Origin of the sequence: Streptococcus sp. CF8-6, from assembly GCF_024295845.1 — a bacterium.
Classification (GTDB): Bacteria; Bacillota; Bacilli; order Lactobacillales; family Streptococcaceae; genus Streptococcus; species Streptococcus oralis_BO.
This window is the reverse complement of sequence record NZ_JANCOF010000001.1, coordinates 1-57,266: the sequence shown is the minus strand read 5'-3', so window position 1 is coordinate 57,266 and position 57,266 is coordinate 1. Positions and strand designations below refer to the sequence as shown.

60 protein-coding genes (1 of these 60 running past the window's edge) are annotated in these 57,266 nt (G+C 42.1%); 11 read left to right on the top strand and 49 right to left on the bottom strand.

The window, feature by feature from the left end; all coding sequences use genetic code 11:
• The 9 genes from NML69_RS00300 to NML69_RS00260 all read right to left on the bottom strand — a co-directional run.
• Window positions 1–159, bottom strand: partial view of a DNA-directed RNA polymerase subunit beta gene (locus NML69_RS00300; RefSeq protein WP_254724963.1) — the 5' portion only. 36 nt of this gene lie to the left of the window's left edge; only the first 159 of its 195 coding nucleotides appear in the window; the start codon lies at window positions 157–159; the stop codon falls past the left edge of the window.
• Window positions 146–1,429 carry a UDP-N-acetylglucosamine 1-carboxyvinyltransferase gene (gene murA, locus NML69_RS00295; protein ID WP_061421648.1) on the bottom strand — a complete coding sequence of 428 codons (1,284 nt, stop codon included), beginning with the start codon at window positions 1,427–1,429 and terminating at the stop codon, window positions 146–148. The genes NML69_RS00300 and murA overlap by 14 nt, the downstream gene beginning before the upstream one ends.
• Window positions 1,430–1,452: 23 nt before the next feature.
• Window positions 1,453–1,683, bottom strand: coding sequence for a DUF1146 family protein (locus tag NML69_RS00290; protein WP_002892633.1), 231 nt, complete (start codon window positions 1,681–1,683; stop codon window positions 1,453–1,455).
• Window positions 1,684–1,738: 55 nt separating this feature from the next.
• Window positions 1,739–2,776, bottom strand: a complete 1,038-nt coding sequence (locus NML69_RS00285) for a SepM family pheromone-processing serine protease (RefSeq protein WP_254724962.1) — start codon at window positions 2,774–2,776, stop codon at window positions 1,739–1,741.
• A complete protein-coding gene (gene coaD, locus NML69_RS00280; RefSeq protein WP_001280715.1) occupies window positions 2,760–3,248 on the bottom strand; it encodes a pantetheine-phosphate adenylyltransferase in 489 nt (162 codons plus the stop codon). The genes NML69_RS00285 and coaD overlap by 17 nt, the downstream gene beginning before the upstream one ends.
• Entirely contained in the window at window positions 3,238–3,777 is a 540-nt protein-coding gene (rsmD, locus tag NML69_RS00275; RefSeq protein ID WP_215805073.1) for a 16S rRNA (guanine(966)-N(2))-methyltransferase RsmD, read from the bottom strand. The genes coaD and rsmD overlap by 11 nt, the downstream gene beginning before the upstream one ends.
• Before the next feature lie 64 nt (window positions 3,778–3,841).
• A complete protein-coding gene (gene asnA / locus NML69_RS00270; protein WP_254724961.1) occupies window positions 3,842–4,834 on the bottom strand; it encodes an aspartate--ammonia ligase in 993 nt (330 codons plus the stop codon).
• Between the two features lie 109 nt (window positions 4,835–4,943).
• Window positions 4,944–5,627, bottom strand: coding sequence for a Bax inhibitor-1/YccA family protein (locus tag NML69_RS00265; protein ID WP_125391571.1), 684 nt, complete (start codon window positions 5,625–5,627; stop codon window positions 4,944–4,946).
• A 54-nt stretch (window positions 5,628–5,681) separates the two neighbouring features.
• A complete protein-coding gene (locus NML69_RS00260; protein WP_254724960.1) occupies window positions 5,682–6,422 on the bottom strand; it encodes an RNA methyltransferase in 741 nt (246 codons plus the stop codon).
• Between the two features lie 33 nt (window positions 6,423–6,455).
• On the opposite strand from NML69_RS00260, the gene NML69_RS00255 reads away from it, so the two are divergent.
• Window positions 6,456–6,734 carry an acylphosphatase gene (locus NML69_RS00255; protein ID WP_001174620.1) on the top strand — a complete coding sequence of 93 codons (279 nt, stop codon included), beginning with the start codon at window positions 6,456–6,458 and terminating at the stop codon, window positions 6,732–6,734.
• Window positions 6,735–6,811: 77 nt separating this feature from the next.
• Complete coding sequence (gene yidC, locus NML69_RS00250; protein WP_254725319.1) at window positions 6,812–7,741, top strand: membrane protein insertase YidC; 930 nt, start codon at window positions 6,812–6,814, stop codon at window positions 7,739–7,741.
• A gap of 71 nt (window positions 7,742–7,812) precedes the next feature.
• On the opposite strand, the gene pflA is transcribed toward yidC, so the two are convergent.
• The 21 genes from pflA to NML69_RS00145 form a co-directional block, all read right to left on the bottom strand.
• Window positions 7,813–8,607, bottom strand: a complete 795-nt coding sequence (gene pflA / locus NML69_RS00245) for a pyruvate formate-lyase-activating protein (protein WP_001288284.1) — start codon at window positions 8,605–8,607, stop codon at window positions 7,813–7,815.
• A 120-nt stretch (window positions 8,608–8,727) separates the two neighbouring features.
• Complete coding sequence (locus NML69_RS00240) at window positions 8,728–9,984, bottom strand: diaminopimelate decarboxylase (RefSeq protein WP_254724959.1); 1,257 nt, start codon at window positions 9,982–9,984, stop codon at window positions 8,728–8,730.
• Window positions 9,985–10,050: 66 nt separating this feature from the next.
• The gene (gene purR, locus NML69_RS00235; RefSeq protein WP_002874197.1) at window positions 10,051–10,878 is read right to left on the bottom strand and encodes a pur operon repressor; all 828 of its coding nucleotides are present in this window, start codon (window positions 10,876–10,878) and stop codon (window positions 10,051–10,053) included.
• A 104-nt stretch (window positions 10,879–10,982) separates the two neighbouring features.
• The gene (locus tag NML69_RS00230) at window positions 10,983–11,924 is read right to left on the bottom strand and encodes a 3'-5' exoribonuclease YhaM family protein (RefSeq protein ID WP_254724958.1); all 942 of its coding nucleotides are present in this window, start codon (window positions 11,922–11,924) and stop codon (window positions 10,983–10,985) included.
• Window positions 11,914–13,170: a DNA recombination protein RmuC gene (gene rmuC, locus NML69_RS00225; protein WP_254724957.1), complete on the bottom strand. Its 1,257-nt coding sequence runs from the start codon at window positions 13,168–13,170 to the stop codon at window positions 11,914–11,916. The genes NML69_RS00230 and rmuC overlap by 11 nt, the downstream gene beginning before the upstream one ends.
• A 1-nt stretch (window position 13,171) precedes the next feature.
• Window positions 13,172–13,834: a thiamine diphosphokinase gene (locus tag NML69_RS00220; protein ID WP_254724956.1), complete on the bottom strand. Its 663-nt coding sequence runs from the start codon at window positions 13,832–13,834 to the stop codon at window positions 13,172–13,174.
• Window positions 13,797–14,453, bottom strand: a complete 657-nt coding sequence (gene rpe / locus NML69_RS00215; RefSeq protein WP_254724955.1) for a ribulose-phosphate 3-epimerase — start codon at window positions 14,451–14,453, stop codon at window positions 13,797–13,799. Before rpe ends, NML69_RS00220 begins: the two co-directional genes overlap by 38 nt.
• 10 nt (window positions 14,454–14,463) lie before the next feature.
• Window positions 14,464–15,342: a ribosome small subunit-dependent GTPase A gene (rsgA, locus tag NML69_RS00210; protein WP_254725318.1), complete on the bottom strand. Its 879-nt coding sequence runs from the start codon at window positions 15,340–15,342 to the stop codon at window positions 14,464–14,466.
• A gap of 1 nt (window position 15,343) precedes the next feature.
• Window positions 15,344–16,216: a 16S rRNA (adenine(1518)-N(6)/adenine(1519)-N(6))-dimethyltransferase RsmA gene (gene rsmA / locus NML69_RS00205; protein WP_254724954.1), complete on the bottom strand. Its 873-nt coding sequence runs from the start codon at window positions 16,214–16,216 to the stop codon at window positions 15,344–15,346.
• Window positions 16,213–16,464 carry a hypothetical protein gene (locus NML69_RS00200; RefSeq protein ID WP_254725317.1) on the bottom strand — a complete coding sequence of 84 codons (252 nt, stop codon included), beginning with the start codon at window positions 16,462–16,464 and terminating at the stop codon, window positions 16,213–16,215. Before NML69_RS00200 ends, rsmA begins: the two co-directional genes overlap by 4 nt.
• Window positions 16,465–16,741: 277 nt before the next feature.
• Window positions 16,742–17,596, bottom strand: a complete 855-nt coding sequence (locus NML69_RS00195) for an SDR family NAD(P)-dependent oxidoreductase (RefSeq protein WP_254724953.1) — start codon at window positions 17,594–17,596, stop codon at window positions 16,742–16,744.
• 11 nt (window positions 17,597–17,607) lie between these two features.
• Window positions 17,608–18,171 carry a ribonuclease M5 gene (rnmV, locus tag NML69_RS00190; RefSeq protein WP_254724952.1) on the bottom strand — a complete coding sequence of 188 codons (564 nt, stop codon included), beginning with the start codon at window positions 18,169–18,171 and terminating at the stop codon, window positions 17,608–17,610.
• The gene (locus tag NML69_RS00185) at window positions 18,171–18,941 is read right to left on the bottom strand and encodes a TatD family hydrolase (protein ID WP_254725316.1); all 771 of its coding nucleotides are present in this window, start codon (window positions 18,939–18,941) and stop codon (window positions 18,171–18,173) included. Before NML69_RS00185 ends, rnmV begins: the two co-directional genes overlap by 1 nt.
• Before the next feature lie 139 nt (window positions 18,942–19,080).
• On the bottom strand, window positions 19,081–20,220 hold the full coding sequence (locus NML69_RS00180; protein ID WP_254724951.1) for a site-specific integrase: 1,140 nt from the start codon (window positions 20,218–20,220) through the stop codon (window positions 19,081–19,083).
• Window positions 20,221–20,282: 62 nt separating this feature from the next.
• The gene (locus tag NML69_RS00175; RefSeq protein WP_045614723.1) at window positions 20,283–20,492 is read right to left on the bottom strand and encodes a hypothetical protein; all 210 of its coding nucleotides are present in this window, start codon (window positions 20,490–20,492) and stop codon (window positions 20,283–20,285) included.
• 52 nt (window positions 20,493–20,544) lie between these two features.
• Complete coding sequence (locus NML69_RS00170) at window positions 20,545–21,396, bottom strand: replicative protein (protein WP_254724950.1); 852 nt, start codon at window positions 21,394–21,396, stop codon at window positions 20,545–20,547.
• Between the two features lie 217 nt (window positions 21,397–21,613).
• Window positions 21,614–22,180 carry a hypothetical protein gene (locus NML69_RS00165; protein ID WP_254724949.1) on the bottom strand — a complete coding sequence of 189 codons (567 nt, stop codon included), beginning with the start codon at window positions 22,178–22,180 and terminating at the stop codon, window positions 21,614–21,616.
• Window positions 22,181–22,191: 11 nt separating this feature from the next.
• Entirely contained in the window at window positions 22,192–22,557 is a 366-nt protein-coding gene (locus tag NML69_RS00160) for a hypothetical protein (RefSeq protein WP_254724948.1), read from the bottom strand.
• Between the two features lie 138 nt (window positions 22,558–22,695).
• A complete protein-coding gene (locus NML69_RS00155) occupies window positions 22,696–23,121 on the bottom strand; it encodes a sigma-70 family RNA polymerase sigma factor (RefSeq protein WP_254724947.1) in 426 nt (141 codons plus the stop codon).
• Between the two features lie 199 nt (window positions 23,122–23,320).
• A complete protein-coding gene (locus NML69_RS00150; protein WP_254724946.1) occupies window positions 23,321–24,823 on the bottom strand; it encodes a hypothetical protein in 1,503 nt (500 codons plus the stop codon).
• Between the two features lie 3 nt (window positions 24,824–24,826).
• Window positions 24,827–25,264, bottom strand: coding sequence for a hypothetical protein (locus NML69_RS00145; protein ID WP_254724945.1), 438 nt, complete (start codon window positions 25,262–25,264; stop codon window positions 24,827–24,829).
• A 144-nt stretch (window positions 25,265–25,408) separates the two neighbouring features.
• Here NML69_RS00145 and NML69_RS00140 point away from each other — a divergent pair, with 144 nt between their 5' ends.
• Both NML69_RS00140 and NML69_RS00135 read left to right on the top strand, forming a co-directional pair.
• The gene (locus NML69_RS00140) at window positions 25,409–25,741 is read left to right on the top strand and encodes a helix-turn-helix domain-containing protein (RefSeq protein ID WP_045614737.1); all 333 of its coding nucleotides are present in this window, start codon (window positions 25,409–25,411) and stop codon (window positions 25,739–25,741) included.
• A gap of 294 nt (window positions 25,742–26,035) precedes the next feature.
• Complete coding sequence (locus NML69_RS00135; RefSeq protein ID WP_000488831.1) at window positions 26,036–27,880, top strand: APC family permease; 1,845 nt, start codon at window positions 26,036–26,038, stop codon at window positions 27,878–27,880.
• A 181-nt stretch (window positions 27,881–28,061) separates the two neighbouring features.
• On the opposite strand, the gene rpmH is transcribed toward NML69_RS00135, so the two are convergent.
• The 3 genes from rpmH to NML69_RS00120 form a co-directional block, all read right to left on the bottom strand.
• Complete coding sequence (gene rpmH / locus NML69_RS00130; protein WP_000831905.1) at window positions 28,062–28,196, bottom strand: 50S ribosomal protein L34; 135 nt, start codon at window positions 28,194–28,196, stop codon at window positions 28,062–28,064.
• A gap of 144 nt (window positions 28,197–28,340) precedes the next feature.
• The gene (locus NML69_RS00125; protein ID WP_000666454.1) at window positions 28,341–29,555 is read right to left on the bottom strand and encodes a pyridoxal phosphate-dependent aminotransferase; all 1,215 of its coding nucleotides are present in this window, start codon (window positions 29,553–29,555) and stop codon (window positions 28,341–28,343) included.
• 144 nt (window positions 29,556–29,699) lie between these two features.
• Window positions 29,700–29,999 carry a hypothetical protein gene (locus tag NML69_RS00120; protein WP_254724944.1) on the bottom strand — a complete coding sequence of 100 codons (300 nt, stop codon included), beginning with the start codon at window positions 29,997–29,999 and terminating at the stop codon, window positions 29,700–29,702.
• A gap of 166 nt (window positions 30,000–30,165) precedes the next feature.
• Here NML69_RS00120 and NML69_RS00115 point away from each other — a divergent pair, with 166 nt between their 5' ends.
• The gene (locus NML69_RS00115; protein WP_000079161.1) at window positions 30,166–30,618 is read left to right on the top strand and encodes a universal stress protein; all 453 of its coding nucleotides are present in this window, start codon (window positions 30,166–30,168) and stop codon (window positions 30,616–30,618) included.
• A 36-nt stretch (window positions 30,619–30,654) separates the two neighbouring features.
• Here NML69_RS00115 and NML69_RS00110 read toward each other — a convergent pair whose 3' ends face one another.
• A complete protein-coding gene (locus tag NML69_RS00110; RefSeq protein WP_198460165.1) occupies window positions 30,655–32,040 on the bottom strand; it encodes a Cof-type HAD-IIB family hydrolase in 1,386 nt (461 codons plus the stop codon).
• A 65-nt stretch (window positions 32,041–32,105) separates the two neighbouring features.
• On the opposite strand from NML69_RS00110, the gene NML69_RS00105 reads away from it, so the two are divergent.
• Window positions 32,106–33,068 carry an asparaginase gene (locus NML69_RS00105; protein WP_198460166.1) on the top strand — a complete coding sequence of 321 codons (963 nt, stop codon included), beginning with the start codon at window positions 32,106–32,108 and terminating at the stop codon, window positions 33,066–33,068.
• Window positions 33,069–33,315: 247 nt separating this feature from the next.
• Here NML69_RS00105 and ccpA read toward each other — a convergent pair whose 3' ends face one another.
• Window positions 33,316–34,326, bottom strand: a complete 1,011-nt coding sequence (ccpA, locus tag NML69_RS00100; RefSeq protein WP_001090635.1) for a catabolite control protein A — start codon at window positions 34,324–34,326, stop codon at window positions 33,316–33,318.
• Window positions 34,327–34,530: 204 nt separating this feature from the next.
• Here ccpA and NML69_RS00095 point away from each other — a divergent pair, with 204 nt between their 5' ends.
• On the top strand, window positions 34,531–34,848 hold the full coding sequence (locus NML69_RS00095; protein ID WP_000886048.1) for a DUF960 domain-containing protein: 318 nt from the start codon (window positions 34,531–34,533) through the stop codon (window positions 34,846–34,848).
• 50 nt (window positions 34,849–34,898) lie between these two features.
• On the opposite strand, the gene NML69_RS00090 is transcribed toward NML69_RS00095, so the two are convergent.
• From NML69_RS00090 to NML69_RS00060, 7 genes are all read right to left on the bottom strand, one after another.
• Window positions 34,899–36,182 (bottom strand): DUF308 domain-containing protein, encoded by a 1,284-nt coding sequence (locus tag NML69_RS00090; protein WP_254724943.1) that lies wholly within the window; start codon window positions 36,180–36,182, stop codon window positions 34,899–34,901.
• On the bottom strand, window positions 36,175–36,996 hold the full coding sequence (gene folK / locus NML69_RS00085; protein ID WP_254724942.1) for a 2-amino-4-hydroxy-6-hydroxymethyldihydropteridine diphosphokinase: 822 nt from the start codon (window positions 36,994–36,996) through the stop codon (window positions 36,175–36,177). Before folK ends, NML69_RS00090 begins: the two co-directional genes overlap by 8 nt.
• Before the next feature lie 158 nt (window positions 36,997–37,154).
• Complete coding sequence (folE, locus tag NML69_RS00080) at window positions 37,155–37,709, bottom strand: GTP cyclohydrolase I FolE (protein WP_061409803.1); 555 nt, start codon at window positions 37,707–37,709, stop codon at window positions 37,155–37,157.
• A gap of 3 nt (window positions 37,710–37,712) precedes the next feature.
• Window positions 37,713–39,011, bottom strand: a complete 1,299-nt coding sequence (locus tag NML69_RS00075; RefSeq protein WP_254724941.1) for a folylpolyglutamate synthase/dihydrofolate synthase family protein — start codon at window positions 39,009–39,011, stop codon at window positions 37,713–37,715.
• A gap of 1 nt (window position 39,012) precedes the next feature.
• Window positions 39,013–39,987 (bottom strand): dihydropteroate synthase, encoded by a 975-nt coding sequence (folP, locus tag NML69_RS00070; protein ID WP_254724940.1) that lies wholly within the window; start codon window positions 39,985–39,987, stop codon window positions 39,013–39,015.
• A gap of 76 nt (window positions 39,988–40,063) precedes the next feature.
• On the bottom strand, window positions 40,064–40,771 hold the full coding sequence (locus NML69_RS00065) for a CPBP family intramembrane glutamic endopeptidase (RefSeq protein WP_254724939.1): 708 nt from the start codon (window positions 40,769–40,771) through the stop codon (window positions 40,064–40,066).
• Between the two features lie 54 nt (window positions 40,772–40,825).
• On the bottom strand, window positions 40,826–42,244 hold the full coding sequence (locus NML69_RS00060) for an NCS2 family permease (RefSeq protein WP_049520591.1): 1,419 nt from the start codon (window positions 42,242–42,244) through the stop codon (window positions 40,826–40,828).
• A gap of 186 nt (window positions 42,245–42,430) precedes the next feature.
• Here NML69_RS00060 and NML69_RS00055 point away from each other — a divergent pair, with 186 nt between their 5' ends.
• The 4 genes from NML69_RS00055 to NML69_RS00040 all read left to right on the top strand — a co-directional run bounded on the left by NML69_RS00055 (window position 42,431) and on the right by NML69_RS00040 (window position 46,331).
• A complete protein-coding gene (locus tag NML69_RS00055) occupies window positions 42,431–43,243 on the top strand; it encodes a Cof-type HAD-IIB family hydrolase (RefSeq protein WP_044020159.1) in 813 nt (270 codons plus the stop codon).
• Window positions 43,244–43,527: 284 nt separating this feature from the next.
• Window positions 43,528–44,517 carry a PTS sugar transporter subunit IIB gene (locus NML69_RS00050; protein ID WP_254724938.1) on the top strand — a complete coding sequence of 330 codons (990 nt, stop codon included), beginning with the start codon at window positions 43,528–43,530 and terminating at the stop codon, window positions 44,515–44,517.
• Between the two features lie 75 nt (window positions 44,518–44,592).
• Window positions 44,593–45,405: a PTS mannose/fructose/sorbose transporter subunit IIC gene (locus tag NML69_RS00045; protein ID WP_254724937.1), complete on the top strand. Its 813-nt coding sequence runs from the start codon at window positions 44,593–44,595 to the stop codon at window positions 45,403–45,405.
• 14 nt (window positions 45,406–45,419) lie between these two features.
• Complete coding sequence (locus NML69_RS00040; protein WP_247952230.1) at window positions 45,420–46,331, top strand: PTS system mannose/fructose/sorbose family transporter subunit IID; 912 nt, start codon at window positions 45,420–45,422, stop codon at window positions 46,329–46,331.
• 61 nt (window positions 46,332–46,392) lie between these two features.
• Here NML69_RS00040 and NML69_RS00035 read toward each other — a convergent pair whose 3' ends face one another.
• The 7 genes from NML69_RS00035 to NML69_RS00005 all read right to left on the bottom strand — a co-directional run bounded on the left by NML69_RS00035 (window position 46,393) and on the right by NML69_RS00005 (window position 57,093).
• Window positions 46,393–48,621, bottom strand: a complete 2,229-nt coding sequence (locus tag NML69_RS00035) for an HAD-IC family P-type ATPase (RefSeq protein WP_254724936.1) — start codon at window positions 48,619–48,621, stop codon at window positions 46,393–46,395.
• Window positions 48,622–48,785: 164 nt separating this feature from the next.
• Window positions 48,786–50,120, bottom strand: coding sequence for an aminopeptidase C (gene pepC, locus NML69_RS00030; protein WP_254724935.1), 1,335 nt, complete (start codon window positions 50,118–50,120; stop codon window positions 48,786–48,788).
• A gap of 111 nt (window positions 50,121–50,231) precedes the next feature.
• The gene (locus tag NML69_RS00025) at window positions 50,232–50,954 is read right to left on the bottom strand and encodes a pseudouridine synthase (protein ID WP_254724934.1); all 723 of its coding nucleotides are present in this window, start codon (window positions 50,952–50,954) and stop codon (window positions 50,232–50,234) included.
• A 72-nt stretch (window positions 50,955–51,026) separates the two neighbouring features.
• Complete coding sequence (locus NML69_RS00020; protein WP_254724933.1) at window positions 51,027–51,257, bottom strand: GlsB/YeaQ/YmgE family stress response membrane protein; 231 nt, start codon at window positions 51,255–51,257, stop codon at window positions 51,027–51,029.
• Window positions 51,258–51,266: 9 nt separating this feature from the next.
• Window positions 51,267–52,508, bottom strand: a complete 1,242-nt coding sequence (locus NML69_RS00015; protein ID WP_254724932.1) for an aminopeptidase — start codon at window positions 52,506–52,508, stop codon at window positions 51,267–51,269.
• Between the two features lie 21 nt (window positions 52,509–52,529).
• Window positions 52,530–52,682, bottom strand: coding sequence for a hypothetical protein (locus NML69_RS00010; protein WP_049477769.1), 153 nt, complete (start codon window positions 52,680–52,682; stop codon window positions 52,530–52,532).
• A 19-nt stretch (window positions 52,683–52,701) separates the two neighbouring features.
• A complete protein-coding gene (locus tag NML69_RS00005; protein ID WP_254724931.1) occupies window positions 52,702–57,093 on the bottom strand; it encodes a PolC-type DNA polymerase III in 4,392 nt (1,463 codons plus the stop codon).
• Between the last annotated feature and the right edge of the window lie 173 nt (window positions 57,094–57,266).

The following is a 57,266-nucleotide window of genomic DNA, read 5'->3' as shown; positions in this document are numbered from 1 at the left end:
CTTTGCTGGAGACAAGATAGCCCATGGATCCTGTCCCTTTCCTAGGATACCATAGCCAACCATCAAGCCGATTCCTAAAGCCAGAAAGCCTAGCAATAGTACGATAAAAATCAACAGTAAACAACGGAGTACATAGCGTAAGTTTTTATTCTTCTTCATCATTTGCCTCGATTCGCTGAATCTTCGCTCCTAGCTGAGCCAATTTCTCATGGAAACGGTAGTAACCTCTATCAAGGTGGACTAATTTACCAACAACTGTCTCCCCTTGCGCCACTAAACCTGTCAGAATCAAGGCCGCACTGGCACGAAGGTCCGTTGATAGAACTTCTGCCCCCTGTAAAGCCTGTCCCCCAACAATACGAGCTGTGTCACGGATAATCTCTGAGTGCAAGCCCATACGGCGCATTTCCTCCAAGTGTTGGAAGCGATTTTCAAACACCGTTTCCACCATGGTGGATTCCCCTTTTGCGACTGTCATCAGAGCTGTAAATTGCGCCTGCATATCTGTTGGAAATCCTGGATGTGGCAAGGTTTTTACATGAACAGCCTTGAGATTTTCAAGTTGAGAACGAACACGAATACCTTCAGATTCCTCTGTCACTTCAACACCCATCTCAAGTAGTTTTGAAATCAAGGGGCGATTGTGTTCCCATACTGCATCACGAACGAGAACATCGCCACCGGTCATAGCTGCCGCTACCATAAAGGTTCCAGCTTCGATACGATCCTGCACGACATTGTGGGTCGCACCATGGAGTTCCTCGACACCAGTCACTGTGATGGTTTCGGTACCAGCTCCCTTGACCTTGGCTCCCATTTCATTAAGGAGAATAGCAAGGTCAACAATTTCCGGCTCACGCGCAGCATTTTCAATCACTGTGACACCATCAGCTAGAGTCGCTGCCATCATGAGGTTTTGTGTTGCGCCAACACTAGGGAAGTCCATGTAGATATGAGCGCCATGCAGGCGTTCTGCCTTGGCTTCGATGTAACCAGCTGTCTGGGTAATCTTTGCCCCCATAGCTTCCAAACCTTTGAGGTGGAGGTCGATTGGGCGACTCCCGATGGTACATCCCCCTGGCATAGAAACTTTGGCATGGCCTACACGAGCAAGGATTGGTCCCAAGACAACGATGGATGCACGCATCTTGCTGACATACTTGTATGGAGCTTCCTCCGTGATATCACCAGTCGCATCAACCTCGACAACATGAGCTTCCTCATCAAAGTCCACCTTGGCATTCAGACCTCGAACCACTTGATTCATGGTGAAAACATCTGACAAGATTGGGACGTTCTGCAAGACTGTCTTCCCCTTGCTTGCTAGAATAGTCGCTGCCAACAAGGGCAAGACGGCATTCTTTGCCCCCTCGATGGTCACACTCCCGACCAGACGATTATCTCCGCCTTGAACCACAATTTTTTCCATAGTTGTTTCCTTTACTTTTGATTTTATAATAGTCCTCTAAGTGCTTCTTGCCACAGTTGGTACAAACTGATAAAGAATGAACTCAAGATATAGCCCATCACAATACTAAAGAAGCCTACCAACAAACGAACTTTTTTTGTGTTAGTAGCGGTCACTTTTAAAACCTTTTCCCATCTCACAAGATCCTTCAAAAGGTAAAAACTCAAATAAATAAAGAGTATATGACTACTTAGAGTGAATAATAATTGAACCATTTGACTATTATACCATCTTATCCGCTTGCGCGCTAGTTTTCAATTTTTCTACGAATTAGGAATTGTTTTTAAGGTAATCAATTGCATCCTGCAAGGTCTTAACCGGAACGATTTTCATCTCCGTTTTGATCGTTTTAGCAGCTTCTAGGGCTGTTTCATAGTTGCTTTTCGCATTGGGATCTGCTTTTTTTGCTTCCTCGGTGACTGGATTGTCAGGAGCAAAAAAGATGTTGGCTCCCTGACGAGAGGCTGCAACCACTTTTTTGTCAATTCCCCCGATGTCGCCAACATTTCCATCGCGATCAATGGTTCCCGTTCCTGCAACGATGCGGCCATTACGAAGTCCTGGATCTGCTATCTGGGTGTAAATAGCGAGACTAAACATGAGACCAGCACTTGGCCCGCCGATACCAGCTGTTGAAAAGCGAATTGGAACGTCACTGGTCACTTCTGTACGGTCAATCAAACCAATCCCAATACCGTTTTTCCCGTTTTCGAGAGTGATAATTTTACCTTCTGCAGACTTGACTTTTCCGTCTTCCTCATAGGTTACCTTGACCGTATCTCCTAATTGTTGAGAATTAACATAGTCGACTAAGTCTTTTGAACTGTCAAATGTTTTGTCATTAACAGCCGTCACGGTGTCTGCTATGTTCAGAATGCCCTTAAAAGTTGAATTGTCCGTCACGGTCAAGACATAAACTCCCAGATACTTGAGTTCGATATCCTTTCCAGCCGTCTTTAATCCTTGATACTTGGCCATGTTTTGAGAAGTTTGCATGTAGAACTGATTGATCCGCATAAATTCTGCATCAGTAGAGCCACCCGTAGTCTCCTTGGCACTTCTAATATCCGTGAAAGGTGTTAACCAAGCATAGACAAGATGCGATAGGGTTGCGTGTCGAATACCGACTGTCACAAACTGGTAAGCTCCTGCTTCTGTGTCTTCTGTTTCATTGACTTTCAAAACGCGACGAATATCTTCCGCTCCACCCGGAACTTCTATGTAGTAAGGTAAAGGTACTACAAAGGCTAAAAAAGTCAATACTAGTGCTAGGATGACATATAAGGGCCATCTAGTTTTTTTCTTCATGTTCTAATTCCTCCACAACACTGTTTGGGACATATTGCTGAATCTCCTGACCAAACTTCAGAAGTTCTCTCACGGCCGAAGAGCTGATATAAAGATGCTCTGGGCGGCTATATAGGTAAATGGTTTCGATTTCTGGAGCCAGTTGATGATTGTAGTAGTCAAAGCTAGACTCGTATTGCAAGTCGGTGGTATTTCGCAAGCCACGGACAAGGGTCTTAGCACCCAGTCTTCTTGCAACATCGACGACTAGTTGGTCATGAGAAGCCAGGACCTCTACATTATCTAAATGCGCCACCGCTTTTTCAACTGCTCGTTTGCGGTTTTCAACAGGGAGAAAGCCTTGTTTGTGGGGATTGTAGAACACCCCGACATAAAGCTTATCAAAGAGTTTGCTGGCTCGTTCAATGATATCCAGATGTCCATTTGTCATCGGATCAAATGATCCTGTAAATAATCCAATTTTATCTGACATAAACTGTCACCTTACTAATCCCATATATTTTTTCCTTCCAGATGCCTAAGCAGGCGATTTCTTCTGGGAGTTCTACAGACTTATCGGTTTCGCAGACAACCATGACCTCTTGGGAGAAAAGGTTTCTTTCTGCCATTTTTTCGATATCTGCAACGATTTGTTCTTTTGCGTAGGGAGGGTCTAAAAAAACCAGATTAAATGTCCCTCCGACTTGCTCTAGAGCACGGTCAGCTTCCATCTTTAAGAGCTGAAATTTAGAAACTTCCTTGGTCATCTGGATATTTTCAGCGATGACAGCTTGGGCCTTTCGCTCCCGTTCCACTAAGACAGCATGGGACATCCCTCTTGACACAGCTTCAATAGACAGACCACCACTGCCAGCATAGAGATCCAAGACACGACCGCCCTCAAAATAGGGACCTATCATGTTAAAGATAGCTCCACGCACCTTATCCGATGTCGGCCTCGTCGTCTTGCCTTCTAGCGTCTTGAGGGGGCGCCCCCCATAGATTCCTGATACGATTTTCATACCGTTTATTATACCAAATTATAGGCAAAAAGAGAAAGAAAACCGAACCTTGCGGTTCGATTCTCTACAAAATATTTTCGTACGTGTCGCGGACTTCTTGCGGCCAAACACTGGTCTGAACCTCTCCGATGTGTTTCTTACGAAGAAGGAACATGGCCATCCGAGACTGTCCAATCCCCCCACCGATTGTCAATGGGAAAAGACCGTTGAGCAGTGCCTTATGCCATTCCAACTCCAGACGATTTTCGTCTCCTGTAAGAGCCACTTGGCGACGAAGTGTATCTTCATCTACCCGAATCCCCATCGACGAAAGCTCAAAGGCACAACCAAGAGATTCGTTCCAAACCAGAATATCTCCATTTAGCCCCTTGTAGCCATTCTCAGACTCTGTTGTCCAGTCATCGTAGTCAGGCGCACGGCCATCATGAGGTTTTCCATCTGGTAACTCTCCACCAATACCAATCAAGAAAACTGCACCAAACTCTTTACAGATTGCATTTTCACGCTCTTTCGGTGTTAAATCTGGATAGCGTTCCACCAACTCTTCTGTGTGAATGAAGGTGATTTGTTTTGGCAAGATGGATTCGATATCATAGCGGGCTTCTACGGCTAGCTCTGTCAGACGAATAGCCTTGTAAATCTTCTCAACAGTTTCTTTGAGATAGGCGATATTGCGTTGACCATTTGGGATAACCTTCTCCCAGTCCCACTGGTCCACATAAACTGAGTGGGTCGCGTCGAGCGAATCTTCGTCTGGACGAAGGGCCTTCATTTGAACAAACAGACCTTCACCTTCACCGAAACCAAAACGAGCCAAGGTGTGGCGCTTCCATTTGGCTAGTGAGTGGACGACTTCATAAGTTTCATCTGGAATCTGCAAGACCTTTACGGATACTGGATGTTCGATACCGGACAGGTTGTCCTGCATCCCATCACCAACCTTGCTCAAGATAGGACCTTGAACTTCAACAACTTCTAACTTATCTTTCAAATACTGGGTAAAGGTGTTTTTGACAAAGGAAATTTCTTCTTGTTGATGAATAAAACTTTTCTTCATAAACAGCTCCTCAAAAATTAGTTAAAAGCATTATACACCTATTTCCAAGAAAAGAAAAGAGTAAATAAGAAAAAGTCAGTGCTCTTTTGAACACTGACTCTGTCATTCATTAATCGTTTCGACCAAAGATTCGTAAAATGCTAAGGAAGAGGTTGATAAAGTCTAGATAGATGCTGAGCGCCATCGAGATGACCCATCCTGTCGCGACTTGTCCTCGTGACTGCTCATAAACATAGCGAATCTTTTGGTTGTCCCAAGCAATCAAACCTGAGAAAACCAAGACCATGGCAATACTAATCATGTAGTCAAAGAAACTATTGGCTAAAAATAGATTCACAACCATGGCAATGATGAGACCAACAAGCGCTGCCATCAAAGCTCGTCCCATTCCACTCAAATCTTTCTTGGTGAAAATTCCGATTGTCGCCATGACAAAGAAGAGTAGGGCACTGGATACAAAGGCTGATAAGACGGTCCCAGGTGTATAGAAGGCTACGACAAAGCTCAGCGTAAAGCCATTTAAAACAGAATAAACTAAAAATACTGGGAGAGCTGCTGGGCTATTTTTTGCAGCCATGCTACTTGCAACAAAGACCAGAGCAAGTTCTGCAAAAGTTGCAATCATCAACCAGAGACGGCCATGCATTAAAAAGTAGACCAATTGGGACTGAAAGACTGTCAACATCAAAGCTGACACGAGAGCTGATAGACCAATCCCAAGTCCCACAAAGGCATAAACCTTAGCGTAAAATTGATTGAGACCTGAACGTTCTTGAATAATCGTTTGATTCATTCTGATTCTCCTTTTTCTATAAATATGTCTTGATTATAACAAAGATTTTATAAATTAGCTGAAATAAAACATCAATATACCTGCTGCAACTGCTACGTTGAGACTTTCTGCTCGGCCTTTCATGCCTATATGAACCAGCTGATCAGCACTCTCAGCCATGACAGAACTAATCCCCTGTCCCTCATTTCCCATGACTAAAACAAAATCTTCTAGGGGAGAAAGCTCACGATAATCCTTTGACTCTCTTGATAGGGTCGTTGCTAGAATGGGCAACTTGCTCTTCTTTGCCTCCTCTACAAAGGTAGCAAGAGGCATACGATAGATGGGCAAGTGAAAATGACTTCCTTGCATGGAACGCAGGGTCTTGAGACTGTAGATATCCGCTGACTTATCTGAAACAATAACCCCTGTAAAACCTGCCGCATCCGCCGTCCGAATCATGGTACCCACATTGCCAGGATCTTGGACATCTTCTAAAAATAGAAACTTGCCCTGACGAAAATCAGGCAGTCCCACTTCTTCTTTTTGAATCACTGCAACAATCCCTTGAGGAGTTTGCGTATCTGCCAAATCCAGTAAAATCTCCTCTGAAACCCAAATAGTTTGAGGAAAAGCAACTAGCTGATCTCGGTAACTTTCTAGGGCAAAGACCTTTTCAATCGTCACTCCTGCTTGAACAGCTTCTTCAAACAAGTGCCAGCCCTCAATCAAATAAGCAGACTTTCGATATTTTTTTTGATGTAATTTCTTTGCATTTTTTACCACAGAATTGGCTTTTGAGGTTATAATAGTCATAGAAATATTATAACACAATCAAAGGGGTTTGGTATGCAAAAGGTTAGAATGATTGCCCAAGGCAGGGTGCAGGGTGTTGGTTTTCGTTGGGGTGTTTATACTTTGGCTCTTGAAATCGGTGGCATCACTGGTCGTGTCTGGAATAATGACGATGGCACAGTGGAAATTCTTGCTCAGGCAGACTCCTCTGCCACTATGGCAAAATTTATCCAAGAAATCCGAAAAGGTCCGACACCTTTTTCAAAAGTCACCTATCTAGATGTACAAATGAGCAACTTTTCATCCTATTCGGACTTCAAAGTCGCAAATTAGGTCTCTAGAACTATTGTATATTTTACAAAAAAACAGTAGAATAGAAAGGTATAATTTTTAAAGAAGGAATGAAAACATTGAAATCTATTAAACGTTTTGCCCTCTCTGCTATGGGAGTGGCTATGCTACTCGTCTTGTCAGGCTGTGTCCAAGTAGACAAAGCAACAGGACAACCCACAGGATTGATTTGGAATACCATCGGAGCACCTATGGCTGAGGCTATCAAGTACTTCGCTACTGATAAAGGTCTAGGCTTTGGTGTGGCTATCATTATCGTAACCATAATCGTGCGCTTGATTATCTTGCCACTTGGTATCTACCAATCATGGAAGGCAACACTTCACTCTGAAAAGATGAATGCCCTCAAACACGTCCTTGAACCACACCAAACACGTCTCAAAGAGGCAACAACTCAAGAAGAAAAGCTAGAAGCACAACAAGCTCTCTTTGCAGCTCAGAAAGAACACGGCATCAGCATGTTCGGTGGTGTAGGATGTTTCCCTATCCTCATTCAAATGCCTTTCTTCTCTGCTATCTACTTTGCAGCCCAATACACTGATGGAGTAGCTAGCTCTACCTTCTTGGGTATCGATCTTGGTTCACCAAGTCTGCTCCTTGTCGCTTTCGCTGGTATCCTCTACTATCTCCAATCACTCCTTTCACTTCATGGAGTAGAAGACGAGATGCAAAGAGATCAACTAAAAAGAATGATTTACGTGAGTCCACTCATGATTGTCGTCTTCTCCTTCTTCGCACCAGCCAGTGTGACGCTTTACTGGGTTGTCGGTGGTTTCATGATGATTCTCCAACAGTTCATCGTTAACTATGTTGTTCGTCCAAAACTTCGCAAAAAAGTTCGTGAAGAATTTGCCAAAAATCCACCAAAAGCAAGTTCATTTTCAACTGGAGGCGGACGTAAAGATGTCACTCCAAACCAAGCAACTGCGATCATGACTAATAAGAAACATAAAAAACGCAATGCTGGTAAACAACATTCTAGAAAATAAGAAAAAGCTTAGCTGAAAGGCTAGGCTTTTTATGCATCACAAAAGCCCGATATCTCCATCGGGCTTCTTTTTTATCCATGAACACGTTTCATGTAGTCTTGATAGCTCTCTGTATCCATAAGTTTTTTAGCATTCTTAACGCGGTCTGCTGTTGGTGGTTTGACTCCTTCGAGCGAATAAGGAATTCCTAGTTCACGCCACTTGAATTCTCCCATCGTGTGATAAGGCAAGATTTCAAACTTGTCAACGTTTTTGAGGGTTTTGACGAATTTACCGAGTTCAATCAAATCCTCATCTCTATCTGTCAAGCCTGGAACCAGCACATGGCGAATCCACACAGGCTTCCCAATATCTGATAGATATTTTGCACAAGCCAAGATGTTTTTATTGGTTTGGCTGGTAACAATCCTGTGTTGTTCGTCGTTGATCTCCTTGATATCCAAGAGAACCAAATCTGTCACCGCCATGAGTTTATTAAACTTTTCGAGATAACGTGGTTTGTTACGGAATGGAAGGGCACAGGTGTCCAAGGTACAGTGAATCCCTTTTTCCTTGGCCTTGGTAAAAAGGGCAATCAAGAAATCAATCTGTAAGAGGGCTTCTCCACCACTAACAGTGATTCCTCCTTTGTCTCCCCAGAATCCACGGTAGCGAAGGGCTTCTGACAAAACATCGTCTACTGTCCGTCTTCGTGATTTATTGGTCTCCATAGCCCATGTATCGGGGTTATGGCAGTACTGGCAACGCATCTGACAACCTTGCAAAAAGACAATAAACCGAATCCCAGGGCCATCTACTGCCCCAAAACTCTCTGTCGAATGCACCATTCCTGTCACTTGTCCATAGTCAATTGTTTCTTCAGACATATCGTCACCTTCCTTGAAACCGTTTTATAGTTTTATTATATCACGAGTAAGGTGAAAAACAAGGTTTTTTTGTCTATTTTTTAGAAAGCAATCTGTTTTTCACTTTCATTTTCAATTTTTTTAATGATCCGATTCAAAATCAAAACCATACAAGGTTGCAAAATAGTCCTCAGGGCGCTCTGCACGGCGGATTTGACGGGCTTTTCCTTCTTCGGTATAGAGGATTTCTGCCGAGCGTAGTTTGGCATTGTACTGGTAACCCATGGAGAACCCATGTGCACCTGTATCATGAATCACCAGCAAATCACCGATTTCTGTATGAGGTAGTTCGCGGTTCACTGCAAATTTATCATTGTTTTCACAGAGTGAACCAACCACATCTACCACCTCAACAGGTCCGTCTGGATGGGTCAGATTGGTGATATGGTGGTAGGCTCCATACATGGCTGGGCGCATGAGGTTGACTGCCGAGGCATCCACCCCCAGATAGGTACGGTAAGTTTTTTTCTTATGGGTGACTTTTGTGACGAGAGCTCCGTGAGGGGCTAACATAAAACGACCCAATTCAGTAAAAATCTTGACCTGACCAAGACCTGCAGGTGTAAGGACTTCCTCATACACCTTACGCACCCCTTCACCAATCACAGCGATGTCATTTGGCTCCTGGTCTGGACGATAGTTGACACCAATACCGCCGGAAAGATTGATAAAGTCTAGTGAAATGCCCAACTTTTCCTTGATTTCAACGGCTAATTCAAAAAGCTGACGCGCCAACTCTGGGTAGTAGAGATGGGTGACGGTATTGGATGCTAGGAAAGAGTGAATCCCAAAAGTCTTGGCTCCTTTTTCCTTCAAGATGGCAAAGGCTTCAAAAAGCTGGTCCTTGGTCATCCCAAACTTGGCTTCTCCAGGATTGTCCATAATGTCTGTCCCCAGCTCAAAAACGCCACCAGGATTGTAACGACAAGAGATGATTTCTGGAATGCCAGCTGCACGCTCTAGATGTTCAATATCTTCAAAGGCATCCAAATTAATGGTTGCACCCAATTCGCGCGCATAAGCGTACTCCTTGTCTGGCGTATTATTTGAAGAGAACATGATATCAGAACCGGGAAAATCCAGTTTATGGCTCATCAAGAGCTCCACGTAACTAGAACAGTCCACACCGCAATCTTCCTCTTTGAGAATTTTCAAGATGGCTGGGGTTGGAGTAGCCTTAACTGCAAAATATTCCTTAAAACCCTTATTCCAAGAAAAGGCCTGGTTGACGGCTCTTGCTTTTTCACGAATCCCCTTCTCGTCATACAAGTGGAAGGGAGTCGGGAACTCTGCAACAATTGTTTCTAAATCTTCTCGGCTGATAAATGGTGTTTTCATAAGCATCCTTCTATTCTGTTTGCAAAGAAAGGCTGGGACAATCGTTCCAACCTTTAGCTCTATCTCTTATTTGTCTTCGTCAAAGATATTTCCAATCTCAACATCGATAGATTGGTTCTTAACATCAATATTGGTTACTTTCAAGAGTGACTTGTAATCAAACTGCTTTTCACGTTCTTCTTGGGCATTGTCTGCAAAGACTGCGACACCAGCCAGTTCAGAGTCAAACTCACGCAAGAGACTAATCATCCCGTTGACAGTTCCGCCACCTTTCAAGAAGTCATCCACGATCAAGACACGACTGCCTGCCTTGAGACTGCGTTTTGAAAGGAACATTTTCTCAATACGGTCACCACTTGAACCTGAAACATAGTTGACGCTGACCGTTGAACCTTCGGTAATCTTCAAGTCACGGCGCACAATGACAAATGGAACATTGAGGACATTGGCAACTGCATTTGCAAGTGGAACCCCTTTAGTTGCTACTGTCATAACGGCATCGATTTTTTGGTCCATAAAGCTCTTGGCAATGATACGCCCAATATTTTTCAAAATGGCAGGTGTACTGAGCAAATCAGACAGGTAGATGTAGCCACCTGGCAAGATACGGTCGCTTTCTGAAAGTTTGTCACGCAAGTCTGCGATCATTTCTTTGGCTTCATGGCTTGAGATTGATGGTGTAAAGATAACGCCACCACCTGCTCCAGTCACAGTCTGAATATGACCGATTTCAATTTCTTCAAAGGCACGCTTGATAATCACGATATCCTCTGAAATCGATGATTTAGCAGATTCGTACTTTTCTGCAAAGGTATTGAGACTTGTTAGTTTGTATGGATTATTAATCAAATAGTTGGAAATGACAACCATCCGATCACTTCTTCTTAATTTCATTTTTATTTACCATTCCATTTAATTTTGATATTTTATCCATTATACCACATTCACATAAAAAAACGAACATTATTGCGTAAAAAATGCTCGTTTTTCTTAAATCATTAATCTAAATCTGGTTTATAGAAGGAACGATTGTCCATAGCGAAGATTTTATTGGTCATCTCTCCTTTGTCCACCAAAGCTAGAGCTGTTGACATCATCATCATGCTGGCATCTAGATTATCGATCATATGAATAATCTCTGCCTCCATAATGCGTGGACGGACTGGACTTCCATACTCTAGTAAGCCATGGTGACTGAGGATGACATGGCGCAGTAGCACCACTTCTTCTCTAGTATCATCGATGCCTAGTTCCATGACTGTCTTAGTAATTTCACTATCAATGAGAGCAATATGTCCAAGGAGATTGCCTCGCACTGTGTACTCCGTCTGATCAGGACCACTGAGTTCTAAAACCTTAGCCAAGTCGTGCAACATAATCCCCGCATAGAGCAGACTCTTGTTGAGCTGAGGATAGATGTCACTAATGGCATCTGCCAAGCGTACCATAGTTGCTGTATGATAGGCCAAACCCGTTTCAAAGGCATGGTGGTTGGTCTTGGCAGCTGGATAGGAGTAGAATTCCTTATCATACTTGGTGTAGAGACTGCGAACGATACGCTGCCAGATAGGATTTTCAATCTTGAAAATCATTTGCGACATGTAGTCACGGATTTCCTTGACATCAACTGGCGACTTAACCTTGAAATCAGCTGGATCATTGGGTTCCCCAGGCTGAGGCAAACGAAGCGTGATTTGATTGACTTGTGGAGTGTTGTTGTAAACTTCTCGACGTCCCTGCATGTGGACCACTTTCCCTGCGGTAAAGGCCTCAACGTTATGTGGTTGGGCATCCCAGAGTTTCCCTTCAATCTCGCCACTATCGTCTTGGAAGGTAAAGGCTAGGTAGTTTTTCCCAGCACGCGTCTGTCTCAGGTCAGCTGACTTGATCAGGTAAAAACCTTCAAACAGCTCATCTTTTTTCATGTGACTAATCTTCATATTCTTCCTCATCTTCTTGGAAATGGAGTAGATCAAGCGCAGGCTCACCTTCTGATAACTCAATGTGACGGAGCGTCCGCTCGATAGCTGTAGTACGACGGTTTAATAATTCATCAATATTGCCAGAGGCGTGTTGAAGATGCTTTTGTGCCTTGACCAGAATGCCTCCGAACTTGCCAAACTCGGTCTTAACGCTGGCAAGAGTCTTGCTAATATGGTCAGCACTCTTCTGGATATTGAGAGTCTTGAAGCCAACTGATAGGGAATTGAGCAGGGCTGATAGGGTACTTGGTCCTGCAACGATAATCTGCTCCTCCCGTCTCAAATCATCAAAGAAGATAGGATTGCGGACGATTTCTGAGTAAAGTCCCTCTGTCGGAACAAACAAGACTCCAAAATTGGTCGTCCGAGGTGGCGCTATGTACTTGCTCTTAATATCTTTGGCAAAACGCTTGACGCTTGCTAGGAGTGACTTGCGACAGCGTTCGATTTCGTCCTTATCGCCTGCTTCATAAGCTTCTTCTAAGCGGTAATAATCCGCCAATGGAAACTTGGAGTCAATCGGTAAATAGACATATTCCTGGTCACCCTGTCCAGGTAACTTGATGGCATACTCTACTCGCTCGCTAGAGTTTTCAACCGTTGCAAATTCTCGTTCGTACTGGGCAGGGGTCATGATGTCTTCGATGATTTGCCCCAGTTGCAATTCGCCCAGAATCCCTCTCGTTTTGGTTCCAGAGAGAACCTTGTTGAGTGCACCGACATCGCGGGCAACTGTCTGCATTTCTCCCAAACCTCGATTGACAGACTCTAGTTGCTTGGAAACTGTCTCGAAGGAGGCCTGCAAGCGCGTCTGCAATGTCTTTTCCAACTTTTCCTCGACTGTCTGGCGCATTTGTTCCAAACGTTGCTCATTTGATTCTTGCAGTGCTTGGAGGCGTTGGTCAGTCTTGTCCCTAGTTTGCAAAAGATTATCTGTCATTTCTTGACGGACTTGAGTCAAGCCTTGGTGCAACTCCATTCGCACTTCCTGCAAGCGATCGCTGACAGCTACTTCCAAGTCTTTTTGATCTAGCTGACTGGCTTGCCTAGCTTGGTCAAAACGATAATCTAACTGATCTGACAAGTTATCTGCTTGATCCTCCAAACTCTTGGCTAGGTACTTGTCTTGCTTATCCTGCCTTTGCCAAATCAGAAAGAGTCCAGCTAGGTTGACAATTAATAATAGTAATAATACAGTCTCCATCCTACCTCCTGTCCTTGCTATGCAACACGACGACATAGCCATCTGGGCAAGTCACCGAAACTTCCCTATCTATATATTCGTTAGAAGCGTATACTTTTTTAAAGAAAAAATTTTCCTCTGTCAATTCGTACTTGGCACCAAGAATGGTCAGCTGGCTATCCCGAACTGGCATAAAGGCTAGATAATCGTAGTCTGAACGGGGCTCTAGCTGACTGGTTCCTTCTGGACAATAGGCAATCAAGTTTTGCCCATCCTCAATCGCTATCTGGCGTATATAGGGTGCCAACTTGGGATTGCTAGGCAGAAAGACATTAGCCAGCATATGGTCAATACGACCACCCAAAGCACCGAAAATAGTCACTTGGGCCTGAGGACTTTGTTCAAAGATGGTTAAGAGAGCCAATTCCAGGTCCGTATCATCCTTTTCTGGCTGGGCTTGAACAAAATGTTGGGCACGTTCTTGAATTAACTGACGTTCGTCTGTGGTTACCGAATCAAAATCGCCAACTGCTAGAGCCAGAGGAAGGTTTTCTTCCAAGACCCATAGCGAACCGCGGTCCACACCGACAAAGCAATCAAAATCCGTCCGATAATGCCCACGATCTCCGCCTGCAAAAACGGCAACCCTAGTCCAGTTGTTTTCTGAGAGTTTGCACTCGTTCATTGACATCTCCCTTAAAGACATAGGATCCCGCTACAAAAACGGTTGCACCAGCTTCTTTGGCTTGAGCAATGGTTTGGTCATCAATACCACCATCGACTTCGATTTCAAAGTTCAAGCCTTTTTCCTCACGAAGGGCAACCAACTCACGAACCTTATCCATAGTTTCAGGCAGAAAAGCTTGTCCCCCAAATCCAGGGTTAACTGTCATGACCAAGACTTGGTCAACTAGGTGAAGAACGTGCTTGATTGCCTCCACAGGTGTTCCAGGGTTAATGACAACAGAAGCCTTCACTCCCAAAGAACGAATCTTTTGGAGGGCACCATGGATATGAGGTGTTGCTTCCACATGGATACTGATGATGTCTGCACCTGCGCGCGCAAAGTCTTCTAAGTGGTGTTCAGGATTGGATACCATCAAGTGGCAGTCAAAGACCATCTTGCTATGAGGACGAAGAGCTTCTACCACACCTGCACCAAAACTGATTTGTGGTACAAAGTGCCCATCCATGATATCGATATGGGCATACTCTGCCCCAGTTGCTTCTAGGCGCTTGATTTCACGTTCAAAGTTGGCATAATCTGCTGCCAGAATTGACGGAGCAATCTTGTATTGAGACATAGGTTTCTCCTTATTTTGGAATTTTTTTGCTGACTTTTTTATAGGTTTCTCTGCGATTTTCAATCTCACTAAGGAATTGCAGGTAGTTGTCAAAACGGAAGGTTGCAATGATACCCTCTTCTACTGCTGGCTTGACCGCACAAGAAGGCTCATGAGTATGGGTACAGCTACGGAACTTACAATCTCGACTGACACTGGCAATCTCTGGAAAGGCCTGATTGAGGTCTTCAGCCGTTGACACTTCATAATCCAGTGATGAAAAGCCTGGCGTGTCTGCGATTTTACCTCCATTGAGGTTGTAAAAACTAACAGCTCGAGTGGTATGGCGACCACGACCTAGACTATCTGAGATTTCTCCTGTTTCAAGATTAAGGTCCGGTGCGATTTTATTGAGAAGGGTTGACTTCCCAACACCTGTCTGCCCCATAAAGACCGTAACCTTGCCTGTTAACAAGGGCAAAAGTTCCTCCTTACTGGTCACAAAGTCGTAACCAATGGCGCCGTAAGTCTGCTGGTAAAAATCCAGTTCTCCTCTATTTTCCAGCAAGTCCATCTTAGAAATATAGACAATGGGATGGATGCCCTTGTGCTCCAAAAGAACCAAGAACCGATCCAGCAAGTTGCTGTTGAAGTCCGGTTCCTTGACGGACATGATTACCACAGCTTGATCGATATTGACAATAGGCGGACGAACCAGACTGTTTTTCCGTTCGTGTATCTTGAGGATATAGCCCTCTGAATTTTCCTCGGCAGAAAAATCCACCCAGTCCCCGACGTAGGGTGTATGGCCTTTTTTACGGAAATTCCCACGCGCACGTGTCTGATAAACCCGACCATCACTCTCCACATAGTAGAATCCCGCCAAGGCTTTAATGATTTGTCCCTGCATCTTAGAGTCCTTGTCCTTTAAGCGCATCTGCTAGGCTGGCAAATTCTGCCAAGCTGAGAGCTTCCCCACGCACACTTGGTGACAAGCCTGCCTGCTCCAAAGCCTTGGTCAGCTTATCCTTGACTTCATCAGTCTTGCCAAAGTAACCTGTTAAGTTGTTCCACAAGGTCTTGCGACGATGAGTGAAACTAGCCTTGGAAACTTTAAAGAAAAATTGTTCATCTTTCACTGCTACGGCAGGCTCTGGAAGGCGCACCATTTTCAAGATGGCTGAGTCCACATTTGGCGCTGGCACAAAGACTGTACGAGGCACGATGAAGGCAACCTTGGCTGTCATATAATACTGCACAGCAATCGACAAACTACCGTAAGCCTTGGTATTTGGCTGTGCTGAGATACGGTCCGCCACTTCTTTTTGCATCATAACGACAAACTCACTAAAAGGAATGCCACTCTCGATTAAATGCATGAGAATAGGCGTTGTGATATAGTAAGGTAAGTTGGCTACCACCTTGATTGGCAGGTCTGGATTTTTGAAATTCTGGATATGCTGCGCCAAGTCAACTTTGAGAATGTCCTCGTTGACTACGGTCACATTATCAAAATCACGCAGGGTATCCGCTAAAATCGGTACCAAACGGTGGTCAATCTCAAAAGCCATGACCTCTGCCGCACGCTCAGCCAAAAATTCTGTCAAGGCACCAATTCCTGGACCGATTTCAATGACATTAACCTGATCATCAATCTCAGCTGTATCCACGATTTTTTGAAGAATATTGGTATCCGTTAGGAAATTTTGCCCAAAGGACTTTTTAAAGGTAAAACCGTGACGCTCCAGCACCGCCTTAGTCACGCTATAATCTGCAATTCTCATTTATTCTCTTTTCTAATATAATATGCTTCCGGAGTATAATGATAGAGCAAAACAAATAAGGGAGTCTCAGTAATTCCTTCCAGCATCTCTTTTAAGACCGCATTTGGATGGATAATCTCTCGTGTTTTGGTGAAATAAACACCTTGTTCCCCATTTCGATTACGGAGTTCCCAAGCGACATTGTTTCCTTGAACAGACGGCAAATAACGTTCCTTTTCTAGAAAGTCAAAAAATTCTTTCACCGTCATTTCTTCAGGAATCTCAAATTCTGTCTCATGAGACAATGCATCGTCTCACATACACACAGAATCTCTATCAACTCGAATTTTCATTTCGCACTGTCCTTATAAGCTTCTATTTTAACGCTATCAAAATAAATCTAAGTACCTCTATTGTAACACATTCCTTTTGTATTTTTGGGTTATCTGGCTATTGTTATCACTTTTCAGGACTCTCCAAACAGATTTCGATATCTAAATTTCTTTCCACTATTGAAATAAGCATAAAATTTATTTTTCTAATTCTTTATAGATTGTCTCTTGAAAAGGTCAGTTGTTCAAGTAAGGAATAGAGTTTTGCTTGCTCTTCTTCTTCGTAAGCAGATCTATTTGCTTTTACTTCCCTGCATTTCTCGTCATACAAAAAACCGTCATATCCATCTTCTGTAGATAAGGCTGTGTAGACTTTGGCCATTTCTTCAGGACTAATTGAAAATCTTGACTTGATTTTATAAAGATTTTTCATAAAAGCGCTGAGGTGATCATAGCGGCGCATATCTACTTTGACATTGGTCACACGGATTGCCTGAACCTTGATACCTTTCCAATGTTTCCGCATATAAAGCGACAACATCAACAAGGCTAGTTTATTCTGATAATAGGTCTTGGCAGGACTATAATGTTTTTGACCAGCTAAATTTTCAAAATCAAGCTTCATGAAAGGATAAAGCATCAGCCCTTGAGAAGAAATATTAATAATCCGACCACTCTCTGACTTTTCCAACAAACCTTTCAACAGGATAGAAAGCAAGAAAGGGGCAACAACATTGGTCGCAAATTGCTTTTCTAATCCCTCCTTAGTCAGGATTGGCTTTTTGACCGATAAATCAAAATCCGCTGCATTGTTAATTAAAACATCCAAAGTCTCTTCTTTTTGAATATACTGTTCCGCTGCTTTCCTGACACTCTTCATATCAGATAAATCAGCCAAGATATAATCTACATGTGGATTTCCTGTCTGCTGACGAATTTCCTCACAAGCTTGCTCGGCAGCCTCTTGCCGCCTACAAAATAGGGTCACTGACCACCCTTTCTCAGCTAACTGCCTTGCAGCTTGATAACCGATGCCACTGTTACCACCGGTAATAATTACTTTTTCCATTCTTTACTCCTTTAAATTGAATATTTTGTCATAACTTCTTCCACTTCTGCCAAGGTTACTCCAAACAACTCCAACCGCTTGAGGAGTTGCTTGCCGTTGGAATAGCCGATGCGGAGCTGTTCGCCTAGATACTCTCGGCGTCTACGACTGTCTGCTCCCGCTAGGAAACCTAGGCGAATCAAGTCACCACGACTGATGTCAAACTCGTTCTCATTTTCAAATTGCTCTGTCACCTGAGCCAGCGCTGTTTTTAGGTCTTCATAGCTGGCGTGTTCGATTCCCAGAGAACGTCCCTTGGACTTAGATTTGGGAACAGCTTCATCTCGCTTGAGAAAGGCATGCTGCACAGTTGGAATGGCCGTCATAATCATGCGCCGAATCCGCTCCCCATTAAAATCTGGATCTGTAAAGACAATGACTCCATGCAATTCATGCAGGCGCTGAATGCGCTCTATATCCTGGTCATTAACGGCAGAACCTCGTGTTTCATAGGTCTCTACATCAAAGTAACGTTTGAGATTGGCCGTATCATCGCGACCTTCAACCACGATGACTTGGGAAATTTTTTCTTTCATCACTTGCTGTCCAATCCAAAGATATGCTCTGCATTTGCAGTTGTTATAACTGCTAATTCCTCGGTCGTCATCCCGCGCAAGGCGGCAATAAAGTCCACCACATAGCGTGTGTAGGCTGTTTTGTTTTCACGACCACGTTTAGGAACAGGAGCCAAGTAAGGGGCATCTGTTTCTACCAAAATCTTATCCAAAGGAAGTTCCCTAGCAGCCTCTTGGATATCTGTCGCTTTCTTAAAGGTCACCACTCCTGAGAAAGAAATAGTCATACCAAGCTCGACAAACTTCTCAGCCCACTCCAAAGAACCTGAGAAGGAATGCATAATCCCACCACGAGGACCAACGCCCTCTCTCTTGATAATCTCATAAGTATCTTCTAGCGCATCACGAGTGTGGACCACAAAAGGCAAGTTCAAATCCTTAGACAGCTGAATCTGACGACGAAAAACCTGTTCCTGCACTTCCTTAGATGCTGTCATCCAATGGTAGTCCAGACCAATCTCCCCCAAGGCAACAACCTTGGGATGCTTAAGCTTTTCAAGCAAGTAAACTTCGACCTCATCTGTGTAAGTGCCAGCTTCCGTTGGATGCCAGCCAATAGTTGCGTAGAGTTGCTCATACTCATCTGCCAATTCCAGGGCTCGTTCAATGGTCGGCTTATCAAAACCAACAATATTCATCTGTGTCACACCCATCTCAGCAGCCAAGGCGATTTCTTCTGCCTCACGTCCTGCAAATTCTTCTACATTTAAATGTGTGTGCGTATCAAAAATATCCAAACTATATTTCCTTCTCTTTCCTCAATGTTCCTTAGCTACCAAAAGAAAAGACTTCCTCTCTTCTATACTTCCCTATCTTTCCCCTAGTTTCTATTCACTTTGGTTAGTACTTGGTTAGTTCTATGGTTAGCATCTACAGATGAATTTGATTAAGTTTCTCTCTCAATTCATCTTGTATATTTTTTGTTACATGACTATAGATCCTTAAAGTGATAGATTCATCTCTATGTCCAACTCGCTCCATAATAGCCTTTATGGGTATCCCTAGTTCAGCCAATAAACTAATATGCGAATGTCTAAGCATGTGAATATTATAGGATCTGTGCCCACCCAACACTACTTCACAAATATTTTTGATAAATCTATATAACAAAGGCTGTCTCATAATGTTACCTTGCTCAGTCACAAAAATGAACTCCTCATCAAAACAGTTACTACGAAAGTACTCGATAATATCCAAGCAACGTTCACTTAGTACAATCGTCCTGACAGAACCTACTGTTTTCGTTGTCTGTAAGATTCTATCATCATATCCATGAGCAACATAATCTATTGTATGATCAATTGTTAGAAGATTCGCTTTGAAGTTTACATCTTGATAGCGAACCCCTATAAACTCTGCAAAACGAAGACCAGTTAAAAAGATAAATTCCATTGCCAAAGCATAACGCTTATCTTTATTGTGACTTTCACAATACGATAAAACCTGTCCTAGTTCCTCTCTACTAATGAAATTATCCTTTGCTTTTTGCAACTTCTCATAGTCCGCTTTCTGCTTCGGAATTACCACCCCTTTAACTGGTGAGTCAGAAATATATCCGACCTTTACAGCATAATCAAAGATACCATTCAAGTATATTTTTCGATTTTTTCTTGTTGAATTTTGAACATTCAAATTCATTAGATATGTTTGAACTAGCTGAGTGGTGTAATCTGATATTCTCAAATTTCCTACTGCTCCCATGAAAAGCTCTAAACTTTTCATCTCACTTCTATAACTAGAAGATTTTATCTCACTGGAACGAATCGTTTTCCATTCTTCCAATAGTTGACTAAAAATCATTTCTTCTAGTTGTTTCTTTTCAACTTCCTCTTTTGTAGGGGCGGTTAGAAGTTTTTCGATTTTTAGCGCTAAAAGACGTTTTGCATCTGCTTGAGAAACTCTAGATTTTGATTTTAGAGTCACAGAGACTTGCTTCCACTTTCCCTCTCGTTCATGATAGAATTTCTCATAATAACGGTATTTACCATTATCCAATTTTTTAAAAAACATTTCTTCTCCTTGTACTTTTAAAGCAAAGGAAAGCTATGTAGCATAGCTTAATTATAACATAACTACATAGCTTCCTCATATTTCTTTTGTTTATAAAGCAGAAATTCCTTATAACCTTCAACATTTATATATACTCTCTTATGAGAAGGCTTCAAAATGTATCCTTGGAATTTTTCATTTCTTCGCATTTCTGTTAGATCATTGTTTAAGGTTTTTAACGGAACATCAAATAATTCCGTAATCCCTTTCTTGCTTTTATATATATTTTCCATAAATTTCTCCTATTTTTGATATAATAGGGATGGTAAAAGACATTCTCTTTTATTACCTACTTAGCTTGTCAGTTGCTCCGCCAAAAGTGTCTGACAAGCTTTTTATGTTATCGTAAAACTCGGTAGTATATTCTTTCACACCATAATGAGTTTCATGTTTTGTGGTACGTGAAAAAGTCGGTGGACTGTTAATTTTATAAGTTTTCATAAGTTCAGCCTTTGTTGTTGTAATTTCCAAAGGCTTTTCAATTCCTCTGCTTGTACGATAAATACGAATTCCTTTTGGATACATGTATAAACGAGCTCCTTTTACAATGGATTTATTTTGTGAACCCTCATCACCTATCTGCAAATTAGATAAATAAGCAATCAAATAATTCCCAACCTTATCAGCTCTCTTTAACCTCTTGGTCTTTGTAAAACCTTTCCCCCACATCTTGGCAAGGTCATTGTTAGGAATTGTTAGTTCGGAATCGTTCTTTAATAACACATGCAAATGCCACCTTCCACTAGCTTGTGGTTCAATGACCGTAATATAATCAACATTCCCAAACTGATTACGAATGCGTCGAATGAACGCTTTGAAATCCATGTAAACTATAGCCGGATCGGTAACATGGTTTCGATAAGTCAACGTTATCCATAACTGGTTGATACCTCCCGTAAAATTATGAGCTACTAGACGGCGTAGTTTTTTCATAGTCTGTTTAGTAGACTTCAAATTATCGAGTCGTGTACTACCGGAAGTATCCATAGCGTGAATTTCTCCAGTCTCAAGATTTACATAACGCTTGCCCTCTATCACTTTGATAATTTGTTCTTGTTGACCGTTGGCGGTAGTCATTTCAACGGTATCACCATAAACATAGGCTTTTACCAATTTATTGGGAAAAATTTGATTCATAATGTCTCCTTTCGTTGTGCTAATGTTTGACGCTTATCAAGTTAATGGGTCAAGCTAACGATGTTTAAATTTATTCCATGGTTTATTGACAGTAGGAACCCTAAGATTATAAAACTGATTGTGTTGGCACGGTGAACAAAGTTCCACCGTACCACCACAACCAGTCTAATTCATCTTAGCCTACTGTCAACAACTTTCACGGCATAAAATTAACCATCTAAGACCACGGATGCTTCAGTTTGAACAAAGCCCCCTTTATCGTTCGTTTATCTAAGTCACTACATATGATGAATGCTAGATAGCGCAACCCACCCTTTACATACAGATCAGCAAGACCATGAAAAGCATATTTCTGCAAATAAAAGATCCAAGTATCTTTTATTCTTAATAGAGCGTCTGGATCTATCTTTCCAAAAATTTGAAACCGAAAAACTACACACCTAGCTCCAAATTCTTGAATCCCATGGTTATCCATTGTACATATAGGAACTCTTTCATCTGCTACGTGCACTCTCTGGACTGACTTGCTCCCATCGGCTTGAACAACTTCCTGAGCTTCGTAAATTGGAACTAGTGTATATGCAAACTGATTTTCCTGAATATTTTCTTTCACTAATTCTACCAATACATTTTGCGTAGAAGCTAGAAATCTATTCCAGTTTTTTTGATTTTCTTCTATCTGGACTTTCCTCTGGTACTCCTGAAGTCTTCTGCCACAAAGATGACAAACTTCCTTAATACCTTCAAAAATCTTCATAGGTATTTCTTCGATAATCGACGGCATATTGACCTCCTTTAAAGTTCGACAACTTCATTGACTTTTGCAGTCAAACTAAGCTGGTTACGGTATTCTCCGTAAACAACTGCCTTCTCAATATCTACAATTTCTACAGTTGTGAGCATTGGTTGATACGAGTCATAATCCTTCATCGATGCTAGCGGAACTTTTACAGTGAGTTGCTCTCCAATATTATTTTTTTCGTTTGGATAGTCACTGTCATCAGCAAAGATAAGTACGCCCACTTTTACACCTTTTTCAATTTCTGAACCAGTTTCACTTTTTTCTATCCACCTTGTGGCAGAAATAAAGCGCAACTCTTTTTGAGCAAAGAATAACGAAGCGTTGAACTCTGTAAAATGAGATAAGTTCTTAAGTGCCATAAGTCAAAACCTTCTTTCTATATGTAAAAGTAAATCGTCTACCTTTACCGAATTAATTACTGTGACGATTACAGATAGCAACATTTTAAAATCACCTCCTTATATAAAAGGAGAAATTTCTAAAAACTTCGGAGGAGATTATAAATTTTGTAATTCTTTTCGTAGAATCTCTTTAATACGCTCATAGTGTCTTTTGACAGTTTTGTCACTAAGTCCAACTTCCTTTGCAAGATGCGAGAATGATTTATTCTCAAAAACAACTCCAAACAGAATTTCTCTGTCTCTGTCGCTCAACAAACTCTCAATAGCATCGTTTATAATAGCAATTTCTTCTTTTTTAATTAAGAGAGACAACGGGTCATTATAATCTGCTATCGTATCTAATAAAGAACCTGTGTCACCTGATCTACTATCTAAACTACAAATACCATAAGATCGATCTTTTCTACATGAATTCTCATAGGGCTGGTTTAATAAGTTATCTACCTTTTTCCAATCGTCAGTAAGTAAAGCTCTTTGAATTGCTTCTTCTCTACGTTGTTCTACTTTTGTTAAAACTACCATAGGTTGGTACCTCCTGCTCGGGTTTACCAACCATACAGAGTTTGTCTTCTCACGTTATCGCCAGTGGAAAAAACTTAGTAGTCATTTTAGATATAAACAGTCAGATGTATAAAAAAATAGCAGTTATACAAAATCGTATAACTGCTATGCATTTACTATATATAATTTCAAATATATTTTCCGTTTTTTATTCACTCAATCATTCATCTAAACGATAAAGAATTTTTTTGTCTGACTGGTTTTCAATAGATCCAAAAATAATACGATCTTTATTACTGTCACCATTTTCTTCGCCTTTAATAGCAACACCCGCAGGAATAAAATTAATGTAGTTTGATGGAGTAACTGTTTCCCAATTAAACTCTTTCCCAAATATTCCAATCCCACTATTATCAGCATTCTTTTTCACATCATGTATTATTCGTTCTGCTGATCTAGAACCTATCCAAGTCAGCACTCCTTTTTCATCAATTTTTATCCTATTCCCGATACCTTGATTTTCAGGAACTCCCCAAGTTCCAACTACAGTAGAAAAATCTCCTTTTACCAATCCATCAATATTCATAATGTTTTCATTTTTAACATCAGCAAACTGTTTCATCTCATTTTCTCTAAAAAATACTATTGACGGACTCTCAAAATATTCATCAAAATGATCTGTCAGCGTTAAAATATCTCTGTCTATAACAGATAAACGTGGTACTCCATCTGGTAATTCGAAGATATCATAAAGAAAAGTATTTTTTGTCGCTCCAACAGTCTCTCCAGATTTTATAATCTGTATGTTGTTTCCATCAACTCCATCTACCTCTCTGCCAATATCTCCATTAGCGTAAATCGGTATTACCCATTGTTCAGTCTTTTTCCCGAAATCACCAGCTATAATACCATCATGTACGGAAGAAAATTCAATGACTCCACGTCTTGTACTTCCATTAAAAACCGATTCACCTCTACCTTCCGAATATACTTTAAATGAATGCCCATCAGGATTTCTCCAATTACCAGCAATTGAAGAGAAATTACGATTTTTGATTTCATCAATATTAAGATTTGATTTAATTGGTGTAGGTTGTTCATTCATTTCATTTTTTCTATGAAAAACAGTATAATTAATTGCATTTGGTCTTCCATAACCTTTTTCCTTAGGTTTTTCATTTTCCTGAAAAACCAGAGTGTCTTTTGTTATTTTTTTCGGTATATCATATTTGATAACATTCTCATTCTCTCTTGAAAAGTCAAATCCTACTTCATCTCGGTTGAACTCTGATTTTCCTTGGAAAAAATATAAATTTCTATCAGATTTACTATATTCTTGCTCTCGACCCATTTGGCCACCTGCATATAGATTACGTTCTTTTCCGTCAACTATACCTTTTACGTTCATGACTAAATAGCCTTTATCAAAAGTATTGTCATTTGCAACAACTAAACTTCCCTTATTTTGTAATTCTTTATTATTATTAAATACTTTAGCATTTCCCTCCTTATCAATTGTCAAAATCATTTGATTTTCATTTTTCCCCACTTCACTGTACCACGTACCAGATAATGTTTCAAAATTCCCTGATACAATATCCGATTTACTTAATTCCTTATTTACTGATTCAATTTCTACAAATGAATCCTTTGAATCTTTAGAATAGCAACCTGATATAATTACCACTGATAGTATACTTAAAAAAATTTTGACAAGTTTCATATTCTATTCTCCTAAAAAATTATTAAATTCATCTTTTGACATATACTGAGGGCTAGGCACTTTAGGTATTCCTTCAATACCTTCAATAATCTTTGAAACAACTTCTAAGGCAATCCAATTAAAATTGGTCTGCTTTTCAATTTCTTCATTCATATTTCTCCACTCTGTTGGAACCATATACGAGGGATCTTCTGGGAGTTTAGGATAGGTTCCTTTTTCAATAATTTTAGAAAGAAAGCCGTATTCTCCATTTGGCAATGTTAGTAACACATAACCAACATTTCTCTGGTACAAGTCCGATTTTGTCGTAAATAAAACTTTTCCACCATTATTTTTTGCAAAATAATAATGAGCTTCTAAGCTACCTAACTGAGAATATTTCTTCTCACCATTTCCCATGTCCCACTCTTGTAATTTATACACAACTATTTCTTCTGTCATATTACGACTCCAATTGTATTGTTTTTTATCTATTTTAACACAAAATTGTATAGTTTGCTATCCTTCATCGTCTTTTTAGATAGTTAATTGTACTTAAAAAATCATATAAAGGATAGTAGAATAATACAAAAGAGGAAATTACGGATGGAAGCTAATCAATTACAAAAATACATAGCAGTACGTATAAGAGAATGTAGAAAAGAACAGAATCTTAGCCAAGAACAATTATCCAATCAAGCAGGGCTAGGTGTTAAAGCAATACAAAACATTGAGAATATGAAATATGATTTTAAAATACACACACTTGAAAAAGTGCTTACTGCTTTAGGACTGACCGTAGAAGACTTCTTTAATTTTCCACTCTCAAATAATTACGTCCCTATAACTACATTGATTGATAACATCTCAGATTTATCTCACACAAAAAAATTAAAAATAATTTCTTTGTTCAATGAAATTGTCAAAAATATAGATTAAAAGAGGAACTCTCAATGAATTCCTCTTTTTGTATGCTACTTTAACTTTCCTTTGGTTAGTTTTATGGTTAATTTATACCTTAATAATGTCAAGAGTCCTTAAACTGTACTCCAAACACTCTAGATATGTGTATCAAAAATCATCTCTTCTAACCTCATTTTCTTCCATCTATTATACCAAAAATAGCATCTCCCGGCTTGTAAAAATATTCTAATACCGATCATTCTCCCTTGACTGCCTTTTTTCAAAGCAGTATAATAACACTTATTGAAATTTTCAGCAAAGGAAAAGAAAATGTTTAGAAAATTAAAATATACCTTTATCGGTCGACCACTCAAGTCTCTCACAGATGGTGAAGGGGGATTACTTGGAAAAATGCAGGCACTTGCAATGTTATCCAGTGATGCCCTGTCTTCTATTGCCTATGGACCTGAACAAGTCATTCTCGTTTTAGTCAGTCTCTCTCCTCTCGCTATTTGGTGGAGCCTCCCTATCGGTATTTTTGTCCTCTTACTGCTCGCTAGTTTGACCATTTCCTATCGTCAAATCATTCACGCCTATCCTCAAGGTGGTGGGGCTTATATGGTCACTCGGGAAAATCTATCCCCTGAACTAGGCTTGATTGCAGGGGGTAGCCTCCTTGTTGACTATATGCTGACAGTAGCCGTATCCGTCGCTTCTGGAGCTGATGCTATTACTGCAGCCATCCCTGCCCTCCATCCCTATAATCTTCATATCTCTATTTTCCTAGTCTGCCTGCTCATGCTCTTAAATTTAAGAGGATTGAAAGAATCTGCCAGCTCTCTGATGATTCCCGTCTACCTCTTTATCTTCAGTACCGTCTTTCTCTTGCTTTATGGGTTCTTTCAACTATTTACAGGTTCCCTAAACTATCAGGCGACTTCAACCATTGGACAAACTGTTCCGAGCCTTTCCATCGTTCTCCTATTGAGAGCCTTTACCAGTGGCTCTGCCTCTCTGACAGGGGTTGAGGCTATTTCAAATGCGGTACCATTTTTCAAAACTCCGAAAGAAAAGAATGCTGCTCAGACCCTGACCATCATGTCGCTGATTTTAGGATTTCTTTTTGCAGGCATTACCTTCCTAAACTACTGGATGGGCATCACACCTCAAAATGGAGAAACCATCCTCTCGCAAATGGCCAAGGGCATTCTTGGTGATTCATTCTTTGGTCATGCTAGCTACTATCTCTTCCAGTTCTCAACAGCCTTGATTCTAGCCGTAGCTGCAAATACTGGCTTTTCAGCCTTCCCTATGCTGGCTTACAATATGGCTAAAAACAAGTACATGCCCCATCTCTTTATGGAAAAAGGGGATCGTCTTGGCTACTCCAACGGTATCTTAACTCTGGCTTTTGGAGCTATGATCCTTCTTCTCATTTTTAACGGCAATACTGAACGCTTGATTCCTCTTTATACTATCGGGGTCTTCGTTCCCTTTGCCCTTTCTCAGACTGGGATGATTCGCCATTGGAAAAAGGAAAAAGGAGCAAACTTCTTAAAACCTGCCTTTGCTAATATCCTTGGGGCCATCATTTGTTATGCTATCGTTCTCATTTTACTCCTCTTCAGACTGGGTGATATCTGGCCATTCTTCCCAATTATCCTAGTCTTAACCTTCCTCTTTTTGTCCATTCACAGCCATTACCAAAAAGTGGCAAAACAACTGCGACTCTACGAAGGAATTGAAAAGCGCACTTACGACGGCAACCTTGTCCTTGTCCTAGTAGGAAATGTCACTCGAGTAAGTGTCGGAGCCATTAACTACGCTCAAAGTATCGGTGACGAAGTGTTAGCCATGCACATTTCTACTAAAGAAACGGCAGAAAAAGACCAAGAAATTCTTCAGGAATTTGCCGATTACTTCCCAAATATCACTCTGAAGAATATCAATACCAGCTACCGCGACATCATCACCCCTAGCGTTAAGTATGTCAAACGAATCGCCCAAGAAGCTAAGCAAAAAAACTACACCGTTACAGTTCTTGTACCACAATTTATTCCTAACAAGCCTTGGCAAAATATCCTGCACAATCAAATGAGCCTTAAACTAAAATACGCTCTCAGATGGCATGAAGACGTCGTTGTCGCTAGCTACTCTTATCACTTAAAAGAATAAACAAAAACTCAAAATCAGTAACTTATATCTGGTTTTGAGTTTTTTGTATGTGACCTTTTAAATGAGCCCTCCATGAGTTTCATCTAAAATGACCGATTTCGTGGACAATGCACTCTTTAAAATCAAAAGAAAAGCCAGTAGACTCGAGTTCCTACTGACTTCTTTGTTGAATTCGTTTGGATTATGCAGCCAAAACTTTGCGTCCTTTACGACGACGAGCTGCCAATACGCGACGACCGTTTTTAGTTGACATACGGTTACGGAATCCGTGTTTACGCGCACGACGAAGTTTACTTGGTTGATAAGTACGTTTCACGATGAATACCTCCTCATAGATTTTGTATTCGTTTAGCCGGCTATAAAGTGATCAGTTACTAAACATACTTTACTATTCTATCTGATTCTGACCTATTTGTCAATAGCTCTAAGGAAATGTTTCCTGCTTTTCCCTATGAAAGCCTTATCTACGATACTGACTCAAGAAACGTGTCATCTTTTCTTGAATTTGCGCCAATTCGTCCACACGAGGAAGGTAAACGATACGGAAATGGTCTGGTTCCTTCCAGTTAAAACCACGACCATGAACCAAGAGAACCTTTTCCTGCTTCAAGAAATCAAGAACGAACTGTTCATCATCATCAATGCGGTACATATTGCGGTCGATTTTAGGGAAGATATAAAGACCCGCCTTCGGCTTGACCGCAGACAAACCTGGGATATCTTGAATGGCATTGTAAATGAAGTTTCTTTGCTCATAGATTCGTCCACCAGGAAGGAGCAATTCATCCACTGACTGGTGCCCACCTAGTGAAGTTTGTACGACTTGCTGGGCCAAAACGTTAGAGCAAAGACGCATATTGGACAGCATATTGAGACCTTCGATATAGCCCTTGACATGGTGCTTAGGACCAGACAAGACCATCCATCCTACACGGAAACCAGCGATACGGTGAGATTTTGACAAACCATTCATGCTGACACAGAAAACATCTGGTGCCAAGCTCGCCACAGGCGTATGCACATGCCCATCCATCACCATGCGGTCATAAATCTCATCTGCAAAGATGATCAAATCGTTCTGACGAGCAATCTCAATAATCTCCAACAAGAGTTCCTTAGGATAAAGGGCTCCAGTTGGGTTGTTCGGATTGATAAGGACGATTGCCTTGGTATTGGAAGTAATTTTTGACTTAATATCATCAATATCTGGGTACCACTCTGCAGCTTCATCACAGATATAGTGAACAGCATTTCCCCCAGCTAGGCTGACCGCTGCTGTCCAGAGAGGATAGTCCGGCATAGGTACCAAGACCTCATCGCCATTATCCAAAAGCCCTTGCATGGACATAACAATCAGCTCACTGACACCATTTCCAAGGTAGATATCATCAATGTCCACATTAGGGAATTTCTTCAGTTGGCAATACTGCATGATGGCCTTGCGGGCTGAGAAAATCCCTTTGGAGTCAGAATATCCCTCACTATCACGCGCATTCATAATCAAGTCATGAATGACCTCGTCTGGCGCTGTAAAGCCAAATTCTGCTGGATTCCCTGTATTCAGACGTAAAATCTTTTCTCCGTTTGCTCGCATCCGCATGGCTTCTTCCAAAACAGGGCCACGGATATCATAGGCAACGTGCTCTAACTTACTAGACTTGTTATATTCTTTCATCTTGTTTCCTCAATTCATCGAGATAGTAACATTATACCACTAGAAAGGGATTGCGACAAGTTTCCTGAAATGAGCAAGCAAAGAAAAAAACTCACAACGACTAGGTTCTCACCGTCTAAACAACTAGAATACAGAAGTATTTTCTCACATACCAAAAGACAAACCTAGAAAGATCAGCGCTATAAAAGAGTCATACAAAAGATTAAACATGAGAAAGAGCCCCCACGTGATCAAATAGTCCAAGCGACCACTTCTCTTTGCAATCACAAATAAAATGATGTGGTAGATTAGGTGAAAGAGAAGAAATCCAACAAAACCTGGATAGAGAACGGGCATGACTCTTTCCAGCTGCCAAAGCATCACTACTTCACCTACAAGTGACGCAAGGATCATTCCATGATAAAGAAAACTTATTTTTTTAGAAGCTTGAACAAAATCTTTCATACTTTCTCATCCCCTCGCTGTGTTTCCTACTATCCCGTTTTCTTTTATTTTAACATATCTCCACCAAATCGAATCTCCAATAATATTTATTGAAATATGATTTTTACTTTACTTCTTTAGTGAAAAGGGTTACAATAACAGTAAGAAAATTTCAGGAGGTTTCATTATGGCACAACGTTACCAAAATGTTATGGTCGCAATTGATGGTTCTAAAGAAGCGGATTTGGCTTTCGTCAAAGGTGTTTACACTGCTCTACGCAACGAATCCAAGCTCACCATTGCCCATGTTATCGACACACGCGCTCTTCAAAGCGTGTCTACCTTTGATGCTGAAGTTTACGAAGAACTCCAAGTCGATGCTGAAAGTCTGATGAAGGAGTACGAAAAGCGCGCAAGAGATGCTGGTGTGACCGATATTCACATCGTCATCGAAATGGGAAATCCAAAAACCCTCCTTGCCCGTACTATTCCAGACGCAGAAAATGTTGACCTGATTCTCGTTGGTGCAACAGGGCTCAATGCCTTTGAACGCCTCTTGGTCGGATCTTCATCTGAGTACATTCTCCGCCATGCAAAAGTTGATTTGCTAGTCGTGAGAGAAAGAGAAAAAACATTGTAGTCATTAAAAAAGGGAGCCTTGAGCTCCTTTTTGTTTCTATTTTTTTCTTTCTTTATGTCGCTCATAAGCTTTAAACTGACGTTGTAGTTCCTGTCGGATGGCAGGTTCCGGAGCATATTTTTCTTCCCAGTCATCTGGTTTTAAAATCTTGTGTGTAACTGGGTCAAAATGAGCTTTTCCATCAGGGAAAACCTTTCCCATATTTGCTTCATGGACAATATCAAAAATACGTTCTGGATCTACTCCCATCAATACAAAACTACCGTATGTGAAATACAGTGTGTCGATCAAAGCATCCACTTGACCGACCAAGTTTTGCTTAGCAGGTGTCTTTTTCGCCACTTTCTCTGCCGCCTTATCAAGTGCCTTATGCATGCTTGCAAGGGAGTTTTGGAATTCTTCCTCCGAAGAACTTGCTGCGCGAACAAACTCTACTAATTCTTCAATTTTAAAGTCTGCGCGGTGGGTTGCACCTTCAGCATCCCATGCCTGTGGCTCTTCTTGAGTTCGTTCATCCATCATGTGGTGGAAGGTTTTGACCTTATTAAAGTGGTAGTCTCGACTGACAAACACTTTTTCTGAAGCCAAAACACCAAAGTGCTCGAGCGCCTTGTGGATACCATCTTGTTGATTACTTGCCGTAATATGCTTGGCAACTTCTTTGACACTGCTACTGCCATTTCCCATAGCGACCGACATCCCAACACCCGCCAACATTTCCAAATCGTTGTCGGAATCACCAAAGGCCATGACTTGGTTGAGATCAAAGCCATATTCTTTCCCGACTCGGCGAATACCTTCTAGTTTGGAATTCCCTTGATTGATGATATCTGCTGCAAAAGGATTGCTTCGAGTTAATTTTAAATCTTCAAAATCAGCTGCTGCCTTCTCAGATTCTTCTGGCGTCATCAGCATTAAAACTTGATAAATGGGTTGATTAATCAAGTTAAGCAAGTCGTCTTCTTTTTGAGGAACTGCCTTGCTGACCATCCGATTAAAAGAGCGACTAACAGTTCTTGTCAGCACAGTCGGGATAAAACGACTAACCAGTTGGGAAAAGGAGCCGAGACCAAATGACATAATCTTCGAACCAACAACAGCATGCTCGGTTCCAAGAGCGATTTCTTTACGCTCCTTTTTAGCATAAGCAATCAGTTGACGTAGGCTTGACTTAGCGATTGGACTTGCAAAGAGTACCTTTTCTTTATTAAAAATGTATTGGCCATTGTAGGTCACCGCAAAGTCTAGGTCCAAGTCTTCCATCAATTCCTTGACAAAGAAAGGCCCTCGTCCTGTCGCTACTCCGACAAGTACCCCTTGCTCTTTAACAATCTTAATCGCGTCCTTAGTGGATTCCAAAACACTCTTGCGATCGTTGACTAACGTTCCATCGATATCAAAAAAAACAGCTTTGACTTCCATCCTATCCCATTCTCCCCTTTTGTGTTACAATGATTATACCACATTTCAGAAAGAGTGACTAAATCATGCCTAAGAAAATCCTTGTTTTACATACAGGTGGGACTATTTCCATGCAAGCAGATGCCACTGGTGCCGTTGTAACTAGCCAGGAAAATCCCATGAACCATGTTTCCAATCCGCTTGAAGGGATTGAGGTTCATGCCCTAGACTTTTTTAATCTGCCAAGCCCTCATATCAAACCCAATCATATGCTTGCACTCTATCATAAGATTAAAGAGGAAGCTGATAACTATGATGGAGTTGTCATCACACATGGTACAGATACCTTAGAAGAAACAGCCTACTTCCTTGATACCATGAAAATCCCGCCTATCCCCATCGTTCTAACAGGGGCCATGCGTAGTTCAAACGAACTTGGTAGCGATGGTGTTTATAACTATCTGAGCGCTTTGCGAGTTGCCAGTGATGATAAAGCAGCCGACAAAGGTGTGCTGGTCGTCATGAACGATGAGATCCACGCAGCCAAGTATGTTACCAAAACTCATACAACCAACGTCAGCACCTTTCAAACCCCAACACATGGACCACTTGGCCTCATCATGAAGCAAGAAATCCTCTACTTCAAAACGGCTGAACCTCGTGTCCGTTTTAATCTCGAACAAATTCAGGGTCTGGTTCCCATCATCTCAGCCTATGCCGGTATGACAGACGAGCTGATCGATATGTTAGACTTGGAACAGCTGGACGGCCTAGTCATTCAGGCCTTCGGAGCAGGTAATATCCCAAAAGAAACAGCTCAAAAGTTGGAAAATCTCCTCCAAAAAGGAATCCCAGTCGCCTTGGTCTCACGGTGCTTTAACGGTATTGCTGAACCTGTTTATGCCTACCAAGGTGGGGGGGTTCAGTTGCAAGAGTCTGGCGTTCTCTTTGTCAAAGAACTCAACGCTCAAAAAGCTCGCCTCAAATTATTAATTGCCCTTAATGCTGGACTAAAAGGACAAGCCTTAAAAGACTATATGGAAGGCTAATCCTCTTCGAAAATCTCTTCAAACCACGTCAGCGTCGCCTTACCGTATATATGTTACTGACTTCGTCAGTTTCATCTACAACCTCAAAACCATGTTTTGAGCTGACTTCGTCAGTTCTATCCACAACTTCAAAGCAGTGCTTTGAGCAACCTACGGCTAGCTTCCTAGTTTGCTCTTTGATTTTCATTGAGTATAACTCCTTCTCTAGAAAGCAAAACCAGGAAATCTCACGATTTCCTGATTTTTTCTATTTACGTTTTCGTGTAGAGCGACGTTCTGTCAAACCATGAGGCAGGAGAACTTCACGTTCTTCCAACTCTTCCTTATGCATAATCTTAGTCAACATACGCATGCTGATAGCACCTAGGTCATAAAGAGGTTGGGCAATAGTAGTCAAGTTTGGACGAGTGAATCGTGCAATCTGAGAGTCATCTGTCGTAATGATTTCAAACTCTTCTGGCACAGACACACCGTGGTCAGCCAAACCATTCAACACACCCGCCGCCAATTCATCACCTGTTACAACTGCGGCTGTAGCTTGTGATGAAATCAAGCGTTCTGCCAAGGCATAACCATCGTCATAGCTGTATTTTGATTCAAAGACCAATCCCTCGCTATAAGAATGTCCTGCTTTTTTCAAGGCTTCCTTGTAACCGATCAAACGAACCTTGCCATTGATATCATCGACGAGTGGTCCACTCACAAAAGCAATTTTCTCATTTTCTTTGAGAAGGTAACTCACAGCATCAATCGTTGCTTGTTTGTAGTCGATATTCACACTTGGAAGTTGGTGTTCGACATCCACAGTACCAGCAAGAACAACCGGTGTCCGTGAACGAGAAAACTCTGAACGAATCTTTTCAGTCAAGTGATAGCCCATAAAGATAATCCCATCGACTTGTTTTGAAAAGAGAGTGTTAACTACTGAAACTTCCTTTTCATCATCCTCATCACTATTTGCAAGGACAATGTTATACTTGTACATTTCAGCAATGTCGTCAATTCCCTTAGCAAGTGTTGAGAAATAACCATTGGTAATGTTCGGAATCACAACTCCGACTGTCGTTGTTTTCTTGCTAGCTAAACCACGGGCTACCGCATTTGGACGATAGTCCAAGCGATCAATCACTTCTAGGACTTTTTTTCGAGTGTTCTCTTTAACATTCTTGTTGCCATTAACGACACGGCTAACTGTTGCCATCGAAACTCCTGCTTCACGGGCGACGTCATAAATCGTTACTGTATCATCTGTGTTCATTCCGTTTCCTTTCTATAATGAAAATTTCGCTTTCACGCATCTACTTACTCCATTTTATCACTTATTGTAAACACTTTCAAGTATTTTTTAGAGAAACTTTGAAAAAATTTCACAGTTTATTCCCATTTTGAAAAAGCAAGTAGGATTTCTTGATTTTTAAGACATTTTGCTGTATGATAAGGAAAATAAAAGGGGGAGGAAAACATGGCTTTTACAAATACACAGAGACGTTCCGCTAGTTTTGGTGTCGTGACCAGCTTGCCTGATGATGTCATTGACTCTTTATGGTATATTATCGATCATTTCCTGAAAAATGTCTTTGAATTAGAAGAAGAACTTGAGTTTCAACTGCTCAACAATAAGGGGACCATCACCTTCCATTTTTCTAGCCAGCACCTTCCGACTAGTATTGATTTTGATTTCAATCATCCTTTTGATCCGCTTTATCCTTCTAGGGTCCTTGTTTTAGACCTGGACGGCAGAGAAACCATCCTCCTTCCAGAAGAAAATGACCTATTTTAAAAACTCTAGCTTCTCGGCGCAAACTGCTGAGGAACTAGAGTTTTCTTTTTCTAATAAATGGATCGACTAACTACTAGACCGTTTGGTTTTGTATACTCTAAGTCAAGGTAATCCTGATAAGTCCCTGGCACAATGAAACCTTGGGGACTCAATATATCAGTCCCAGCTTTTCCTACGATAGAATCTGCCAGCAAGACACAATTGGTACTGAGAACGAAGTAGGTCTTAAACTCGGATGAGCTGAATTTATAGAGGGTCGCATCCGCTTCCTCTTTCAGTTGGTAGGAGTAGGTATGCTTGACCTCTCCCTCTCTTCTTTTCATCAACTGCGAGCTTGGTTCCCAAGGAATTAACAGATCTTCTATCTCTGCTAAACGCGCTTGGATGGCTGCTTTCTGTTGGTCCGTCAAACTCAGACCATAAGCAAACAAGGTCTTCTGACTTTCCCTCTTACAGAGTTCGATGTATTTTTCCCGATTGGCCTTAAACAAAACACCATCTCCAACCATACCGAATAAACGCTCCGAGTGGGGATCATAGGAACCATAGGAAATAACTGTCCCTTGATAACAAATATCCACATGTCCCATGGCGAGGAAGAAGGAGGTTTCTGAGGTATGGACAAAAATTTCCAGATCAACCGTCTGGTCATTTTTTCTTTCTGAATGAACTTCCCCTTCTTGACTTTCATGATTTGCCAGCCACTCATTTAGTTTGCGCAAGGTACTGATAGGAATCAGAGCTGTCACAAAGATCGGCAAGGTCATTCGCATACGTCGTTTCAGCTTGGGATTATTTTCTATCCTTTCAAAAAAGAAACCGTCCCGGAGGCTACTAGCTCCTAGCATGAGCAAGTAAAACCCAAGCAAGAGCAATTCAAAATTCGCTGCATCGTGAAAAGGAGAGATGCTATAAAGACCGAATCCTATCATCCATACAGCATCGAAGAAATGATGAAGCCGAGGATGAATGGCATTTTTTCGATAGAGAAACCAAGTCACAAGACTAATGACGCCCGTAAACAGCTGGTAACTCGCAATGATAAACACCAGGAGGTAGAGGGTCAGGTCTTGTAAAATGATAGAATCAAATAAGAGAGCAGCAACCACCAGCTTGGCCAAGGTTACAAAGATGTTTTCCCTACGCTGTTTATCCTGAAACCAACGAGTCAACAAGTGCCAAACTGCTGACAAGGAGAAGTAAGTCATCAGCAACTGATAACCTATCCTTGGAATCACCTGTCCGAAATAGATCAAGAGAAGCCCTAAAACAATAGCAAGTAGTCCCTCCCCGATACTCTTCCATTTGCTATAGGTCTCAGAAAGCTTAGGCATTTCCTTGCTCCAACTGGTCAACCAAGTATCGAATTGGTTGCTTTAGGATTGGATGGATAAAATGGGGAGCTATTTCCACTAACGGCTCAAGGACAAAGAGGCGTTCTGCTATATAAGGATGAGGCAAGATGAGGCCGTCTGTGTAAATGATCTGGTCCTCCACAAAGAGTAGGTCCAAATCAATCAAACGAGGCCCCCAATGCACTTCTCTCACCCGTCCCATTTCTGACTCAATGGCTAATAATGTTTCTAACAAGACTGGAGCCGGTAGCCAGGTTTCTACTTCAATCACCTGATTGGCAAAGCTATCTTGTTCCACACCACCCCAAGGCTCTGTCGCCAAGACACTGGACTCTTTGAGAATATGGATACCTCGAGCTCGCAATTTGTCAATAGCTTGTTCCAAGTTTGCTTGCTTGTCCCCCATATTGCTTCCTAGAGCGATAAAGGCCCGCTGCTTACGACGGTGAATGGTCACTGAGCATGTATCTAGTGGCAAATGCACTGGCGCCCATGGTTTTTTGAGTTCCAACTTAATCTCTTGGACAAGAGGATAGGTCTCAAAGGTACGTTCAACGAGTTTGTAAGCTACCGTTTCAATCAAGTCCTCAGTGCTTTCCTGAAACCAAGTCGTCCACTGCTGACACAATTCTCCGTAATGGACAGAGGCTGTTAAATCCAAGTCTGTAGCCGCCTTGGTCATATCATAGGATAAGCTTGCGGAAATAACAAACTTCTGCCCCAATTCCTTCTCACTAGGAAAGAGACCATGATAGGCAAAAATTTCCAAATCTTTAATCTGCAGTTGATCCATAACTAGTCCTTTCTAGAAAAATCCGCATGAAGCGGATTCTTTTTATACTCAATGAAAATCAAAGTGCAAACTAGGAAGCTAGCCGCAGGCTGCTCAAAACACTGTTTTGAGGTTGCAGATGGAAGCTGACGTGGTTTGAATCTGATTTTCGAAGAGTATTATAGTCCCATTAGACGATAAGCCTGATCTCGGAGGTCCTTATCTGTTTCAAATACGCCACGGGCTACAGTAGTCAAAGTCGCCGTGCCTGGTTTTCTGACACCACGCATGCTCATACACATATGCTCCGCCTCAATGACAACAAAGGCTCCCTTAGCACCCAGATAGTCCATCAAGGCATCAGCAACCTCAATATTCAAACGTTCTTGAATCTGTGGTTTTTTAGAATAAACTTCAACCGTACGGGCAAGCTTGGACAAGCCTGCCACACGGCCATCTGGAATGTAGGCAATGTGGGCTCTCCCATAAAATGGCAAAAAGTGGTGTTCACACATGGTATGGAAAAAGATATCCTTTTCCACTACCATATTGTCATCAATAATCTCAAAGGATTTTGACAGGTGTTCCTCAGCAGTTTGGCCAAGACCTGAAAAAATCTCTTGGTACATACGGGCTACGCGAGCAGGTGTCTCCTGCAAGCCCTCGCGGTTAGCGTCCTCACCAACAGCCTCGATAATCATTTTTACAGCTGCTTCAATCTTTTGTGTATCCATTCTCTAGTTATTCCTCTCCATTAGGTAGGCTCTCACTTGGCTCAAGAAATACAAGGAACCCGTGACAATCCTAACTGTTTTTTTCTCTTCATCTTCTGTCATTTTCTGATCTAAAAACTCCTGCCAACTTTGATAGTTGAGATTTCTAGACTTTGCTGTCTCTTTCAGTACGTTTTCATCAGTTGCCCGACTATCGTCAAAATGGGTTAAAGTCAATTGACTATCTGGCACCGTTTTTAGCAAGTCCAGCATATCGTCCAGGGCCTTGGTTTTGATGCAGGTAAAAAGGATTTCCTTATGATAATCCGCAAAGCGTCCTTGCAAGGTTGCTAATAAAGCCTTGATAGCATGAGGATTGTGGGCCCCATCCAAAAACAGCAAGGGGTTACTAGACACGACCTCCAAACGCCCTGGCCATCTAGTTTCTTTCAAAGCTTGAGCAACCAAGTCATTACTTGCTAACTCCCGCCCAGTCTCCTGGCAATAAGTGTCTAGGAGGGCAAGCGCCATCCCCGCATTCTCTATCTGGTGCAAACCGAGCAGGCCTGTTTGAAAGCGACCTTGTCTGACAAAACTGGTATAATCAAAGATTTCACCCGCTACCACGCTTTCTTGATGACGAACCTGGTAATCACTTCCATAGGTAAGTCTAGGCGCATTTTTAGCTTCTGCAATATTGTCAATCACAGTCAAAGCTTCTGGAACAATATGACCTGTTACCAAGGGAATACCTTGTTTGATAATACCTGCCTTCTGCTCTGCTATGGCTTCCAAGGTGTCACCAAGTAGGGCCACATGATCCAGTCCAATGGTCGTAATTCCTGTTAAAATTGGCTGGCAAACATTGGTACTATCCAGAAGTCCACCCATGCCGACTTCCATGATAGCCACATCAACTTTTTCAGTGGCAAAATAATCATAGGCTAGGGCAGTGATAATCTCAAACTCGGTCGTTCCTTGTAAAACAGCGCCCTTCTCCCCCTCAAGCAAAGACTGATAGTCCTCCATGAGGGCTTCTAGTCTCGCTTCTGGGATGGATTCCCCATTGATGCTAATCTGATCCGTGTAATGAATGAGATAGGGCGAGCTGAACACCCCAACTCTTAGACCTAGCTTTTCCAGCATCTTTTTCAAAAAAGCAATGGTAGACCCCTTGCCATTGGTCCCTCCAATATGGATAACCTTAAGTTTGAGATGGGGATTGCCTCGCAAAGCTAGGAGTTCTACCATTCGTTCCAAACCGAAATGCGGTTGGTCGGTCCGGTAGTGGGCAATCCACTGATTGTTTTCAATTTCGTTCATCTTACTTATATTGTTTTAAATCTAGATTTTCCGCATCATCTGCCAAACGAATAGCAGAGGCAATTTCAACTGCCATCCTATGACTGGCTACATCGTGCACGCGCACCACTTCGACACCCTGTCTCGCTGCGATACTGGTTACATGAGCCGAAGCCGTGTCTCGATTGCGGAAACCAAGTTCGGTCTCAGGATTGACTTCGAAGCCATTCTCCTCAAGGATATTAATAACAAATCGCTTGCGCGAAACTCCAAGAAAGATTGGATAGCCTTTCTGATGGAGTTTATCCAAGTCCCGTAAAAGAAGGAGATTTTCTTTCTTGGTCAGACCAAAGCCAATTCCTGGATCCAGCAGGATATTTTCTCTTGCTATCCCAGCTTGATTCGCTCTCGCTAGAGCTCGTTCAAAGAAAGCTTTCATCAAGTCTTCGATCGGCATTTTTTCAAAGTCAGCTAACTCTTTCTCTGTAAAAGCTTGTCCAAAACCAAAATGAGGAAATATGAGCGAACTAGGATGCTGAGGTCGAGCCATAACTGGATTAAACATGATAACCACTTTCGCTCCAGCCTTAGCAACCACATCCGCCATTTTCTCATCTCCCATGAGACCAGTGATATCATTGACCAAATTGGCACCAGCTTTCAAAGCAGTCTCTGCCACCTGACTTTTCCAAGTATCGATGGAAATGAGAACATCACTTTCCTCACGGATAGCTTTAATCACTGGAACAACACGCTGGATTTCCTCTTCTATCCCAACATAGCTACTGCCCGGCCGAGTTGATTCTCCACCGATATCTAGCATGCTCGCTCCTTCTGCTATCAATTTACGAGCCTGCTGGAGTGCCTGCTCAAGAGCAAAAAACTGACCACCATCTGAAAAGGAATCTGGCGTCACATTGATAATTCCACAAATGGCTGTTTTTTCGCGGTTGACTTTATTGGACATAACGGTTACTCCCTTAAGGTTCTCTACCATATTATCTCTCTATTTTACCATAAAAAGAAAAAAGATGGACACGTTAGTATTCATCTTTTCCAAGTAGGCCAATGGTTTAGAATGATAGACCTAGATTTCTACTAATCAATACCAATAAGGCCAACAAACAAAATGCAATACCATTGAGAATCATATGAAGCAAAATGGACATCTCCAAACGCTCAGTCTTATAGGCTGTCCAAGTCAAAACCGTTGACATTCCTCCATAAATAATCACAGAAGGTAGATTGGTTGGCATATGGAGCAAGGCAAAGACAATTGCACCAACAACAAAGCCAAGTTTTTCTTTTCCACGGAAGATCTTTTTTGGAATAATCCCACGACACAAAATTTCTTCACAAATCGGCGCAATCAAGACTAGCAGGAAGAAAGTTGAAATCAAGGAGCTATTCTGAACCATACCATTCAGTATTGATTGGTTACTGGTTGTTACCTCATTTGTTAGTCGAAGCAGGAGTGAACCCAAGAGATTTGTCGCAAAAATCACCAGATAACTCAGTACCAAGCGAGCCAGGTCTTTTGCCTTAAAAAAGGATAGATTAAAAGTAGCCAGCTGTGTTTTTCGTGCACCAATAATGAATACAATCAAAACGACTATGGATAGGGCACCTACTAAGAGCCCTGACTGTAAAATCGGAAACTGTTTGTCTGCTAAAAACAAAGCAAGTCCTATGGGAAATTGAGATAGAACAAAAGCTACCAAAAGGATGATCACCCATTTCCCTCTGTTTAAAACCTCTTGCCAAATAGTCTTATCTTTCATGATGTACCTCCTTATAATTAAAAAGGGGAGACTCCCCTTTTCCTATTATACCATTTATAGCGCCATACTGATATAGTTAAGGATAAACAAGGCATCCAAAATCCAAATCATCACGTGCACATCCTTGGCTTGACCTTTGACAACTTTTGTCAAGGTGTATGTCAAGAAACCAACAGCAATCCCTTGTGTGATAGAGTAGCTGAATCCCATAAAGATAGATGTGAAGAAGGCAGGAACCGCTTCAGCCATATCATCCCAAGGAATATTTTTCAAGTTAGAAAGCATCATGATTCCGACGATAATCAAAATTGGTGCTGTTGCAGCTGTAGGAACAATCGCTAGAAGTGGGCTAAAGAAGCTAGATAGAGCAAAACAGATCGCAACCACTAGGGCTGTCAAACCAGTACGCCCACCAGCACCGATACCCGCCGCAGACTCAACATAGGTTGTAACGTTTGAAGTACCTGCAATGGCACCTACCGAAGTTGCCACCAAGTCAGAGTATAGAGCCTTGTCCAATTTAGCGGACTCATGGTTTTCCCCACTTGTCGCAACGATACCAACTTTTTCACCAGTACCGATAAGAGTACCGATTGTATCAAAAATATCCGTTAGTGAGAAGGCAAGAATAGCCATCAAGGTTTCTGGTAAACGTGAAGTGTTTGAAATCAAAGAGCCTAAACCTTCTGAACCAAGAGCAGCACCAAACAAAGTTCCTAGATCATTAACTGCTGATGAAAGATTATTGCTAGCAAAGTCGATCCCTGATAATTTGACAACACCAACAGCAATGGCAAGGACAGTCGTTGTTAAAATAGAAAGAATGATTCCACCCTTGATGCCTTTAACAACAAAGAAGATGGTAATAGCCAAACCTGCAAGAGCCACCAATACGGCTGGAGTATTGAAGTCTACCAATCCTGGAACAGCTGCGGAGTTTGCAGTAAGTGCAGCTTGGGCCTTGTCCGCTCCTTCACCTGCTACCGTATAAGTACCTGGATCGATTGAGAATTTCAAGAGACCAGCATTCTTAATCCCAACATAGGCAAGGAAAACACCAATACCAGCCGAAATAGCTGAACGAAGTGTTGTTGGAATAGATTCGATGATCATTTTACGAACATTTGTCAAGGTAATAATCAATGAAATAATTCCACAAATGAAGACCATACCAAGAGCTTCTTTCCAAGTATAGCCCATCCCAAATACAACTGTAAATGTGAAGAAGGCATTTAGTCCCATACCTGGTGCTTGTGCGTATGGCAAATTAGCATAGAAAGCCATCATCAAAGTACCGACTACAGAACCGATAATCGTTGCCAAGAACACACCTTGAACAGGCATACCCGTTTGGGAAAGCATTTGAGGGTTTACAAAGAGAATATAACTCATTGCAAAGAATGTTGTTAAACCAGCAAGCACCTCTGTACGGACATCTGTCCCGTGCTCTTTTAGTTTAAATAGTTTGTCCATTTTTAATCTCCTTTTGTTTTTTACGAACAATATTAGTATTATATCATTTATCATTCACCTTTTCAATATGTTTGTTTGATTTATTTAACAAATCAAAGCAACTGAGTTTTTGTTCTTGTCTGCTTTTCTTCCTTCTTTTTGATATAATAGAAGACATCTTATCTGGAAACGACTAGGAAGGTTTATATGACTAAAAAAATTATCGCAGTCGATTTGGACGGAACCCTGTTAAATAGTGAAAGCAAGCTCTCCGATTTCACCAAAGAGACGATCAAAAAAATTTCAGAAAAAGGGCACCATGTTATCATCACGACGGGCCGTCCGTATCGTATGGCAAAAGATTTCTATCGTGAGCTAGAATTGCATACTCCCATGATTAACTTTAACGGCTCTCTTACCCATCTACCAGGACAGGCTTGGGCGCATGAAAAGTGCTTGACCTTGGACAAAAAATACCTCCTAGACATGGTCAAGCGCACGGAAGACATCCAGGCTGATTTTATTGCAGGAGAATATCGAAAAAAATTCTATATCACAACTCCGAATGAAGAAATTGCAGACCCTAAACTATTTGGCGTAGAGAACTTCCGGCCGGAAAATCAATTCAAACCCGAACGAGTAACCAAAGATCCCAACTGCATCCTCTTGCAAACAAGGGCTGAAGATAAATACGCTTTAGCGGACGAGATGAATCGTTTTTATCAGCACCAACTAGCTATCAATACCTGGGGCGGGCCCCTCAACATCCTCGAGTGTACTCCCAAGGGTGTAAACAAGGCCTTTGCTCTAGAGTACTTGCTCAATGTGATGAATCGTGATAAAAAAGACTTAATCGCCTTTGGTGATGAGCATAATGACACCGAAATGTTGGCATTTGCAGGCAAGGGATATGCTATGAAAAACGCCAATCCTGCTCTTCTTCCATATGCAGACGAACAACTTCCTCTGACCAACGAAGAAGATGGAGTTGCCCACGCTTTACAAAATTTATTCCTATAAAAGGGAAGATTGCGACCCTGCAATCTTTCCTTTTTGTTTTCATTCTATTTTCATAAAGACAGCTTATTTTTTGTATTTTTATATTAAATTTTCTATTTCCATTTTCATACATCTTTCTAAAAAGTATTGATATGTTAACATTTTTAAAAAGTCATTCTATGAAAACTTTTACACCTTTTTAGAAAAAGTAGTTGATTTTTATATGAAAACGGTTTATACTTAAAGTTAGGCTTAAAGTTTTCTTAAACACACAGTCAAACATTTTATAAGGAGGAATGACAATAATGAGTATCGGAATCATTATTGCGAGCCACGGCGAATTTGCTGCGGGTATTCATCAGTCAGGATCCATGATCTTTGGTGAACAAGAAAAGGTTCAAGTTGTAACCTTTATGCCAAATGAAGGTCCAGATGACCTTTACGCTAAATTCAACAACGCTGTGGCTGCATTTGACGCAGAAGATGAGGTTCTAGTATTGGCTGACCTTTGGAGTGGATCTCCATTCAACCAAGCTAGCCGCGTGATGGGAGAAAATCCAGAACGTAAGTTTGCCATCATCACAGGACTGAACTTGCCGATGTTGATCCAAGCCTACACAGAGCGCCTTATGGACGCGAATGCAGGTGTGGATAAAGTCGCTGCGAATATCATTAAAGAAGCCAAAGATGGCATCAAGGCTCTTCCAGAAGAGCTTAACCCAGTTGAGGAAGTTGCAAGTGCTGCAGCTGCTCCAGTTGCCCAAGCTGCTATTCCAGAAGGAACAGTTATCGGTGATGGTAAACTGAAAATCAACCTTGCTCGTCTAGACACTCGTCTCCTTCACGGTCAGGTTGCCACTGCTTGGACTCCAGATTCAAAAGCGGATCGTATTATCGTTGCTTCAGACAACGTTGCAAACGACGATTTGCGTAAAGAATTGATCAAACAAGCAGCTCCAAACGGAGTAAAAGCCAACGTTGTCCCAATTCAAAAATTGATCGACGTTGCAAAAGACCCACGTTTCGGCGAAACTCATGCCCTTATCTTGTTTGAAACTCCACAAGATGCACTTCGTGCTATCGAAGGTGGCGTACCAATCAAGACCCTTAACGTTGGTTCTATGGCTCACTCAACAGGTAAAACAATGATTAACAACGTTTTGTCTATGGACAAAGAAGACGTTGCAACCTTTGAAAAAATGCGTGACCTAGGTGTTGATTTTGACGTACGTAAAGTACCAAACGACACGAAAAAAGATTTGTTTGACTTGATTAAGAAAGCAAACGTTCAATAATGTTAATCTGTTTCTATCATTTTTGAAAACAGGATTAAATACTTTATTAAAACTAAATAGAAAAGGAATAAAACCATGTCAGATATTTCAATCATTTCTGCTATCTTGGTTGTAGTTGTTGCCTTCCTTGCAGGTCTTGAAGGTATCCTCGACCAATTCCAATTCCATCAACCAATCGTCGCATGTACCCTTATCGGACTTGCAACTGGTAACCTCGAAGCAGGTGTTATGCTTGGTGGATCTCTTCAAATGATTGCCCTTGGTTGGGCAAACATCGGAGCTGCTGTAGCTCCTGACGCTGCTCTTGCCTCTGTTGCCGCAGCGATCATCTTGATCAAAGGTGGTAACTTTACTACTGATGGTATCGCCGTTGCAACAGCAACAGCTATCCCTCTTGCCGTAGCTGGACTTTTCTTGACTATGATTGTTCGTACAATCTCAGTTGCCTTAGTTCACTCAGCTGATGCTGCTGCTAAAGACGGAAACATTGCTGCTGTTGAGCGTGCTCACTTTGTTGCACTTCTTCTTCAAGGTCTTCGTATTGCAATCCCTGCTGCCTTCCTTATCGCTATCCCAGCTTCTGCTGTTCAAGACGCTCTTGGTTTGATGCCAGACTGGTTGAACGGTGGTATGGCTGTCGGTGGTGCTATGGTCGTTGCCGTTGGTTACGCTATGGTTATCAACATGATGGCAACTCGTGAAGTATGGCCTTTCTTCGCTATCGGTTTTGCACTTGCTGCGATTTCTCAATTGACTTTGATTGCCCTTGGTGTCATCGGTGTTGCCCTTGCCTTCATCTACCTTAACCTTACAAAACAAGGTGGAAACGGTGGCGGCGGAGTTGCGACTTCTAACGACCCAATCGGTGATATCCTAGAAGACTACTAGAAAGGGGAACAATCATGGCTGAAAAAATTCAATTATCAAAATCAGATCGTCAAAAAGTTTGGTGGCGTTCACAATTCCTTCAAGGTTCTTGGAACTACGAGCGTATGCAAAACTTGGGTTGGGCTTACTCACTAATCCCAGCTATCAAAAAATTGTACACTAAAAAAGAAGACCAAGCGGCTGCTCTTGAGCGTCACCTTGAGTTCTTCAACACTCACCCATACGTAGCTGCTCCAATCATGGGGGTTACCCTTGCACTTGAAGAAGAGCGCGCTAACGGTGTAGAAATCGACGACGCGGCTATCCAAGGGGTTAAGATCGGTATGATGGGACCTCTTGCTGGTATCGGTGACCCAGTATTCTGGTTTACAGTTCGTCCTATCCTTGGAGCCCTTGGTGCATCACTTGCTGCATCTGGTAACATTGTTGGTCCCCTTCTCTTCTTCTTTGGATGGAATGCTATCCGTATGGCCTTCCTATGGTATACACAAGAGTTCGGTTACAAAGCTGGATCTGAAATCACTAAAGACATGTCTGGTGGTATCTTGAAAGACATCACCAAAGGAGCATCTATCCTTGGTATGTTCATCCTTGCTGTTCTTGTACAACGTTGGGTATCTATCAACTTTACTGTTAACCTTCCAGGTAAACAATTAGCAGAAGGTGCTTATATCAACTTCCCAGAAGGTGCTGTAACAGGTGGAGAATTGAAGGGAATTCTTGGTCAGGCTCTTAGTGGTCTGAGCTTGGATAGCGTTCAACCACAAACCCTTCAAGGTCAGTTGAATTCATTGATCCCAGGATTGATGGGACTTCTCCTTACTTTCCTTTGCATGTGGTTGCTTAAGAAAAAAGTATCACCAATCACAATCATCCTTGCTCTCTTTGCAGTAGGTATCGCAGCTCGTTTCTTCGGTATCATGTAATCCAAGCCATCGAGAATATAAATAAAAAAGAATCAGGATTAAACCTGATTCTTTTTGTGTATCAACTTTTTCTTCTAGTCAGATAATGCAAGCCCCCAATCACCACTGCTAGGATGGCTACATAGACGACTTGGGTGCTTTCTAGAGGTACAAAAGTTCCTTGCAAGATAAAGGTGTTGGCAAGTACGCCAACAAGGGCGGCAAGGCTCAAAAACGTGAGCAAGAGCAACTTGTATCGATTAAATGGTAGACTGACCTTGGCAACTAGACACAGACCATTGATCAGGGCAAGGAGGAAGCAAATAAATTTGACCTGACTAGGGACAGTGATAAAGAAGTTCATCAAGAGTACACTAGCGACTAGAATGCCACCACCAATAGCAGCATTGGTCAAAATATCTCGCATAAAATGTGTGCTGACCTTTTCTTTATTGGACTCAAAAGTTAGGAAGAAAGATGGAATCCCAATCGTAATGGCTGAAATGATTGTAAACTGAATGGGGATAAAGGCAAATTCCAAACCAAATACCACACTCAAAATGGCAAACACGATGGAGAAGAAGGTCTTTGTTAGAAAGAGAGAGGCTACCTTTTGGATGTTATTGATGACCCGGCGTCCTTCCATCAAGATATCATAAAATACTGCAAAGTCATCAGTGAGAAAAACAATATTGGAGACACTTTTAGCTGCGCTAGTAGCCCCCTTCATGGCAAAACTAATATCTGCTTTCTTGAGAGCCAGAACATCATTGACTCCATCACCACTCATGGCAACTGTTTTACCAGCATTTTGCAAAATAGATACCATCTTTTGCTTCTGTTCAGGTGTCACACGTCCAAATATTTCGTGTTCCAAGACCACTCTTTCAAAGTCATCATCGCTCACCTTGGTCATATCAATAGCTCGCGCTTCTTCCTTAAATCCTGCCTTACGAGCCACCCCATATACAGCCACATGATTATCACCGCTGATGATCTTCACTTCAACACCTTGAGATTCGAAATAGTCAAAGGTTTCCTTGGTATTGTCCTTAATCTCATCTGACAAAACGACGTGGCCTAGTAGTTCCATATTAGCTGGACTCGTAATCTGGTCCTTGCTATGAGCGAGTGTTAATATTCGAAAACCTTGCTGTTTCAGATGCTCATAGTAGGCATCCATCGGCTGGGTAAAGCCCAGAAACTCATAGGCTCCGAAGAAATAGGTCCCACCCTCTTTTACTTGGACAAAGGAATACTTGTTTTTACTTGAAAAGGCACCGACTTCTTGAACTTCCCACTTTTTCTCACAGGTTAAGTAAGTCTTCAGAGCTCGGGAAGTTGCATTTTCATCCTCGAAATAAGCCAGATAAGAAGATAGTTTCTCTGACACATTAGCATCCATTTCTTGGACCTTCATATTCCCCGTCGTGATAGTTCCCGTCTTATCAAAACAAAGAACATCTACACGCGCCAAGGTCTCCACACAGTATAGCTCCTGTACCAGAACCTTCTTTTTAGCCAGCTTCATGGCCGCTACCGCAAGGGATACACTGACCAGGAGAATCAACCCCTCCGGAATCATGCCGACCAAGGCACCTGAACTTCCTAAAACAATCTCAACATAAGACCGTCCTAGACTAAAACCTCTGACATAGAGCAGAATGGCAACTGGTACCAGCAAGATAGAGACGATTTTTAAAATCTTATCCATGTAATCGCGCAGTTGAGATGGGTATTTTTTGAATTCTTTGCTGGATTTTGCGAGTTTGTTGATATAACTATCCTGCCCCACAGCCGTCGCCGTGACTAGACACGTGCCGCTAACGACATTGCTTCCGCTCATCAGCTGGTCACCAACAGTTTTAAAGACCGAATCACTCTCACCTGTCAGCAAGGACTCATCCACTTCAATATTTCCTTCAAGAACTTCTGCATCTACAGGCACCTGATCCCCCAGATTGAGATGCAGATACTCACCCAGAACGATGTCCTCTGGATCAATCTCGATCGTTTGACCATCTCGATTGACTTTGTACTTACTTTTACCAAGCAAACTTAGCTTTTCCAAGGCATTTTTTGAACGCACTTCTTGGAAAATCCCAATGGCTGTATTGATAGCAATCACACCTAAAAAGAGCATATTTTCAAATCGCAAGGTTGTGGCTACCAGAACTGCCAGAGCCAAGTTCATAGCATTAAAGAAGGTAAAGATATTTGAAAAGACAATTTCCTTGGTTGTTTTGTAAGGTTTAATGTCGCTGATGTTTCGTTGACGATTCTTGATGTCTTGACTGCTTAAATACTTCATTTCTACTCCGATATCCTTTTGTACTACTATAGTAACACATATTTTTTTCTCTGTCACTTAAAGACTCAAAATAAGAAGAACTCCCTTGGCAAGCATCATCTATCGCTACTTTAAGAAGAACTTAAAAAGAGGCTAGGATTTCCCTAACCTCTTTTCTCTATGCTTTATTCTGCCAAGGCTCCCATTGGATCCCATGGTGCAAGTACGATTGGTTCTGCTTCATAGGCAGCTCGTTCTTCTGCTGTCAGCAATTCCTTACGGACAACGATTTGGTAAGTGTATTCATCCATCCAAGCATCTGAGGCAACGAAGTAACCATCTGTACCGACCTTGTCTCCCCATGAGTTTTCAACCTTCCACTTGGTTGACTTGCCATTTTCATCCAAATCCACACCTGTCAAGACCATGGCGTGGGTCATCAAGCTTTCGCTGTAGTCCAAACGTCCAGCCTTGTCTTGAGTGAGTTGAATATCCATGCTTGATTCAAAGTCATAAACATCTGTCGCAAGGATTCCGGCTTTGCGGTTACTGAGTTGGCCAACATCTGAACCAAACCAAACAGTTTCTCCTGTTTGCATTTGGGCAATCGCCAATTCTTTCAAGCGTTCTATTGGAACGTTGATGTAGCGAACTGCACGGCTACCAACCACATTTCCTAACATCTCAACTGTGTAAGATTTGCCGTAAGGCTTGTCAGCAGTTGGTGCGTTGATAACAGAAACGTAGTTTTCTAGAGGAAGATTAACATATTTCTTGTAAAACTCTTGTGGTGTGATTCCTTTTTCACTTTGGTAGTTATCATCCTTATCGCGATAAGCAAAGTCAAATTTACGTGGTGGAAGTCCTAGTGACATAGCAAGGAAGTTAAAGATTTCTTGCAAGAGGTCTTCTTTCTTAGCTTGAACAGTCGCTTGGTCTGCACCAGAGGCAAGCAAGTCACGCAATATTTGGGCATCTTGACGAAGCAATTTGTTGAGGATGACATTGAGCTCACGGCTACTGCTAGAAGAAACAGACTCAGGATAAACAGACTTAGGAACGACACCGTATTTCTCAAAGAGGGCAACAACCATATCCCACTGTCCACCGTCTTGTTGAGGGGTTTGGAGTAGGAAGCTAACCTTGCGGCTCGTCAAGTCTTGGTCTGCAGTCGCAATGACTTGCTCCAAGAACCAGTTGGATTTTTCATACTTATCCCAGAAGAAAGTGTGGGCTTGTGACAGTTCAAAGTTTTCTAGCTTGTATTGAGAGATGAGTTTGTGACGGAAGGTATTGAGGGCTGCAAACATCCAGCAACGACCAGATGCTTTCTGGTTGGTCACCTTGTCCTTGGTCAAATCAAGCGAGAAAACAGGTGTATTGTCTACATGGCTTTGACGACGTTCTAGGGCTGCAAAAATTCCGTTGTGGCTGGCAGCATTTTCGATCGCTTGGTATTTGACATTTGCTTCATAGTTGGCAAATAGTTTATCTGTAAATGATTCTTGAATCGCGTTCATAGATTCCTCCTTTTATTCTACTGTCTATTATAACTCTTTTCACAAATGAAGCAACTGAAAAACGAAAAAGGCAAGGACATTCTCCCTCACCTTTTTCTAATATAAAGCAAATTAAGCAATACTTGCAAAGAGAACTTCTAACTCCTCCTTGGTCAAGCGACGCCATTTTCCTTGTTCTAAGTTCTCATCCAAGACTAGAGTTCCCATCGTCAAACGTTGTAAGTCCACCACTTCCTTGCCACAGTAGACCACCATTCGTTTGACTTGATGAAACTTCCCTTCTGCAATGGTCACACGAACCAGACTTTGATTCTTTACTGAATCTACCGACACAATCTCCAGCTTAGCTGACTGGCAGGTAAAGTCCTTGAGCGGAATACCCTTGGCAAATGTCTCCACATCTTCTTGGGTCATAATTCCCTCAACTTGTGCCAGATAGGTCTTATCCACATGACGTTTTGGTGAAAGAAGAGCATGGGCAAGCTGGCCGTCATTGGTCAAAAGCAGGAGGCCATGCGTGTCAATATCCAAGCGCCCTACTGGAAAAACTTCCTTGGTCCGAGCAATATCATCCAACAAGTCCAACACTGTTCTGTGTTTAGAATCCTCAGTCGCTGAAATGACTCCTTGGGGCTTGTTCATCATGTAGTAGACAAACTCCTCGTACTCTAGCACTTGACCATCAAAGCGAATTTCGTCTCTTTCTTCATCAATTTGCAGTTTCGCTGATTTTTCTTTTTTACCATTTACCGTCACGCGTCCAGCCTTGAGCAAGTTTTTGACTTCTGTCCGACTCCCCACAGCACAGGAAACTAAAAATTTATCTAATCTCATAGAACTATTATATCATACTCAAAAGGAGGCTGGTACAATGACCAACCTCCTTTTCGTTTCAGATTTAGGAACTTAACTTCCTCGTCTCCAGAAGATAGCTAATACAATCATAGCACCGAGAACCGCTGGAATAATGGCTGTACCGTTTAGACTTGGCCCCCAAGAACCAAAGAGTAATTGTCCTAAAAAGGCACCAATCCAACCGAGGAACATCTTCCCAAAGCATCCCATACGTTCTCCACGATTTGTGATAGCTCCAGCTAATAGTCCTATTAAAAGACCAACAAACATACTTCCAAGCATAGTTTCTCCTTAAATTGCCCAGTCTCCATTTCGGAAGAGTGGTACGCGTGTTCCATCCTCACGGATACCATCGATATCCATTTGATTCGAACCAATCATAAAATCCACGTGAACATCTGAACGGTTAAGTCCAGCAGCTTCAAGCTCTTCTTCGCTCATCTCTGCACCACCAACAACGCTAGTCGCATAGGCTGCACCGATAGCCAAGTGGTTTGAAGCATTCTCATCAAAAAGGGTGTTAAAGAAGGTAATGCCTGACTGAGAAATTGGGCTCGGATCTGGTACCAAGGCACATTCACCCAAGGCACGAGCGCCCGCATTTTCAAAGACAAGATCCTTCATAACCTGATCACCCTTCTCAGCAGTGATATCTACGGTTTGACCATCCTTAAAGGTCACCTTAATGCCTTCGATGATATTTCCGTTATAGCTAAGTGGTTTTGTAGAAGTGACATAGCCATCTGCACGACGGAAGTCAGGAGCCGTAAAGACTTCTTCTGTTGGCATATTTGGCAAGAATCCTTCACCCTGTGCATTGATGGCTCCAGCTGATTCCCAAACGTGGTTCTTTGGCAAACCAAGTGTCAAATCTGTTCCTGGCGCTGTGTAGTGAAGGGCTGAAAATTGTTCTTTATTAAGCATATCTGCCTTGCTCTTGAGGATGGCTGCATGTTCTTCCCAGGCCTTAACAGGATCTTCTTCATAGACACGGCAAGTTTTGAAGATTTGGTCCCAAAGGAGATCCACTGCTTCTTCATCGCTTGCAGCATTTGGAAAGACTTTTTTAGCCCACTCAAGCCCAGCAGCGGCTGCTACAGTCCAGCTAACCTTGTTGGATTGCGTTGCGATACGCATTGGCTTCATCGCAAGTCCCATAGCTTTTGCAGAAGCTGAAAGCTTGTCAGCGTCCACACCGTTCAAGGCCCCTGGATCAGAAGAGCGGACACCGAGACGACTAGCCTTGTTTTCCAAGAGATAGTTCATCTCAGCAATCTTGTATTCTGGCACATTGTCCAAACGCTCCATTGGTGCATGGAGGAATTTCTCGCGGTTGATGACATCATCTGTCCACTGAACAATGACTTCGTGCGTACCCAGTGCATAGGCTTCTTTGACGATCAAGTGAGCCAACTCGCGTTGCTCCACATCGATTGAGAGAGCCAAAGTGTGACCAGGTTGCACGTTAATTCCATTCGCAACCAACAATTTCGCATATTTTTCTAGATTTTCTTTAAAATTTGGTAAAACCATTCTATTCTTCCTTTTCTTTTGTTATTTTTCTTTAAACAAGGACAACAGGCTAACCGTTGCCACAGTGCCGCAAATCAAAGCGGTCATTCTCAAAATTGTATCAGGGTCAAGATCCAGCTGGTAATCAAACACCTTTTGCGCTGGCTTATCTTGAGCAGAAATGGTAAGTTTCATAAAAACCTCTTCCTATATTTTAGAAAAATTCATCAAACAAACTCAACTGGTTATCCTCTGGCATATTACCAAGAATCCCCATTTCATCCATCTTTTCAACCAAGGTTGATGAAAGTCCACCACGCTTGCGCAGTTCTGTCTTAGAGAGGAACTCACCCTCTTCACGCGCACGCACCAACTGCTTAGCAACGTTCTCTCCCAGACCATCCATTGCTACAAATGGTGGGATGAGGGTATCTCCATCAATGATGAATTCAGTCGCATCACTACGATAGAGGTCCAACTTGCCAAACTTAAAGCCACGTTCCCACATTTCATTGACAATCTCAAGAGTTGTATAGAGGTCAATTTCCACATTAGAGGCTTCATTATTCTTCCGTTTTTCAGCGATTTCTTCCATTCTGCGCTTGATAGCATCCAAGCCCGCACCCATGGTCTTGATATCAAAAGCCTTGGCACGGATAGAGAAGTAAGCACAGTAATAATAAATCGGATGGTGAACCTTGAAGTAGGCTACACGCAAGGCCATCATAACGTAGGCTGCCGCATGGGCCTTAGGGAACATATACTTGATTTTTCCACAGGATTCGATATACCACTCTGGTACCTTATTAGCCTTCATAGCCTCGATGTAGCCATTTCGCTCCTCTTCGGAAATCTTCAGCCACAAACCTTTACGCACCCGTTCCATGATGGTAAAGGCCATCTTAGGTTCGAGACCCGCATGCATGAGGTAAACCATGATGTCGTCCCGACAACCGATAACGGTTGATAGGTCCGCAATCCCTTGCTTGATCAAATCCTGGGCATTTCCCAACCACACATCGGTACCGTGGGATAGACCTGAGAGCTGAAGCAACTCTGCAAAAGTCGTCGGATGCGTCTCGTCTACCATCCCACGTACAAAGCTGGTTCCAAATTCTGGAATCCCCAGCATACCCGTCGGCGTTCCGATCTGTTCAGGAGTCACACCTAGCACATCAGTCCCAGAAAAGAGAGCCATGACACCTTCATCATCCATAGGAATTTCATTAGGGTCAATCCCAGACAAGTCCTGCAATTTCCGAATCATGGTCGGATCATCATGCCCCAGCACATCGAGTTTGAGGACGTTCTCATCGATATCGTGGAAGTTAAAGTGGGTGGTTTGCCATTCAGCCGTCACATCATCCGCTGGATACTGGACAGGAGTAAAGTCGTAGACATCCATGTAGTTCGGAATAACAACGATTCCCCCTGGGTGTTGTCCTGTAGTCCGCTTGACCCCAGCAGCACCTTGAGCAAGGCGTTCCACCTCTGCATCACGATAGAACTTGCCATAATCTCTCTCGTAGCCCTTTACAAAGCCATAGGCAGTCTTGGCAGCCACCGTACCAACCGTTCCCGCACGGAAGGCATATTCCTCGCCAAAGATATCACGCACATCCAAGTGAGCACTAGGCTGGTCTTCTCCCGAGAAGTTCAAGTCAATATCGGGAACCTTGTCTCCATCAAAACCAAGAAAGGTCTCGAACGGAATATCCTGCCCATTTTTGCTGAGTTTGTGACCACAGTTTGGACAGTCCTTATTAGGCATATCAAAACCTGAACCGTAAGAACCATCCGTGATAAATTCGCTGTACTGACACTGACCACAGACGTAGTGTGGAGAGAGAGGATTAACCTCCGTAATCCCAATCATAGTCGCAACAAAACTGGACCCAACAGACCCACGAGAACCAACCAAGTAGCCCCGTTCATTGGAACGTTGCACCAGCATCTGCGATGCCAGATAAATCACGGCAAATCCATTCCCCAGAATGGAAGTTAATTCTTTTTCAATCCGTAAATCAACGATATCTGGCAGCGGATTTCCATAAATCTCAAAAGCTTTCTTGTAGGTCAGCTCGGCGACCGTTTCTTCCGCCTTGTCAATGAAAGGTGTGTACAAGTCACCCTTAACAACCTCAACAGGTTCAAAGATATCTGCTAAGGCATTGGTATTTTCAATAACCAATTTGCGTGCCAGTTCCTCTCCCAAGAAAGCAAACTCATCCAACATCTCATTAGTCGTTCTAAAATGAGCCTTCGGTAGCGGTGCTGGTTGGGCATGTTCACCATGACCGATGGTTCGGTTAATCATAGCCCCTTGGCCCAAACTACGGACAATAATTTCACGGTAAATCTCTTCTTCCGGTTCGATATAGTGGACATTTCCCGTAGCTAGAACAGGCTTGCCAAGACGGTCCCCAACCTCTATCAAACTCTTGATAATAGTCTGGAGTTCCTCCATATCCTTGACCTGCTCTTTAGCAATCAAGGGAGCATAGATAGCCGGTGGCATGACCTCGATAAAGTCATAATACTTAGCCACCTCAACCCCCGCATCCACACCTTGGGAAACGACCGCATCAAAAACTTCACCCTCAGAGCAAGCTGACCCTAAAATCAATCCTTCTCGATGGGCATCTAGAACTGTTCTCGGTATCCGTGGTACTCCTTCAAAGTACTTGGTATTGGACAAAGAAACCAGCTTAAAGATGTTTTTTAGACCTACTTGATTCTTGACATAGATGGTCGCATGCTTGATCCGAGCTTTTTTATAAGAATCTGGACTGATTAGATCAATGTTTAGTCTAGCTAGATCGGTCACACCATGTTTTTCTGCTACCTCTTTGATAAAGATGAAAAGCAGACGACCAGTCGCTTCCGCATCGTAGTTGGCCATGTGGTGATGTTCAAGTGCTACACCAAAACGCTTAGTCAAAGGTCCCAAACCATGACGTTTATACTCAGGATAGAGATTTCTAGCAAACTCCAGCGTATCGATAACTGGCTGGCTAATCTTAGGCAGACCATGACGCTCATAGTTGGCATTCATAAAGCCAACGTCAAAGGTGGCATTGTGAGCAACTAAGACTGTATCCTTGCAAAATTCTTGGAATTCTTGCAAAACTTGTTCCAGTGGTTTAGCATTTTTGACATGATCATCTGTAATACCAGTCAACTCAGTAGTAAAGGCTGACAAGGGATGCCCAGGATTGATAAATTCATCAAATTCGGCAATAACATTTCCCTTGTACATCTTAGAGGCCGCAACCTGAATCAAATCATTATAGATGGCTGAAAGCCCCGTCGTTTCCACGTCAAAAACCACATAGGTCGCTTCTGACAAGTCCATCTCCACTTCGTTATAGACGATAGGGACACGGTCTTCCACAATATTGGCTTCCATTCCATAGATTAGCTGAATTCCAGCTTTCTTGGCTGCCTTATAGCCATGTGGGAAGGACTGAACATTCCCATGGTCTGTGATGGCAACCGCCTTGTGTCCCCACTTAGCAGCTGTCGCAACGATTTCTTCAACCTCTGGTAAAGCATCCATGGTAGACATATTGGTATGAGCATGAAACTCAACCCGACGCTCACCTTCTGGCATCAAATCCTTCCGCTCACAGTGAACAACTTCCTGCACATCCTGGACGTTCATGGTCAAATCTCGTGTGAAATTATTCATCTCCACATTTCCACGAACTCGGAGCCAAGAATTCTTCTTAATGATGTCAAACTTCTGAGCTTCTTCTTCATTCTTAACCCATTTTTGCATTGAAAAACTTGAAGTGTAGTCTGTCATTTTAAAGTTGATCAAAACGCGACCAGTTCTGGTCACCTTATGCTCCACATCAAAAACGACCCCTTCAAAGACCAAACGATTCTCCTCAGTCGTCACATCGATCATCTGGGTAACTTCTGCCTTATCTAGTTTTGGCTTGGCTGCAGCCTTTTTAGCCTGAAAATCAAAGACTGGCTTCTCTTCTACTGGAGGAGGGACCATTTGTTCCAGTTGCTCCATAGCCCGCAATGCTTCTTCGTTGGCAGCCTGAACAATCTGTTCATTCTCTGTATGGAAGGCTTCCTCCTGCTCTTGTGTAAGAGCATCATTCTTTTCTATTTGGCATACAAGAGCTGGAAAACCAAACTTTTCGAGTTGCTTTGCCAAATTAGGAAGATGATTCTTCTTAAAGTGTTCCTTATCAATCGCCTCTGAACCTTCAATAATGAGTTGATTTCCCTCCGCACGAACGTTTAAATTCTGGTAAAGAGATTTAAACCCCTGACTTGCACATGGACCTTCAGAAAAAGCCTCTCTATAGTAGGCCTGCAAGAGTTCATTAGAGAATTCTTGAGAAAGAGCCTTGATTTCGAAAACAGCTCGGTTCCCTGTCTTAGAAAATTCTTCACTAAGCCCTTTCTTTAACTCCAAAAAGATTTCAATCGGTAAAATATTAGAAAATACAAAATGAAATTCCCAAATCTTACTAATTTTATGAACCACAACACGCTCAATTCTTGCATCAACAAGAGCAGTATCCTGTCTCAATTGATCCGAGATTCCTAGTTGATTCATCAAAATTTCAAACTTACTTGACATTCATTTTCCTCACATTATTCTCTTACTATTTTACCATAATTAAAGAAAATATATAGTCACTACCATTCCTTAAGCACTGCTAGTTTACACAAATTTATTCCGTAAACAAAAAAGAAGACTCTCAGAATCTCCTAAGTAAATAAAAAAAGATACCCAAAAGTATCCTCGTAATC

Excerpts from the sequence above, each read along its gene's own strand:
- NML69_RS00220 (WP_254724956.1), bottom strand. The coding sequence starts at position 13,834 with ATGAACGAGTGCAAACTCTCAGAAAACAACTGGACTAGGGTTGCCGTT.
- pflA (WP_001288284.1), bottom strand. The coding sequence starts at position 8,607 with ATGTCTGAAGAAACAATTGACTATGGACAAGTGACAGGAATGGTGCAT.
- NML69_RS00180 (WP_254724951.1), bottom strand. The coding sequence starts at position 20,220 with ATGTTTTTTAAAAAATTGGATAATGGTAAATACCGTTATTATGAGAAA.
- NML69_RS00040 (WP_247952230.1), top strand. The coding sequence starts at position 45,420 with ATGGCTGAAAAAATTCAATTATCAAAATCAGATCGTCAAAAAGTTTGG.
- NML69_RS00055 (WP_044020159.1), top strand. The coding sequence starts at position 42,431 with ATGACTAAAAAAATTATCGCAGTCGATTTGGACGGAACCCTGTTAAAT.
- rsgA (WP_254725318.1), bottom strand. The coding sequence starts at position 15,342 with ATGCAGGGACAAATCATTAAAGCCTTGGCGGGATTCTACTATGTGGAG.
- pepC (WP_254724935.1), bottom strand. The coding sequence starts at position 50,120 with ATGAACGCGATTCAAGAATCATTTACAGATAAACTATTTGCCAACTAT.
- NML69_RS00120 (WP_254724944.1), bottom strand. The coding sequence starts at position 29,999 with ATGAAAGATTTTGTTCAAGCTTCTAAAAAAATAAGTTTTCTTTATCAT.
- NML69_RS00160 (WP_254724948.1), bottom strand. The coding sequence starts at position 22,557 with ATGGCACTTAAGAACTTATCTCATTTTACAGAGTTCAACGCTTCGTTA.
- NML69_RS00140 (WP_045614737.1), top strand. The coding sequence starts at position 25,409 with ATGGAAGCTAATCAATTACAAAAATACATAGCAGTACGTATAAGAGAA.
- NML69_RS00155 (WP_254724947.1), bottom strand. The coding sequence starts at position 23,121 with ATGGTAGTTTTAACAAAAGTAGAACAACGTAGAGAAGAAGCAATTCAA.
- asnA (WP_254724961.1), bottom strand. The coding sequence starts at position 4,834 with ATGAAGAAAAGTTTTATTCATCAACAAGAAGAAATTTCCTTTGTCAAA.
- NML69_RS00115 (WP_000079161.1), top strand. The coding sequence starts at position 30,166 with ATGGCACAACGTTACCAAAATGTTATGGTCGCAATTGATGGTTCTAAA.
- NML69_RS00075 (WP_254724941.1), bottom strand. The coding sequence starts at position 39,011 with ATGAACGAAATTGAAAACAATCAGTGGATTGCCCACTACCGGACCGAC.
- rpe (WP_254724955.1), bottom strand. The coding sequence starts at position 14,453 with ATGTCTCAATACAAGATTGCTCCGTCAATTCTGGCAGCAGATTATGCC.
- folK (WP_254724942.1), bottom strand. The coding sequence starts at position 36,996 with ATGGATCAACTGCAGATTAAAGATTTGGAAATTTTTGCCTATCATGGT.
- NML69_RS00230 (WP_254724958.1), bottom strand. The coding sequence starts at position 11,924 with ATGAAGATTAGTCACATGAAAAAAGATGAGCTGTTTGAAGGTTTTTAC.
- NML69_RS00020 (WP_254724933.1), bottom strand. The coding sequence starts at position 51,257 with ATGCTTGGAAGTATGTTTGTTGGTCTTTTAATAGGACTATTAGCTGGA.
- NML69_RS00025 (WP_254724934.1), bottom strand. The coding sequence starts at position 50,954 with ATGAGATTAGATAAATTTTTAGTTTCCTGTGCTGTGGGGAGTCGGACA.
- NML69_RS00060 (WP_049520591.1), bottom strand. The coding sequence starts at position 42,244 with ATGGACAAACTATTTAAACTAAAAGAGCACGGGACAGATGTCCGTACA.
- rsmD (WP_215805073.1), bottom strand. The coding sequence starts at position 3,777 with ATGAAAATCGTATCAGGAATCTATGGGGGGCGCCCCCTCAAGACGCTA.
- folE (WP_061409803.1), bottom strand. The coding sequence starts at position 37,709 with ATGGATACACAAAAGATTGAAGCAGCTGTAAAAATGATTATCGAGGCT.
- NML69_RS00005 (WP_254724931.1), bottom strand. The coding sequence starts at position 57,093 with ATGTCAAGTAAGTTTGAAATTTTGATGAATCAACTAGGAATCTCGGAT.
- NML69_RS00045 (WP_254724937.1), top strand. The coding sequence starts at position 44,593 with ATGTCAGATATTTCAATCATTTCTGCTATCTTGGTTGTAGTTGTTGCC.
- NML69_RS00265 (WP_125391571.1), bottom strand. The coding sequence starts at position 5,627 with ATGAATCAAACGATTATTCAAGAACGTTCAGGTCTCAATCAATTTTAC.
- NML69_RS00200 (WP_254725317.1), bottom strand. The coding sequence starts at position 16,464 with ATGACGGTGAAAGAATTTTTTGACTTTCTAGAAAAGGAACGTTATTTG.
- NML69_RS00290 (WP_002892633.1), bottom strand. The coding sequence starts at position 1,683 with ATGGTTCAATTATTATTCACTCTAAGTAGTCATATACTCTTTATTTAT.
- NML69_RS00145 (WP_254724945.1), bottom strand. The coding sequence starts at position 25,264 with ATGACAGAAGAAATAGTTGTGTATAAATTACAAGAGTGGGACATGGGA.
- NML69_RS00065 (WP_254724939.1), bottom strand. The coding sequence starts at position 40,771 with ATGAAAGATAAGACTATTTGGCAAGAGGTTTTAAACAGAGGGAAATGG.
- NML69_RS00105 (WP_198460166.1), top strand. The coding sequence starts at position 32,106 with ATGCCTAAGAAAATCCTTGTTTTACATACAGGTGGGACTATTTCCATG.
- NML69_RS00260 (WP_254724960.1), bottom strand. The coding sequence starts at position 6,422 with ATGACTATTATAACCTCAAAAGCCAATTCTGTGGTAAAAAATGCAAAG.
- folP (WP_254724940.1), bottom strand. The coding sequence starts at position 39,987 with ATGGTAGAGAACCTTAAGGGAGTAACCGTTATGTCCAATAAAGTCAAC.
- NML69_RS00165 (WP_254724949.1), bottom strand. The coding sequence starts at position 22,180 with ATGCCGTCGATTATCGAAGAAATACCTATGAAGATTTTTGAAGGTATT.
- NML69_RS00110 (WP_198460165.1), bottom strand. The coding sequence starts at position 32,040 with ATGGAAGTCAAAGCTGTTTTTTTTGATATCGATGGAACGTTAGTCAAC.
- purR (WP_002874197.1), bottom strand. The coding sequence starts at position 10,878 with ATGAAATTAAGAAGAAGTGATCGGATGGTTGTCATTTCCAACTATTTG.
- NML69_RS00255 (WP_001174620.1), top strand. The coding sequence starts at position 6,456 with ATGCAAAAGGTTAGAATGATTGCCCAAGGCAGGGTGCAGGGTGTTGGT.
- rnmV (WP_254724952.1), bottom strand. The coding sequence starts at position 18,171 with ATGAAAGAAAAAATTTCCCAAGTCATCGTGGTTGAAGGTCGCGATGAT.
- NML69_RS00285 (WP_254724962.1), bottom strand. The coding sequence starts at position 2,776 with ATGAAGAAAAAAACTAGATGGCCCTTATATGTCATCCTAGCACTAGTA.
- ccpA (WP_001090635.1), bottom strand. The coding sequence starts at position 34,326 with ATGAACACAGATGATACAGTAACGATTTATGACGTCGCCCGTGAAGCA.
- NML69_RS00010 (WP_049477769.1), bottom strand. The coding sequence starts at position 52,682 with ATGAAACTTACCATTTCTGCTCAAGATAAGCCAGCGCAAAAGGTGTTT.
- NML69_RS00135 (WP_000488831.1), top strand. The coding sequence starts at position 26,036 with ATGTTTAGAAAATTAAAATATACCTTTATCGGTCGACCACTCAAGTCT.
- rmuC (WP_254724957.1), bottom strand. The coding sequence starts at position 13,170 with ATGGAGACTGTATTATTACTATTATTAATTGTCAACCTAGCTGGACTC.
- NML69_RS00035 (WP_254724936.1), bottom strand. The coding sequence starts at position 48,621 with ATGAAGTATTTAAGCAGTCAAGACATCAAGAATCGTCAACGAAACATC.
- NML69_RS00150 (WP_254724946.1), bottom strand. The coding sequence starts at position 24,823 with ATGAAACTTGTCAAAATTTTTTTAAGTATACTATCAGTGGTAATTATA.
- NML69_RS00050 (WP_254724938.1), top strand. The coding sequence starts at position 43,528 with ATGAGTATCGGAATCATTATTGCGAGCCACGGCGAATTTGCTGCGGGT.
- NML69_RS00095 (WP_000886048.1), top strand. The coding sequence starts at position 34,531 with ATGGCTTTTACAAATACACAGAGACGTTCCGCTAGTTTTGGTGTCGTG.
- murA (WP_061421648.1), bottom strand. The coding sequence starts at position 1,429 with ATGGAAAAAATTGTGGTTCAAGGCGGAGATAATCGTCTGGTCGGGAGT.
- NML69_RS00170 (WP_254724950.1), bottom strand. The coding sequence starts at position 21,396 with ATGAATCAAATTTTTCCCAATAAATTGGTAAAAGCCTATGTTTATGGT.
- NML69_RS00015 (WP_254724932.1), bottom strand. The coding sequence starts at position 52,508 with ATGGTTTTACCAAATTTTAAAGAAAATCTAGAAAAATATGCGAAATTG.
- NML69_RS00125 (WP_000666454.1), bottom strand. The coding sequence starts at position 29,555 with ATGAAAGAATATAACAAGTCTAGTAAGTTAGAGCACGTTGCCTATGAT.
- rsmA (WP_254724954.1), bottom strand. The coding sequence starts at position 16,216 with ATGAGAATTGCAGATTATAGCGTGACTAAGGCGGTGCTGGAGCGTCAC.
- NML69_RS00240 (WP_254724959.1), bottom strand. The coding sequence starts at position 9,984 with ATGAAAACACCATTTATCAGCCGAGAAGATTTAGAAACAATTGTTGCA.
- NML69_RS00175 (WP_045614723.1), bottom strand. The coding sequence starts at position 20,492 with ATGGAAAATATATATAAAAGCAAGAAAGGGATTACGGAATTATTTGAT.
- coaD (WP_001280715.1), bottom strand. The coding sequence starts at position 3,248 with ATGTCAGATAAAATTGGATTATTTACAGGATCATTTGATCCGATGACA.
- NML69_RS00195 (WP_254724953.1), bottom strand. The coding sequence starts at position 17,596 with ATGGAAAAAGTAATTATTACCGGTGGTAACAGTGGCATCGGTTATCAA.
- NML69_RS00090 (WP_254724943.1), bottom strand. The coding sequence starts at position 36,182 with ATGCCTAAGCTTTCTGAGACCTATAGCAAATGGAAGAGTATCGGGGAG.